The 56,392-nt window shown below is 64.7% G+C and carries 50 protein-coding genes and 4 pseudogenes; 20 read left to right on the top strand and 34 right to left on the bottom strand.

All coding sequences use genetic code 11. From position 1 onward, the window contains the following. Positions 1-36 precede the first annotated feature (36 nt). The gene (locus FHU13_RS14440; RefSeq protein WP_183436566.1) at positions 37-897 is read left to right on the top strand and encodes a universal stress protein; all 861 of its coding nucleotides are present in this window, start codon (positions 37-39) and stop codon (positions 895-897) included. Between the two features lie 245 nt (positions 898-1,142). Beyond that, complete coding sequence (locus tag FHU13_RS14445) at positions 1,143-2,204, top strand: HD-GYP domain-containing protein (RefSeq protein WP_183436567.1); 1,062 nt, start codon at positions 1,143-1,145, stop codon at positions 2,202-2,204. A gap of 136 nt (positions 2,205-2,340) precedes the next feature. Here FHU13_RS14445 and FHU13_RS14450 read toward each other — a convergent pair whose 3' ends face one another. From FHU13_RS14450 to FHU13_RS14505, 12 genes are all read right to left on the bottom strand, one after another. Then, complete coding sequence (locus FHU13_RS14450) at positions 2,341-5,094, bottom strand: hybrid sensor histidine kinase/response regulator (RefSeq protein ID WP_183436568.1); 2,754 nt, start codon at positions 5,092-5,094, stop codon at positions 2,341-2,343. Between the two features lie 66 nt (positions 5,095-5,160). Then, positions 5,161-6,582: a TadE/TadG family type IV pilus assembly protein gene (locus FHU13_RS14455; protein ID WP_183436569.1), complete on the bottom strand. Its 1,422-nt coding sequence runs from the start codon at positions 6,580-6,582 to the stop codon at positions 5,161-5,163. 194 nt (positions 6,583-6,776) lie between these two features. Further along, positions 6,777-7,406 (bottom strand): TadE/TadG family type IV pilus assembly protein, encoded by a 630-nt coding sequence (locus FHU13_RS14460; RefSeq protein WP_183436570.1) that lies wholly within the window; start codon positions 7,404-7,406, stop codon positions 6,777-6,779. Beyond that, entirely contained in the window at positions 7,403-7,996 is a 594-nt protein-coding gene (locus FHU13_RS14465) for a TadE/TadG family type IV pilus assembly protein (protein WP_246714662.1), read from the bottom strand. The genes FHU13_RS14460 and FHU13_RS14465 overlap by 4 nt, the downstream gene beginning before the upstream one ends. A gap of 508 nt (positions 7,997-8,504) precedes the next feature. Further along, positions 8,505-9,767 (bottom strand): monooxygenase, encoded by a 1,263-nt coding sequence (locus FHU13_RS14470; RefSeq protein WP_183436571.1) that lies wholly within the window; start codon positions 9,765-9,767, stop codon positions 8,505-8,507. A gap of 32 nt (positions 9,768-9,799) precedes the next feature. Continuing rightward, positions 9,800-10,567 (bottom strand): ABC transporter ATP-binding protein, encoded by a 768-nt coding sequence (locus tag FHU13_RS14475; protein WP_183436572.1) that lies wholly within the window; start codon positions 10,565-10,567, stop codon positions 9,800-9,802. Continuing rightward, positions 10,564-11,937 (bottom strand): ABC transporter substrate-binding protein, encoded by a 1,374-nt coding sequence (locus FHU13_RS14480; RefSeq protein ID WP_183436573.1) that lies wholly within the window; start codon positions 11,935-11,937, stop codon positions 10,564-10,566. The genes FHU13_RS14475 and FHU13_RS14480 overlap by 4 nt, the downstream gene beginning before the upstream one ends. A gap of 32 nt (positions 11,938-11,969) precedes the next feature. Beyond that, positions 11,970-13,013: a branched-chain amino acid ABC transporter permease gene (locus tag FHU13_RS14485; protein WP_183436574.1), complete on the bottom strand. Its 1,044-nt coding sequence runs from the start codon at positions 13,011-13,013 to the stop codon at positions 11,970-11,972. Between the two features lie 4 nt (positions 13,014-13,017). Next, a complete protein-coding gene (locus FHU13_RS14490; RefSeq protein WP_183436575.1) occupies positions 13,018-13,899 on the bottom strand; it encodes a branched-chain amino acid ABC transporter permease in 882 nt (293 codons plus the stop codon). 10 nt (positions 13,900-13,909) lie between these two features. Then, positions 13,910-14,680 carry an ABC transporter ATP-binding protein gene (locus tag FHU13_RS14495; RefSeq protein WP_183436576.1) on the bottom strand — a complete coding sequence of 257 codons (771 nt, stop codon included), beginning with the start codon at positions 14,678-14,680 and terminating at the stop codon, positions 13,910-13,912. 5 nt (positions 14,681-14,685) lie between these two features. Next, positions 14,686-16,089: an LLM class flavin-dependent oxidoreductase gene (locus FHU13_RS14500; RefSeq protein WP_183436577.1), complete on the bottom strand. Its 1,404-nt coding sequence runs from the start codon at positions 16,087-16,089 to the stop codon at positions 14,686-14,688. A gap of 58 nt (positions 16,090-16,147) precedes the next feature. Next, positions 16,148-17,611 (bottom strand): carbohydrate porin, encoded by a 1,464-nt coding sequence (locus FHU13_RS14505; RefSeq protein WP_183436578.1) that lies wholly within the window; start codon positions 17,609-17,611, stop codon positions 16,148-16,150. Between the two features lie 601 nt (positions 17,612-18,212). On the opposite strand from FHU13_RS14505, the gene FHU13_RS14510 reads away from it, so the two are divergent. From FHU13_RS14510 to FHU13_RS28380, 4 genes are all read left to right on the top strand, one after another. Further along, positions 18,213-19,331 carry an MBL fold metallo-hydrolase gene (locus tag FHU13_RS14510; RefSeq protein ID WP_183436579.1) on the top strand — a complete coding sequence of 373 codons (1,119 nt, stop codon included), beginning with the start codon at positions 18,213-18,215 and terminating at the stop codon, positions 19,329-19,331. Beyond that, on the top strand, positions 19,324-19,929 hold the full coding sequence (locus tag FHU13_RS14515) for an SCO family protein (RefSeq protein ID WP_312889588.1): 606 nt from the start codon (positions 19,324-19,326) through the stop codon (positions 19,927-19,929). Before FHU13_RS14510 ends, FHU13_RS14515 begins: the two co-directional genes overlap by 8 nt. 425 nt (positions 19,930-20,354) lie before the next feature. Further along, a complete protein-coding gene (locus FHU13_RS27770) occupies positions 20,355-20,564 on the top strand; it encodes a hypothetical protein (RefSeq protein ID WP_246714663.1) in 210 nt (69 codons plus the stop codon). Beyond that, entirely contained in the window at positions 20,561-21,325 is a 765-nt protein-coding gene (locus FHU13_RS28380) for a TolC family protein (RefSeq protein WP_312889589.1), read from the top strand. Before FHU13_RS27770 ends, FHU13_RS28380 begins: the two co-directional genes overlap by 4 nt. A 13-nt stretch (positions 21,326-21,338) precedes the next feature. Here FHU13_RS28380 and FHU13_RS27780 read toward each other — a convergent pair whose 3' ends face one another. Next, entirely contained in the window at positions 21,339-21,728 is a 390-nt protein-coding gene (locus tag FHU13_RS27780; RefSeq protein WP_246714664.1) for a hypothetical protein, read from the bottom strand. Between the two features lie 573 nt (positions 21,729-22,301). Here FHU13_RS27780 and FHU13_RS14530 point away from each other — a divergent pair. Beyond that, positions 22,302-22,559, top strand: coding sequence for a hypothetical protein (locus FHU13_RS14530; protein ID WP_183436581.1), 258 nt, complete (start codon positions 22,302-22,304; stop codon positions 22,557-22,559). A gap of 572 nt (positions 22,560-23,131) precedes the next feature. Here the strand turns inward: FHU13_RS14530 and FHU13_RS14535 are convergent. The 11 genes from FHU13_RS14535 to FHU13_RS14570 all read right to left on the bottom strand — a co-directional run bounded on the left by FHU13_RS14535 (position 23,132) and on the right by FHU13_RS14570 (position 32,028). After that, on the bottom strand, positions 23,132-23,320 hold the full coding sequence (locus tag FHU13_RS14535; RefSeq protein ID WP_183436582.1) for a hypothetical protein: 189 nt from the start codon (positions 23,318-23,320) through the stop codon (positions 23,132-23,134). Positions 23,321-23,795: 475 nt separating this feature from the next. Beyond that, positions 23,796-24,104, bottom strand: coding sequence for a hypothetical protein (locus tag FHU13_RS27785; RefSeq protein ID WP_246714665.1), 309 nt, complete (start codon positions 24,102-24,104; stop codon positions 23,796-23,798). 1,097 nt (positions 24,105-25,201) lie between these two features. Next, a complete protein-coding gene (locus tag FHU13_RS14540) occupies positions 25,202-25,450 on the bottom strand; it encodes a hypothetical protein (protein WP_183436583.1) in 249 nt (82 codons plus the stop codon). Continuing rightward, the gene (locus FHU13_RS14545; RefSeq protein ID WP_183436584.1) at positions 25,447-27,081 is read right to left on the bottom strand and encodes a bifunctional diguanylate cyclase/phosphodiesterase; all 1,635 of its coding nucleotides are present in this window, start codon (positions 27,079-27,081) and stop codon (positions 25,447-25,449) included. Before FHU13_RS14545 ends, FHU13_RS14540 begins: the two co-directional genes overlap by 4 nt. 320 nt (positions 27,082-27,401) lie before the next feature. After that, positions 27,402-27,797, bottom strand: a complete 396-nt coding sequence (locus tag FHU13_RS27795) for a hypothetical protein (protein WP_246714667.1) — start codon at positions 27,795-27,797, stop codon at positions 27,402-27,404. Between the two features lie 339 nt (positions 27,798-28,136). Continuing rightward, entirely contained in the window at positions 28,137-28,301 is a 165-nt protein-coding gene (locus tag FHU13_RS27800; protein WP_246714668.1) for a hypothetical protein, read from the bottom strand. Positions 28,302-28,334: 33 nt separating this feature from the next. Continuing rightward, the gene (locus tag FHU13_RS27805) at positions 28,335-28,574 is read right to left on the bottom strand and encodes a hypothetical protein (RefSeq protein ID WP_246714669.1); all 240 of its coding nucleotides are present in this window, start codon (positions 28,572-28,574) and stop codon (positions 28,335-28,337) included. A gap of 87 nt (positions 28,575-28,661) precedes the next feature. Continuing rightward, positions 28,662-28,919 (bottom strand): peptidoglycan-binding domain-containing protein, encoded by a 258-nt coding sequence (locus FHU13_RS28385; protein ID WP_312889590.1) that lies wholly within the window; start codon positions 28,917-28,919, stop codon positions 28,662-28,664. Between the two features lie 464 nt (positions 28,920-29,383). After that, entirely contained in the window at positions 29,384-29,899 is a 516-nt protein-coding gene (locus FHU13_RS14560) for an ureidoglycolate lyase (protein ID WP_183436585.1), read from the bottom strand. Beyond that, positions 29,896-30,735, bottom strand: coding sequence for a bifunctional allantoicase/(S)-ureidoglycine aminohydrolase (locus FHU13_RS14565; RefSeq protein ID WP_183436586.1), 840 nt, complete (start codon positions 30,733-30,735; stop codon positions 29,896-29,898). The genes FHU13_RS14560 and FHU13_RS14565 overlap by 4 nt, the downstream gene beginning before the upstream one ends. A 57-nt stretch (positions 30,736-30,792) precedes the next feature. After that, positions 30,793-32,028, bottom strand: a complete 1,236-nt coding sequence (locus tag FHU13_RS14570; RefSeq protein WP_183436587.1) for a urate hydroxylase PuuD — start codon at positions 32,026-32,028, stop codon at positions 30,793-30,795. 136 nt (positions 32,029-32,164) lie between these two features. Here FHU13_RS14570 and FHU13_RS14575 point away from each other — a divergent pair. Continuing rightward, positions 32,165-33,092 (top strand): annotated as a pseudogene (locus tag FHU13_RS14575) (LysR family transcriptional regulator). A 63-nt stretch (positions 33,093-33,155) separates the two neighbouring features. Here FHU13_RS14575 and puuE read toward each other — a convergent pair. Further along, on the bottom strand, positions 33,156-34,568 hold the full coding sequence (gene puuE, locus FHU13_RS14580) for an allantoinase PuuE (protein ID WP_183436588.1): 1,413 nt from the start codon (positions 34,566-34,568) through the stop codon (positions 33,156-33,158). Between the two features lie 219 nt (positions 34,569-34,787). Here puuE and uraH point away from each other — a divergent pair, with 219 nt between their 5' ends. Together uraH and FHU13_RS14590 are read left to right on the top strand one after the other, a co-directional pair. After that, entirely contained in the window at positions 34,788-35,204 is a 417-nt protein-coding gene (gene uraH / locus FHU13_RS14585; protein ID WP_183436589.1) for a hydroxyisourate hydrolase, read from the top strand. Between the two features lie 155 nt (positions 35,205-35,359). After that, positions 35,360-35,551, top strand: coding sequence for a hypothetical protein (locus FHU13_RS14590; protein WP_183436590.1), 192 nt, complete (start codon positions 35,360-35,362; stop codon positions 35,549-35,551). 411 nt (positions 35,552-35,962) lie between these two features. Here FHU13_RS14590 and FHU13_RS14595 read toward each other — a convergent pair whose 3' ends face one another. Both FHU13_RS14595 and FHU13_RS14600 read right to left on the bottom strand, forming a co-directional pair. After that, the gene (locus tag FHU13_RS14595; RefSeq protein WP_183436591.1) at positions 35,963-36,169 is read right to left on the bottom strand and encodes a hypothetical protein; all 207 of its coding nucleotides are present in this window, start codon (positions 36,167-36,169) and stop codon (positions 35,963-35,965) included. An 884-nt stretch (positions 36,170-37,053) separates the two neighbouring features. Continuing rightward, a complete protein-coding gene (locus FHU13_RS14600) occupies positions 37,054-38,286 on the bottom strand; it encodes an FAD-dependent monooxygenase (protein ID WP_183436592.1) in 1,233 nt (410 codons plus the stop codon). 91 nt (positions 38,287-38,377) lie between these two features. Between FHU13_RS14600 and FHU13_RS14605 the strand changes: the two genes are divergently transcribed. Beyond that, complete coding sequence (locus tag FHU13_RS14605; RefSeq protein ID WP_183436593.1) at positions 38,378-38,959, top strand: TetR/AcrR family transcriptional regulator; 582 nt, start codon at positions 38,378-38,380, stop codon at positions 38,957-38,959. Positions 38,960-40,957: 1,998 nt separating this feature from the next. Here FHU13_RS14605 and FHU13_RS14610 read toward each other — a convergent pair. Beyond that, the gene (locus tag FHU13_RS14610) at positions 40,958-41,578 is read right to left on the bottom strand and encodes a TetR/AcrR family transcriptional regulator (RefSeq protein WP_183436594.1); all 621 of its coding nucleotides are present in this window, start codon (positions 41,576-41,578) and stop codon (positions 40,958-40,960) included. 75 nt (positions 41,579-41,653) lie between these two features. Here FHU13_RS14610 and bdcA point away from each other — a divergent pair, with 75 nt between their 5' ends. Both bdcA and FHU13_RS14620 read left to right on the top strand, forming a co-directional pair. Then, positions 41,654-42,367, top strand: coding sequence for an SDR family oxidoreductase (gene bdcA, locus FHU13_RS14615; protein WP_183436595.1), 714 nt, complete (start codon positions 41,654-41,656; stop codon positions 42,365-42,367). 428 nt (positions 42,368-42,795) lie between these two features. Then, a complete protein-coding gene (locus tag FHU13_RS14620) occupies positions 42,796-43,629 on the top strand; it encodes a GNAT family N-acetyltransferase (RefSeq protein WP_183436596.1) in 834 nt (277 codons plus the stop codon). Between the two features lie 191 nt (positions 43,630-43,820). Here the strand turns inward: FHU13_RS14620 and FHU13_RS14625 are convergent, their stop codons facing one another. After that, positions 43,821-44,435: an FMN-dependent NADH-azoreductase gene (locus FHU13_RS14625; protein WP_183436597.1), complete on the bottom strand. Its 615-nt coding sequence runs from the start codon at positions 44,433-44,435 to the stop codon at positions 43,821-43,823. Positions 44,436-44,603: 168 nt separating this feature from the next. On the opposite strand from FHU13_RS14625, the gene FHU13_RS14630 reads away from it, so the two are divergent. Beyond that, positions 44,604-45,542 (top strand): LysR family transcriptional regulator, encoded by a 939-nt coding sequence (locus tag FHU13_RS14630; RefSeq protein ID WP_183436598.1) that lies wholly within the window; start codon positions 44,604-44,606, stop codon positions 45,540-45,542. A gap of 128 nt (positions 45,543-45,670) precedes the next feature. Then, entirely contained in the window at positions 45,671-45,877 is a 207-nt protein-coding gene (locus FHU13_RS14635; RefSeq protein WP_246714672.1) for a hypothetical protein, read from the top strand. A 35-nt stretch (positions 45,878-45,912) separates the two neighbouring features. Here FHU13_RS14635 and FHU13_RS14640 read toward each other — a convergent pair. Next, a pseudogene (locus FHU13_RS14640) lies at positions 45,913-46,107 on the bottom strand (integrase core domain-containing protein); the annotation flags it as partial. 365 nt (positions 46,108-46,472) lie between these two features. Between FHU13_RS14640 and FHU13_RS27820 the strand changes: the two are divergent. Beyond that, positions 46,473-47,126 (top strand): annotated as a pseudogene (locus FHU13_RS27820) (DUF4268 domain-containing protein). Positions 47,127-48,579: 1,453 nt separating this feature from the next. Continuing rightward, entirely contained in the window at positions 48,580-49,584 is a 1,005-nt protein-coding gene (locus FHU13_RS14650) for a patatin-like phospholipase family protein (protein ID WP_183436599.1), read from the top strand. A 196-nt stretch (positions 49,585-49,780) separates the two neighbouring features. On the opposite strand, the pseudogene FHU13_RS28390 reads toward FHU13_RS14650, so the two are convergent. Further along, positions 49,781-50,140, bottom strand: a pseudogene (locus tag FHU13_RS28390) (histidine phosphatase family protein); the annotation flags it as partial. Between the two features lie 123 nt (positions 50,141-50,263). Between FHU13_RS28390 and FHU13_RS14655 the strand changes: the two are divergent. Next, on the top strand, positions 50,264-50,431 hold the full coding sequence (locus FHU13_RS14655; RefSeq protein ID WP_183436600.1) for a hypothetical protein: 168 nt from the start codon (positions 50,264-50,266) through the stop codon (positions 50,429-50,431). A 33-nt stretch (positions 50,432-50,464) separates the two neighbouring features. Here the strand turns inward: FHU13_RS14655 and FHU13_RS14660 are convergent, their stop codons facing one another. Beyond that, positions 50,465-51,400: an alpha/beta fold hydrolase gene (locus FHU13_RS14660; protein WP_183436601.1), complete on the bottom strand. Its 936-nt coding sequence runs from the start codon at positions 51,398-51,400 to the stop codon at positions 50,465-50,467. A 402-nt stretch (positions 51,401-51,802) separates the two neighbouring features. Continuing rightward, positions 51,803-52,123: a hypothetical protein gene (locus tag FHU13_RS14665; protein WP_183436602.1), complete on the bottom strand. Its 321-nt coding sequence runs from the start codon at positions 52,121-52,123 to the stop codon at positions 51,803-51,805. Positions 52,124-52,567: 444 nt separating this feature from the next. On the opposite strand from FHU13_RS14665, the gene FHU13_RS14670 reads away from it, so the two are divergent. Continuing rightward, positions 52,568-52,981, top strand: a complete 414-nt coding sequence (locus FHU13_RS14670; RefSeq protein WP_183436603.1) for a hypothetical protein — start codon at positions 52,568-52,570, stop codon at positions 52,979-52,981. 436 nt (positions 52,982-53,417) lie between these two features. Further along, a complete protein-coding gene (locus FHU13_RS14675; protein WP_183436604.1) occupies positions 53,418-53,843 on the top strand; it encodes an RNA polymerase sigma factor region1.1 domain-containing protein in 426 nt (141 codons plus the stop codon). A gap of 293 nt (positions 53,844-54,136) precedes the next feature. Here the strand turns inward: FHU13_RS14675 and FHU13_RS14680 are convergent, their stop codons facing one another. After that, positions 54,137-56,335: an ATP-dependent RecD-like DNA helicase gene (locus tag FHU13_RS14680; protein WP_183436605.1), complete on the bottom strand. Its 2,199-nt coding sequence runs from the start codon at positions 56,333-56,335 to the stop codon at positions 54,137-54,139. Positions 56,336-56,392: the final 57 nt, after the last annotated feature.

A 56,392-nucleotide genomic window follows, 5' to 3' on the forward strand; every position in this document is an offset into this window, starting at 1 on the left:
GCATTGTGTGAGAGAGCCTCAGATCGGAGCCCCGCCATGTCCCAGCATGCCTCATCCGCGCTCGCCGGTATCCGCGACGTCCTCGTCGGCATCGCCGTGGAGAACGAGGGCGAGACGGCGTCATCGGCCATCGGTTACGGCCTGACGCTGGCGAAGGAAGCGGGCGCCCACCTGACCCTTCAGTCGGCCTCTTGGCGTCTCTCAGGCGACGACCGCTGGATCAGCGGTTTTGACGACGGAAGCGTCGCGGAGATCGACCGCCGCCTCGACACGCTGGCCCGCGCCATCGCCGAGCGCACCGCGGGCGATGCGCGGCTGGCGGGCGTCGTGTGCACGACGGAGACGCCGAGCCTGCCCTATCCGGCCGTCATCCGCCGGCTGGCGGAACAGGCGCGCCTGCACGACCTGACTATTCTGGATGCCGAGATCTGGACCTGCGACCTCGACCGCGAAGCGCTCGAGTCGACCCTGTTCGAGAGCGGTCGCCCGGTCATCGCGGTGCCACCGGGGCACGCGACCTTCGCCGGCCGCCGGATCATCGTTGCCTGGGACGGTAGCGCCCAGGCGGCGCGGGCCGCCAACGATGCAATGCCGCTCCTGCGCGCGGCCGAGGCGGTCGAGATCGTCTCCGTCGGCAACGCGGCGGAGATCCGCGACTCGGTGCCCGGTGCCGAATTCGCGCCCCATCTTGCCCGGCACGGGGTGAACGTCATCGTCAACGATCTGCCCGTCTCCGGCTCCATCGGGGACACCCTGCGGTCCCAAGCCGGCCTGTTCCGGGCCGACATGATCGTGATGGGCGCCTACCGCCATTCCCGCGCGCGCCAGTTCTTCTTCGGCGGCGTGACGCGCTCGCTGCTGCGAAGCTGCCCCGTCCCGCTGTTCCTGTCCCGCTGAAGGACCGTGCGATCCGCCGGTGGCCCGAGGCGGCTCTGGTTTGGACCGGCCACGCCCGGCGTCTGATCCAAGCGCGCGATCATTTGCTGACTTCCATGCATCGTGCGGTGACCTTGCTGGGGAGAACAGAGGCCGCCTTCACCTTTCGGCAATGGCCGGAGATGTTAGTGGGTCCGTCCATCGCTGGGTTGCCGTCAGAGCACCCGGTTGGGCACGGGGGCCGAAAGGGCCTGGGACACCACTCGATGCTCGCTCTCGTCCTCGACGACGCCGAGATGAACAACCTGGTGATGGCGGCTTCCCTGCGGCCGCTCGCTGGATGCGTGCCGCACGCCTTCACCGTGCCGGCGGAAGCGCTCGCTTTCGCGCAAGTGCACGCCTCCAAGATCGGGATCGTCATCACCGACTACGAGATGCCGGGCATGAACGGCATCGAGTTCATCCGGGCGGTGCGGCGCATCCCCGGCCTCACGGCCGTGCCCACGGTCATGGTGACGAGCCACGATCAGCGAAGCCTGCGCCGCGAGGCGCTTGAGGCGGGAGCCACCGACTTTCTCACCAAGCCCGCCGATGCGGTCGAAATCCGCGCCCGCGTCACGAACCTGCTCGCCCTCTCCGAAGCCCACCGGGCGCAGCGCGAACACGCCGCGCAGCTCGCCTGCGAGATCGCGGCGGCCGTGGCGCTGGTCGAGGAGCGCGAGCGCGAGATCGTCTCGACCCTCATGCGCGCCGCCGAGCACCGGGATTCCGACACCGGCGACCATATTGCTCGCGTCTCCGCTTATGTCGGGCTGATCGCCGAGGCGATGGAACTCTCCGCTGCCGACGTCCGGCAGTTGTGTCTGGCCGCGACTATGCACGATGTCGGCAAGATCGCCGTGCCGGACGCCATCCTGCTCAAGCCGGGCGCTCTCACGCCCGAGGAGCGACGGGAGATGGAGCAGCACGCCGACCGAGGCCGGCGCATCCTGAGCGGCAGTGAATCGCCCGTCATGCGCCTCGCCGCCGAGATCGCAGGAACCCACCACGAGCGCTGGGATGGGACCGGCTATCCGTACGGCCTGAAGGGTGAGGCCATCCCCCTGTCCGGCCGCATCGTCGCGGTGGCCGACGTCTTCGACGCGCTGACGACCGAGCGTCCCTACAAGCAAGCTTGGTCACCGGAGCGGGCCCGAGCCTATCTGCAAGAGAATGCCGGCTCTCATTTCGACCCGCACATCGTCGAGGTCTTCCTGAGCCGCTGGACGGCCGTCCAGACCTTCCTCAATCTCGGCCGCGACACCGCCTCCGCGACCCAGGCCGCCTGATACGGGTTTGCTCGATCGCCACGTCGACCGGATCGGCGCGTCCGCACGGCCTGTCGCGGTTCAACCCGCTCTCACAGCGGCCGCTCCCGGGAACGAGACCGGCTCGACGCCAGCCCGTCCCGGCTCCACGTGACCTTCAGCAGAGTTCGAGCGCGCCGAGCTTGCGCGTCGTCTCTTCCTGCTCGCTCGTCGCGTCCTCGGCGGGCACGCCGAGGCGGAGATGAAGAGCGCTCACGGTGCGGGTAAGCAGGCTGTCCAGGCCGGACGCCCCGTCGCCGAGGCCGGCCAAGTCACCGTCGCGCGCCGTCCGCTCGATCGCGCCCGCGCGATCCTTCACCTGCACCGCACCGATATTGGCGCTCATCGACTTGAGGCTGTGGGCAGCGCGGGACACGGCCGGGGCGTCGTCGCGCGCGAGGGCGTCTTTGAGTTCCAAGAGCGCCTGAGGCGCCTGGGCGACGTAGAGCCGGAGGATGCGCTCGAGGAAATCGCGGTCGCCCAGTTCTTCCAGGTTGGCGATCGTCGGTTCGTCGAGCAGCGCATTCTCTGAAATCCTCACCGCCGCCGATGACACCGGCGATGCTGCGACATCCGCGGGATCATCGTGGGTCGCGGTCTGCAGGTGCCGCGCCAGAAGCGCGCCGAGCTGCGCCAGGGTGAACGGCTTGGCGAGCATGCCATCCATCCCTGCCGCCTGCCAGGATTCTGCGCCATCACCGACGACGTGGGCCGTGAGAGCCACAATCGGCACCCGTTCCGTCCCGTCTCGCGCTTCCCCGGCGCGGATGGCGGCGGCCGCGCTGAAGCCATCCAGTACGGGCATGCTGCCATCCATCAGGACGAGATCGAAGCGGTTCGCGGCGGCGGCCTCCACCGCGGCCTGACCATCCTCGACACAGACGATGTCGCACACGCCGAAACGGCCGAGCGCTTCGGACGCAACCTCGCGGTTGACGGCGCTGTCGTCGGCCAGGAGCACCCGCGCGCCGGCAAAAGAGGGCAGGACGGCCGCTGCACCCTCGTCCGCCTCTGGCGCCTCGACGGCCAGGGGCGCGCCGTCAGACAGAGCGGTGAGGAGTGGGCGCCATTCGGCCTGGGCGATTGGACGGCGCACCACCGCATCGGCGAGGCCGGCTCGCACGAGCCCGGGACCGGAGCTATCGCCGATGGGCACCAGGGCAATCACGCGGCACGCGCCGTCCGGTCGACGACCGCTTGCCAGAAGTTCGGCCGCCTCGACGATCCAGTGCCCCTCGCCGGACTGCGCGGGATGGAAGCCCGCGGTCTGAAGATCGGCCATGAGAGCGGCGCGGGTCGCGCCGCCGATCTCACCGAAGCAAACAGCGCCGGGCACCGCGGGCGCGCGGCGGACCAAAGGCTCTGCGCTCTCCGCGCCTTCCACTGGGATGCGTGCCCAGAACGTCGAGCCCTCGCCGAGGCGGCTCTCGACGCCGACGCGCCCGCCCATTGCGACGATCAGGCGTTCGGCGATCGACAGCCCGAGCCCGGTGCCACCGAAGCGGCGGGCAATCGACTGGTCGGCCTGGGTGAAGGCGGTGAAAATTCCCGCTAGTCGGTCCTGCGGGATGCCGATCCCGGTATCGGTGACGGCGATGCGCAGGACCGGACCGGACGCCTCCTGCTCCATCTCCATTCGCACCAGAACATGGCCGGCGGCGGTGAACTTGAGCGCGTTCGAGACGAAGTTGCCGAGCACCTGCCCGAGCCGCACCGGATCGCCGAGGAAGGAGCGCGGCACGTCTCCAGCGATCTGCGCCGCGAGGTCGAGCCCCGCCGCGCGAGCGCGCTCGGCAAACAGGGTCACGACGGTGTCGGCGACGTCGCGGGGGCTCAGCGGGATCCGCTCCACCTCCAGGCGACCGGCTTCCACTTTCGCGAAATCGAGGATGTCGTTGATGATCGCGAGGAGGGACTGGCCGGAGCGCGCAATGACCTTGGCGTAGCGCTGCTGGCGCGGCGGCAGATCGGCGGAGGCCAGGAGTTCCGCCATCACCAGCATGCCGTTCATCGGCGTGCGAATCTCGTGACTCATGGTGGCGAGGAAGACAGACTTGGCCGCGTTGGCTTCGTCGGCGGATTGCTTGGCCTCGATCAGGTCGTGGGTCCGCAGCCGGATCTCTTCCTCCAGGCCCGCACTGTAGCGCGCGATCGCTCGGTCGCGCTCGTTCACGGCCTGCAAGAGGTCGTTGAAGCTCTCGGCCAGCGCGCCGACCTCGCCGCTGCCGGTCTCCGCGCGCTTGGAATAGTCGTGGCCGAGTCGCACCCCATCCATGGTCCGGGCCAGGGCGGCGAGCGGCCGGGTGACGCTGCGCTGCAAGCCCATCGAGACGGCGAGCCCGAGCGCCAGAGCGAGCAGCCCGGCCAGCACCGCCGTGAGGCCGACCTCGGCGATGCGCTCGGCCAGGTCGCGGTTGTCCGAGACCAGGACGACGCGTCCGATGGGGCGGGCGTTCTCCAGGATCGGAACCGAGACGCGCAGCGTCCGCGTCGTCATGAGATCGAGTGGCGAGACGGAGCCCTGATCGAGGTCGATGTCGTCGGCAAGGCGCAATCCGATGCCCTGCTCGGCGAGGATCTCGCCATCGGCCCGCTCGACCGAAGCGTAGACCAGGGCCTGCCCGTGGGCGATCGCCCGCAGGGTGCTCAGCGCCGCCACCTCGTCGCCCTGGGCTGTCGCCTGCGCGGCGCTCGCGGCCAGGATCTGCGCGGTCATCCGCAGGACTTCCCGCTTGGCCGCGGCGTAGCGCTCGACCTCGCGCCAGGTCGACAGGCCGGTCAGGAGGAGGAGGGCGATGGCGACGGCGCTGGCGACAGCCAGCGCGAGCCGTCCGGACAGCGAGCGGATCGGGTTCGTGAGCGGGCTAAGCACGGTCTGGGTCTCGCGGGAAGGGTCTCGCGGCGGGGCGGATCGATGCTCCGGCACGGATCGCGTGTGTCACTGGCTGATGACGAGCCGCCCCGAGATCGGGCCAACCCCCTTCGGGATCGGGACGCTCGAGCGGTTGTAATCCGCGTTGAGGTAGAGGTTGGGGCCCTCGTAGAGGTTGATCTGCTGGGCCACGACGACGGTGTAGGCGGAGAGGTCGGCGACGGGCCGCTGCGAGTCGATCACGAGACGGCCGGCCGGCAGATAGATGGTCCCGAGCATGGTGCGGGCATTGTCGCTGATGATGCGGTAGGTCCGCATCGGCTTGCTCGCGCCGAGCGGCGGAGGAGTCAGGCTGATCACGTCGCCGAGAAGCGTGTCGACGGCCAAGGCCGGATCGATCGGCAGGGTGACGGTGGGGTCCTCAGCCATCAGGAGGCCCGCCATCACGCCCGTTGTCGGCGCCGACAGATCGACGGTCGTCTTCTTGTCGAAGAGAAGGCCGCTGTTGTTTCCACTGAAGTAGAAGCCGACGTCCTTGCCCGTCATCGTCGCCTTCTTGTCGACGATGAGCGGGCCGTCCTTCATGACGTAGATGCCCGGCCGCAGCGTGACGACGGCGTTCTTGGTGATGTGCAAGCCGCCGCAATACGTGCCGGGATCGAGCGTGACCGATTCCGCGATGACGTTGACGCCCTTGCTCATGCCTGTCAGCGCATCGACGATGCGAAGGATTTCGGGGAGGTTCACACAACTTCCGACCGGCGGGGCCGGCCGGTTGCGGAGCGGATCCTGGATGACGGGGCAGCTCGTCTGCGGGTTGGGCGTGAAGTTCGCCCGGTCGTCCCTGAATCCCCCCGCGGAGCAGATCGTCTGCGCCCGCGCGAGCGCGCCGTCGCGGCCGACCATCCCTGAGCTGCTGGTGGAGTTCGAGTAGAGGGCGCAATCGTAGGCCGTGACCTGGGCGTTGCGCTCCAGGTTGAACGCACCGGCCGCGGCCGGGTCGAGAGCCAGCATGCACAGGCGCATCCGGCCCACGACGCTGGCTCGTGCGCGCGCCGAGACGGGCATCGACGCCATGCCGACGAAAGCCCCGAATGTGAGCTTGATGAGTTGCTCGGCGCGTGCCTCGACACTCGTCTTGTCGGATGCGACAGCGACTTGGATGGAGACCGGTGCGTCGGCGCTGGCTTTCGCCTCGGCCTGAATCGTCTGGGTCGTCAAACCGACGATGGATTCGGTGCTCGAGACGACCAGTTTGAGGGCGTTGCCGCCGGCCAGCACGCCGGCATCGACGGCACTCTGCAGATGCGTGCGGGCGGAGACGACCTTGGCGTAATCGATCGCGCCTCCGACCAAGCCGATCAGGGCGGAGGCCGCCAGCCCGAAGATCACCGCAACCGCGCCGTCGTTCTCCCGATACAGGCTCGATAGGGGTCGTTTCCATTGGATCGCGCGCTTCGGCTCCCCCTTTGCGCCACACGTCACCATCGTGACACTTGCCCCGTCTCCAGCCGCGTCCCATCCCAGGCGTAATTCTCCCGAGTTAATGGGACATACTTGGCATCGGCAGTGGAGGAGCCGTACGGTTTACGCCTGATTGATAATGACAACGCTCGGCCGAGGACTGGCCAAGGCAATCGCCGCCGGCCGACGGAGGACGAGATTGAAGTGCAAAGCCGGAATCACGCCGGACAGGGCATTCCGCCCGGCAGGACGACTTCGACCTGCCCGTTTTTCGCGATGCCCTCGCGCACCGGCCACACGGTCTTTGCGGTGAACGTCAAATCGTTGAGGAACGGGAAGAAGGAAAACAGCGGTCGATAGTGCAGCCGCGTTTCAGCCATGACGAAGCGGTCCCCTTTCGAAGCCGTTCCTGCCGGTGGAGGTCCGATGTCGGAACCGATGGCGCGGGCCTTATCGCCCTGCTGGACACTGGAGCAGACCCTGGCGACGAAGTCGTTTCCGACCTGATAGACCCCTCCGGCCGTCAGTACGATGCCGGCGCCGGCCAAGCTGTAAGGAGACGCCACGACCTGAGCGGCCGAAAACACGTCGTTGATGTCGCTAAAATCACCCTTGGAGGCAAGGTCGGCCATTGTGATCGTGGCCTGGGCGAGCCGATTATTGGTGGCGATGGCGCGCGGGATTTCGATCGTTGCCCCGAACAGGAGCACGAGGACCGGCGCGATGAACGCGAATTCGACGGCGCTCGCTCCGGCTTGCGCCCGGCCGAAGCGGAGAACGGACCGCGCGAGCGGATGCCCAACTGCGGCGGCGCGCCCTCTGACCCTGAACAGCCGGCGCAGCCTCATGTACACGACTTTTCCGAGTAACTCTCCGCGCGGAAGACGGCCGTCGACGTGAGGAGCTGCTTGCCGCCGGGCATCCGCTGGCCGGTATAGTCGAGGAATCGGAAGGGCCGCAGCATCGGCACGGCGGCGCGCAGGACGTGGACGGCACCGCCCGATGGGCAGTCGAACTGGCTGCCGAAGCCGGTGGCCCAATCGCCGCGACCGGCATCGTAGGCCGGTGCGATCTGCTTGATGGCGAAGGTGGTAGAGCGCACGAGATCGAACCGCATCTCGTCGCATTGATAGAATCGAAGGCCGGTGCCGCAGAGGAGGCCACGTAGCTGCTGCGCGACGTCGGCACCGCCCGCGTCTACCTGAAACGCTCCCGTCCGGATGGAGCGCGCCGCTCGCTGAACCGAGACGTCGAGTTGATGCTGGGCGAAGGCGAGGATCGAAGCCTCCATGATCACCAGCACCAAGACAAAGAGCGGCAGGATGACGAGTGAGAGCTCGACCGCGGCAATGCCGTCGACGTTACGAACGAACCGAGACCTCAGAAGACCTGATGCTGAAAAGTGCCGACAATGTTGGTTGGGCTGAGAGGGCTTCAAGGGCTTGGTCTTTGTCGATGCCGCTTCCCCGCGGTCTCAGCACTGATGGAGTTTTCCCGATATGAGACGTACTCGCTTGAGCACGTTACAGCGGCGCGCCTTTATGCTCCGTGAATCCAATCGGAAAGACTTCGCCGTCTGGCATCGAAGCGCCCGTTCTGAAATTTGCAGGCGCAGGCGATCTTATCAAAAGTTTGCGAACGAATTCGCTTGGGCAACGGCCTCAGTTAATGGAGTAAAAATTAAGTGATTTTTTCAAAAATGATTTTTATCGAACAAAATAGACAAATATCGATATCACGCGGACATTCGTGGCGTGCTGCGCGCGTGAGGCCGTCAGCCTGATTCCTCGCCCCTGCACTGAACGGCCCTGAAATATGACGTTCGGCGGATCGCGCCTGTGGCGTGCTCGGACGGCGAAGCGGCAGCTCCGTTGGCTGTCGTCTGCTCTCGCGAGGCCGGCCGACCGGCAGCCTGATAATGCAGAGCGAGGGCGCGAACACGGGCCTCAGGGCCGATCCTCGCGCAGGTGCCCGATCTTCCATTGGAATGGCGGTTCAGTGCCGTTGACAGCGTAGTCGCCGACGACGCGATCCTTGAAGATGCGGGGGTTGTGCGAGGAAATCGTGCGCGCGTTACGCCAGTGGCGGTCCAGTGCGTGGCGGCGGCTCGTGGCCGAGGCGCCGAGCGCATCGAACAGGATCGTCCCGGCATCGAGGACGAGGCCGGTCAGCACGCTCTGGGCCTGTGCCAGCTCGATCTCCGCGGCGACGTTGATCGCGCGCGCTTCTGCCTCGGGGAGGCCGGCGATCCGCGCCTCGTAGGCGCGCTGCACCGCCTGCGCCGCCTGCCCATTGATTGCAACCGCCGCGTAGGCGAGGCCATGCACCCGACCCACCACCTGAAGCACCTGCGGATCGGCGCTGGGGCGCGCTCCGGCGGCGTGGGAATAGGTACGGTTACGCTCACGCACCGCGCGGGCCACTTCGCCCGCCGCTGCCCGGGCGATGCCGGTGAGAGTGGCGAGATGCACCGCCTGGAAGAAGGCCGGGCCGTAGGGAAAGCGGACCGCCGTCGGCAGCGGGTCGCCGACCGCAGGGGCGTCCTCGAACAGCGCGGTGCCGCTTGCGGTGAGCCGCTGGCCGAACCCGTCCCAATCGTCGAGGATCTCGACGCCCGGCGCCTTGGCCGGCACCACCACAGAGGTCTCTTCTCCCGCCTCGCCGGTGCCGACGACGTCGATCCAGTCGGCGAAGAGCGAGCCCGTGGTGTAGTATTTCTTCCCCGTCAGTCCCCAACGACTGCCGCTGCGGTGGATGCGGGTCTCGAAGGTCCCGACCGTGGCGGTCCCCGTCTCGGACCACGCGCCGCCGAACAGGTCGCCGGCCGCGAGGCGTGCGATCCAGTGCGTTCGGCGATCTCCCGCCGGGCCGCCGATGGTGTCCTCGGCGAAGCCGAAATGGTTGCGCAGGGCCTGCGGTAGGTTGGAATCGGCCTCAGCCAGTTCGGCCAGCAGTCCGAACAGATCGGGCAGGCTCGCGCCGAAGCCCCCCTCGTCCTCCGGCACCCGCAGGGCACCGAAACGGGCCTCCCGCAGCCAGCCGATCGCTGCGTAGGGCAGATCGCGCTCCCGTTCGCGCGCGATCGCCCCCTCGCGGATGCGGGCGAAGATCGGCCGGAAGCGCGCGGCGAGGGCCTCGTAGCGCGAGCTCGGGGGCGTGCCCCAGGCGGCCCAAGGGGCGGCCCACCGGGTGGCGTCGGGTTCACTCATCGACTGTCTCGTTCGGTGTGGTGGCGAAGAATTCAGTGCCGGGTTCCGGCCTCGGCGGTGCCGAGGTAGAGCGCGCCGAGCCTTCCGCTCGCGGCGAGTTCCAGGCTGGAGCCGGAGGCCACGACGCGCCCGCTCTCCAGCACGACGGCGCGGTGGGCGTGATCGAGCACGAGGTTGGCGCTCTGCTCGGCGACGAGCACGCTCACCCCCTCCTCGCGATTGAGCCGGGCGACGATCTCGAAGATCTCGGCGACGATGATCGGCGCGAGTCCCATGGAGGGCTCGTCGAGCAGCAGCAGCGTCGGGCGGGTCATCAGGGCGCGCCCGATCGCTACCATCTGCTGCTCGCCGCCCGACGTCAGGCCGGCTTTCGCCCCGCGCCGCTCCTTCAGGCGGGGAAACCACGCGTAGATCCGCTCGAGATCCTGCGCGAGTTGCCGCCGGCTCGGGCGGCGGAGGTAGCCGCCCGTCAGCAGATTTTCCTCCACCGTGAGCTGGCCGAAGACGTGGCGGCCCTCCAGCACTTGTACGATGCCGCGGGCGACGAGGTCGGCCGGGTCGAGGCGTCCGGTTGCCTCGCCCTGCCAGCGGATGGCGCCGCGCCGCAGGCTGCCGCGCTGCGCACCGAGCAGGTTCGAGATCGCCCGCAGGGTCGTGGTCTTGCCGGCTCCGTTGGGGCCGATCAGGGCGACGATCTCGCCCTTGGCCACGCTGAGCGACACATCGCGAAGCGCGAGGATCGAGACGCCGTAGACCGCCTCGATGGCCTCGACATCCAGGAAGGGAACGGGAGCACTCATTTCGCGCTCGCCTCCGCCGTGTCCTCGGAGCGGGGCGTGATGCCCTTCTCCCGTGCGTAGGCCGCGGCGCGCTCGTAGATCACCGGCAGGAGCAGCTCACGGTCGGACTTGACCCAGCCTTTGCTGACGATGTTCCACTTTGCGCCGTCCCATTGCAGCACCTTGCCGGCGCCGCCGCCCTCGTGGTCCTTGATGGAGAGGCGGAGCGGCTGGACGAGGCCGTCCGCGCCGAGTTCCTTCAGGCGGGCCTCGTCGAGGACGAGGTGTTCGAGGCCCCACTGCGTCTCCTCGCCGGTGAGGGGACGCTTGCCGAAGCGGGCTTGCGCGGTGCGGATCGCCTCGACGGCGATGATCGTCTCGATGACACCGGAATTGTAGTAGACCGAGCCGAAGCTCTTGAGGTCCTTCAGGTCGCTTTTGCCCTGATCGACGATCGCCGCCTTGATCTTCTTCAGGATGCCGAACTCGGCCCCGGCGGGGAACGGGGTGATGGCAAGATATCCCTTGCCGACACTGCCGGCCGGGCGCACGTCTTCTTCCGAGCCCGACCAGATGCCGCCGATGATGTGATCGACGGGGAAACCGGTCTTGGCCGCGGTCTTGATCGCCACCGGGGTCATCACGCCCCAGCCGCGCAGAAATACCCAGTCCGGCTTGATCTGGCGGATGCGCGCCCACTGCGCCGACTGGTCGTTGCCGGGATGGGGTACCGCGATCTGGATGTTCTCGAAGCCGTAGGTCTTGGCAAGCAGGTCGAGCGGGACTTGCGTCTCCTTGCCGTAAGGAGAGTCGTGGTAGACGGTCGCGATCTTGAGACCCTTGAGCTTGTCCTTACCCCCGACCTGCTCGGCGATGTAGTTGATCGCCGAGGATGCCTCGCTCCAGAAGCTGAACAGCACGGTGAAGCTGTAGGGGAAGACGCGCCCGTCGATCGCCTCGGTGCGGCCATAGCCGGTGGTGAGCAGCGGGATCTTGTCGGCGGCGGACTTTTCCGTGAGCGCCTTCGTGATCGGGTCGCCGTGCGGCAGGAACAGCGGCACGGGCGAGCCGTCACGGCCACCCTTCAGCCGCTCGTAGCACTCGACGCCCTTCTCGACCGCCCACTCGGTCTCGCACTCCTCCCAGGTCAGCTTGACGCCGTTGATGCCGCCTTCGACCTCGTTGAGGTAGCGCAGGTAGTCGATGGTCCCGCCCCAGACCGGCGTGCCGGACGAGGCGTAGGCGCCGACCCGGTAGGTCGCGAGGGGGATGTACTGCTTGGCCGCTGGAGCGCCTGCTTCTTGCGCGAAGGCGGCAGAGGGGAGGCTGAAGGGAGCAGTCAGACTTGCGGCGAGGGCAGCGGCGCCCAGGACGCGGGACAGGCGTGACATCGGTCGTTTCTCCGGGAGAGCGATGAAGAAGATCAGCGGGCGGGGTGGCGCAGGCGGCCGAGCAGCGCGGCCAGCCCGTTCGGCTCCTTGATCAGGAAGCCGATGATGAGCGCGCCGAAGAGGATGCGCTGGAGGTTCGAGATCTGGCCGCCATCGAGGCTGCCGCCGAGCAGGGCGTTCGACAGGTGCGTCAGCAGGATCGGCGTCAGCACGATGAAGGCCGCACCGATGAAGCTGCCGGACAGGCTGCTCAAGCCGCCGATGATGATGATGAACATCGCCTGGAACGAGCGGTCGAGATCGAAGCTGCGGGCATCGACCGTACCGAGATAGGCAAACGCCCACAGAGCGCCCGCCACACCGCTCACCGCGGCCCCGACGAAGAAGGCCGAGAGCTTGGCCCGCGCCACGGGCACGCCGATGACGGCCGCCGCGGTCTCGCCGTCGCGCACCGCCCGCCAGTTGCGGCCGGTCTGGCTTCCGACGAGGCGCCATGCCAGGACCATGACGACGGAGACGCTGGTCAGCGTCAAGGCGTAGCGTCCGGCCGGGCTCGACAGGTCGTAGCCGAGGAACACGAGCCGCGGGGCCGAGATCGCGCTGGACGAGGCGTAGTTCGAGAACCAGCCGACCTGATTGAAGACCCACTCGATCAGGAACTGCGCCGCCAGCGTCGGCGCGATCAGGTAGAAGCCCTTGATGCGCAGGCTCGGCAGGCCGACGACGAGGCCGACCGCCCCGGCGATGAGCCCCCCGCCCGCGAGGCTGACCGGCAGCGGCAGTTCGGGCAGGCGCAGCAGCAGGTTGTAGGTGGCGTAGGCCCCCACCGCCATGAAGGCGCCGGTGCCGAGCGAGGCTTGGCCCGCATAGCCCATGGTCAGGTTCAGGCCGAGCCCGGCCAGAGCCATGATCAGGAACGGGATCAGGATCGCGTTGTACCAGTAATCGGTGGCGGTGAGCGGGATCGCCACGAACGCGACCGCGAGCAGAAGGGCGAGGCCGGCGGCGCGCACGGGAAGAGCGGGCAGCACGGGGCGCCGGACGGGCGCGAGGGCGGCAGCGAGGGCAGGAGGCATCGGGTCAGACTCTCTCGATGGCGCGTTCGCCGAACAGTCCGGCCGGGCGCACCAGCAGGAAGGCGACGGCGAGCCCGTAGGCGAACCAGGTGGAGACGGAGCCGCCGAGCAGCGGCCCGAGATAGATCTCGGCGAGCGCGTCGGCTGCGCCGACGATGAGGCCGCCGACGACGGCGCCGGTGATCGAGGTGAAGCCGCCGATGATCAGCACCGGGAGCGCCTTCAGCACCACGAAGGTGAGGGAGAACTGCACCCCCTGGCGCGCGCCCCAGAGCAGGCCCGCCACCAGAGCCACGAAGCCCGCCACCGCCCAGACCGTGGCCCAGAGCACGGGGAGCCGGATGCCGATGGAGAGCGCCGCCTGCGGATCGTCGGCCACCGCTCGCAGCGAGACGCCGATTCGGGTGCGCTCGAAGAACAGCCACAGGGCGATCACCAGGGCGCCGGCGCTCGCCGCCGCCACGAGATCGAAGGAGCTGAGCTGGATCGGGCCGATCGCCACCGGCAGGTCGCTGATGCCGAGGTCGAGTTCGTGGACGCTGGCGCCCATCACGAACTGCGAGCCGCCCTCGATGATGTAGGACAGGCCGAGGGTCGCCATGAATAGCGTGATCTGCGAGCGGTTCACGAGCGGCCGCAGCACCACCCGTTCGACGGCGACCGCCAGCGTCACCATGATCGCCAGCGTGATCAGTCCGGCGAGCCAGAACGGCACATCGCGTTCGGTGAGCGTCACGAAGGTGAGCGCGGCGCAGAGCACCATCGCCCCTTGCGCGAAGTTGAACACGCCCGACGCCTTGTAGATCAGCACGAAGCCGATCGCGACGAGGGCATACATCACGCCGGCGAGCAGACCGCCCGCGAGCGTCTCCAGAAAGAAGCTCATGGGTCTGTCCTCAATGCGGCTTGCCGAGATAGGCCGCGATCACGGCCGGGTCTTTGCGCACGGCGTCCGGCGGGCCGTCGCCAACCTTGCGGCCGTAATCGAGCACCACGACGTGGTCGGACAGGCTCATGACGACGCCGATGTCGTGCTCGATCAGCACGATGGTGGTGCCGAACTCATCGCGCGCCGCCGCGATGAAGCGGGCCATAGCGCGCTTCTCCTCGCCGTTCATGCCGGCCATCGGCTCGTCGAGCAGCAGTAGCGTGGGCCGCGCCACCAGGGCGCGGGCGAGATCGACCCGCTTCTGGATGCCGTAGGGGAGCGTCGCGACGATGCGGTCGCGGTAGGCTTTCAGTTCGAGGAAACTCAGCGTCTCGTCCGCCGCCTCGCGGAAGCGGCGCGTCTCGGCGGCATCGCGCGGGAGACCGAGCGCGTGCTCGATCAGGGTGGTGCGGCTGTGTCGCGCGAGCCCGGCCAGCACGTTATCGAGGACGCTGAGGCCCGAGAACAGGGCGGCGTGCTGGAAGGTGCGCCCGATCCCGCGCTGGGCCGCAGCACCCGGCCGGATCGAGCGCAGGCGCTTCCCCTCGAAGGAGACATGGCCGGCATCGGCCCGGTAGACGCCGTTGAGGATGTTGAGAGCCGAGGACTTGCCCGCCCCGTTCGGGCCGATGAGGGCGCAGATCTCGCCGCGCTCGACCGAGAAGCTTAAAGCATTGATCGCCTTGAGGCCCTTGAACGAAAGGGAGACGTCGGAGAGTTCGAGGATCGGGTCGGCCATGCCCCTCACTCCGCCGCTTCGAGACGGTTGGCCTCGCGCGCCTTCACCGCCTCGATGTCGCGGTAGCCGTGAGCCGGGTGCGTCTCCGGCAGGAGGGGGCCTCGTCCGAACAGCTTTTCGCGCAAGGTTCCTGGGCGGTAAGCCTTTGGGTAAACACCACGGCGCTGGAGTTCGGGCACCAGTAGGTTGACCGTGTCCTCGAAGGTCTCCGGCGTCACCGCGTAGGCGAGGTTGAAGCCGTCGACGTCCGTCTCCTCGACCCATTCCTGGAGGATGTCGGCCACTGTCGCGGCCGAGCCGACGAAGACCGGACCGATCCCGCCGATGCCGCCCCAGCGGGCGAGTTCGGCGATCGACCATGGTTTCTCGGGCGAAGAAAAGCTCTCGACCATCGAGACGATGGCGTTGGTCTCGACTTTTCTGACGAGATCGGTCGGCGCGTACTGGCCGAAATCGATCCCGCTCCAGCCCGACATGAACACCAGTGCGCCGTCATAGGAGGTATAGGATTGGTATTCCTCGAACTTCTTCTGCGCGGCCTCGTCGGTCTCGGCGACGATGATGGTTGTGAGGTTGTAGATCAGCACGTCGCGGGCCGAGCGGCCGGCGGCGACGGCCTTCGCTCGGACATCGGCGACATAGGCCTTGAGCATGGATTTGAGCGGCGCGCCGACAAAGACGCACTCGGCATGGCCCGCCGCGAAGGCTTTGCCGGGGCCGGAGGCGCCGGCTTGGTAGAGCACCGGCGTGCGCTGGGGCGAAGGCTCGCAGAGATGGTAGCCCGGCACGGTGAAGTGCCGGCCGCGATGGTCGATCTCGTGCACCTTGGACGGATCGGTGAAGATCCGCCGTTCGCGGTCGCGCAGGACCGCGCCGTCTTCCCAGCTTCCCTCGAACAGCTTGTAGAGCACTTCGACGTATTCGGCGGCGACCTCGTAACGGTTGTCGTGGCGCCCCAGACCCGTCTGGCCGACGTTCTTGGCCCCGCTCTCCAGATACGAGGTGACGATGTTCCAGCCGACGCGGCCTTTGGTGTGGTGGTCAGCGGTCGAGAGGCGGCGGGCGAAGGTGTAGGGGTGCTCGAACGAGGTCGAGGCGGTGATGCCGATGCCGAGATGCTCGGTGGCGAGCGCGATCGGGGCGGCGAGTTGAAGCGGATCGTTGACCGGGATCTGCGCCGCCTGGTGCAGCGCGTGCCAGTTCGAGCCCTTGTAGACGTCATAGTAGCCGACGACGTCGGCGATGAAGATCCCGTCGAAGATCCCCCGCTCCAGGGTGCGGGCGAGGTCCTGCCAGTATTCGAGGTCCTTGTACTGCCACGAGCGGTCGCGCGGATGGGCCCACAGGCCCGGCGACTGGTGGCCGACGCAGTTCATGTCGAAGGCGTTGAAGCGGATGGGGCGCGTCATGAGGCTTCGTCCGTTGAGGGGGAGCGGCGGGCGGCGCGGCGGGAATGCTTGGCGGGGCTCAGCCCGGGGCGAGGCCCAGCAACTGGCCGAGCGGCACGATCAGGGTGGCGCCGACGTAGAAGCCGTCCTTCGTGCGGTTCGGCGTGAACGGGTTCCAGTAGGAATTGCCGTTGACGAGGTATTGGACCACCGGCTCGAAGAAGATGCCCTTGCCGAGCGCCAGATGCGCGTTGGCCTCGAAGACCAGCTTGTCGCGGGAATAGGCTTCGCCGCTGCCGCCGGAGATGAAGTTCGCGTCGCCGAGGAACTGGGCGTAGTCGGCGGAGATGCGTTGCCAGTTGACCTTCACGCCGTAGCGGTCGAGCGGACGGCTCTGGTCGGGCGCCTGGAGGGTGAGGCCGGCGAACGCGTTCCAGCGGATCGGCACCGTCGGATCGGGCGCGTAGGCGAGGCTGGTATAGACTTGGACCGAGGTCGGGTTGAGGTTGCCCGCATCCGCCCCGCCATCGGCGCGCCAGATCACCTGGGAGCCGGTGAGGATCACGCCGGAGGTACCGGAGCGCAGCCGCACCGGATCGCCGGGGTTAAGGCCCTTCGAGGTGCCGAAGACCGTCCTAAGGTTATCCTCGTGGTCGGCGGTGTTATAGAAGCCGGTCAGCGCCACGCGGCTCGGGTAGAGGTCGGTGACGAAGGTGGTGGCGTGGCCGATCTCGGTCAGCGTCACGACGCCGTTGAGCGGCTCGTGGCCGAAATCCCAGCCGGAGGTGAAGTTCGCACGCCCCGTCACGGCGAAGGCACCGGCTTGGATGTAGTCGTCGGGTGAGATCTTGTAGGCGACGTTGGCTCCCCAGACGCCGTAGAGCGGCGAGGATAGACCGGCATTGATCTGCAGGATGTCTTGGAAGCAACTCACGCTCGATTGGCAGGGCGGCAGCGCGTAGTAGCGGTTCGGGTGCGTGCGCCCGACCTCGATGGCGAGGCGGTCGTCGAGCAGGCGCTGCTCGTAGGTGAGGGTCGAGAGCCGGGCGAAGTCGCGGTTGAAGGTCGGCTGGTAGCCGATCGTGGTGTCGCCGATATCGGCGCCCATGTTGCGGTTGTTCCAGCGCAGACCGAAGAAGGTCTGGGTGATGTGGAACCAGCCGCCGGGTACACCCGCCAGTTTGTTCAGATCGGCGTCGAGGCTCAGCAGGTAATAGGCCGAGTTCGAGAGTTGTCCGGGCCGCAGGCCCGCGCTCGGGTTCGAGAAGAAGAAATCGTAGACGTTGACGTCGAAGCTGAGGCCCGCGAGCGCCAGCGAGGCGGCGTAGGGGGCGAGCGGCCCGTGCCACTTCACCTTTCCGTCCGGCACAACGCCGATCGCCTCCGGATCGGTGCGAGGGCCGGCCTCACCGGTGAAACTCTCGACTGCGCTCGGGGACTGCGCTCGGGCAGGCGCCGCGGCGAGCGACAGGGCGCAGCAGGCGAGGCCGACCCCGAACAGGCGACCAGGGAAGGGGAGCGGCAGAGGCGGGACGTTCAGCATCGAGCTCGTCTTCGGGGCGCCGCGCACAGGTCATCGGACCGGCGCTGACGCAGGCACGTGGGGGCGAAGTGATGGGAGGAATCGGCTCGCCTCACGCGCGGCCGATCCGGTCGCTAATCTGACGATCTCAAGAAGAATGGCTGCATGCCCCTTCCAGTCATTCGCCAGTCGCGATTAGATATTCGGAGAAACGTACTTGAGGGTCAACGAAAACGATTGCTATTTTTCAACAGGTGACTGGGACAATATTTTCCCCTCCACGCATTCGAGGGGACATCAATACGATCACGTCACGCGGACGGTCACTTGGCCAGCCGCATGGTCGATGCCTGCCAAGAGAGAATGGCGCAACGTCGTCGTGGGCACGGTGTCAGGTGGCGGCCATCTCACACGCAGCGGTCTTCTCCAGCACTGCGGTACGGCGGGCGGCATGTGAGGGCACATTGCGTTCCGCTCGGCAACAAGCAGGGGAGGGCAAGATCTTACGCGCGACTGCAACGAATTTGGGAATAACTTTCGCGACTTCGTGGAAAACAGGAAAAAACTTTCCGGAAAAGCTCGGCTATATGATGGATACACCAACCGGACTTAGGCGGATGACATGGCGAAAGCGATCGACAGACGCGCATTCCTGAAATTGTCGGCGGCGCTGGCCGCCGGGCCGGCGGCCGGCTTCTCCTGCGTCGAGGTGGCCCGCGCCGCGCCGCTCGCCATCCCCACCGTCGACACGCTCAGCCTGCGCGTCCTGATCGACTCGGCGCACGACCAGTTCCTGAAGCCCACCACCGTCCAGGGCGTGCTCCACCAGCCGCCCGGCAACGGCCGCGGCGCCGATTACCGGAAGGTGCTGCACAATCAGTGGGGTCTTTCACTCTTCGCGGAGTCGAAGGCTGCGGGGGAGGCGCGCACGATCCTGCTCGATTTCGGCTACAGCCCCGAGGCGCTGCTCAACAACATCGAAATCCTGAAGGTCGATCCCACCAAGATCGATGCGCTGATCGTCAGTCACGGCCATCACGACCATTACGGCGGCTTGACCGGCTTCCTCGACAAATACCGCGACACGCTCTCGCCGGACCTGAAGCTCTATGCCGGCGGCGAGGACAATTTCTGTCATCGCCTGAGCCCGAGCGGCGTGACCGGCCAGTTCACCGATTTCGGCCAACTCGACAGGCGCGAACTCACCGCGCGGCGGATCGCGACGGTGCTGTGCGAGGCCCCCACCGTGGTGGCCGGCCACGCCTTCACCACCGGCCAGATCAAGCGCTCCTCGATCGAGCGCATTCTGCCCAACACCTACGTCGAGCGCGGCATCAAGGACGGGCTCGGCTGCGATGCCACCCACTACTCCCCCGCCGAGTTGCAGGGAAAGATCATCCCCGACGAGCATGTCCACGAGCACGCCACCTGCTTCAACGTGAAGGGCAGGGGGCTCGTGGTGATCTCGTCCTGCGGTCATGTCGGCATCGTCAACTCGGTGCGGCAGGCGCAGGAGGTCTCCGGGGTCGAGAAGGTTCACGCCATCGTCGGCGGCTTCCACCTCGGTCCCGCGCCGAAGGAGTACCTGACCCAGGTCGTCGGCGAGATCCGCGCGCTCAAGCCCGACGTCGTGATCCCGATGCATTGCAGCGGCCTGAACTTCGCCCTCGAAGCGCAGGCGCAGATGCCCGACAATGTCATCGTCCCGACCACTGGCAGCCGGCTCACCTTCGGTGCGTAGACGTTTGCGGGCTGCGCTCCTGCTCGGCCTCGTGGGACTCGGCCCGGCTCGGGCCGAGGAACCGCTGCAGCGCTCGGCGGCCGAGCTGATGGACGTGCTGATGTGGAACCGGGAGCCGGTCGGCGGCCCGTTCGCGCTGACCGATCAGAACGGGCGCCTCCGCACCGACGCCGATTTCCGAGGAAAGCTCGTGATCCTCACCTTCGGGTACACCGGGTGTCCCGATGTCTGCCCCACCGACCTGATGGAGATCGCCCGCGCGCTGACCCTGCTCGGCGAGGCGGGCGAGGCGATCCAGCCGGTCTTCGTCACCCTCGACCCGGCTCGCGACACGGCCGCCCTCCTCGCGGAGTTCGTGCCGAGCTTCCATCCCCGACTGATCGGCCTGACAGGCTCCGAGGCGGCGGTGCGGCAGGCGGCGGAGGCCTACAAGGTCTTCTATCGGAAGGTCGCGCGCCCGGATGGCGATGACATGATCGAGCACTCGGCCTTCGTCTACCTGGTGGATCGATCGGGTGCCTATCTCGGCTTCTTCCCGCCCGGCACCACCGCCGAGCGGATGCTGACGATCATTCGGCCGCATCTCGGCCCGCGCTGACCGGGCGCGCGTCCGCCGTGGTGATGACCTCCGTCGATCTCACCCCATGCCCGTGCGCTCGAGGTCGGTTCATCCCCTGGATGGCGGCCCCCAAAAATGACACGCTTGCGGCTCCGACCGCGTATCCACGCGAGGCGCTTGCCGCAGGCCGTCTGGCGGCGACGCGCCGGACGAGAAGCGGAGTTCGACCTTGACGCGATTAGGGCGATGGCGCGTGGCCGCGCTCCCTTCGCATGGGGACACCGTCGCAGATTGCACTCTCCAACCGCAACTGCGACATAACTCATGTTAAAACGTCTCGTACGGTCACGCTTCTGCCGTCGGAACGCGGCTATGGAGCGTGTTCTGAAGGCCGGTGGTGCGCATCGCACGGGAAGCGGCGCCCCCGACCGAGGCTCGAAACACTCTGTCAGGTCGCGTTCGCGATGGACGCCCGTCACCCTGGGAAAACCGATTTGCGCAACGCGTCGGGTCGCCGTGGCGCCACGCTCTCGATCGCCGCTTGGCTGCTCCCTGTCGTCGCACTCGTCATCAGGGCCATCCTCTTCCCGCAACAGGCGCGGCAGGCGCTCGAGGCCGAGAACCAGCGCTTCCAACTCGAGGCGGCGTATCCAGTCTCACCGCAAACGTCGTGACCGCCGCGATCCAGGAGGCGGCCCTGCGCGCCCAGATCGAGGCGACCAAGCGCGTGATCCGGGCGCAGACCGAGATCCTCGAACTCTACAACAAGCAGCTCAAGCTCGGGCAGATCGCCGGGGCCGACGTCGTGCAGCAGCAGGCCGCGCTCTCGCTGCCGCAGCAACAATTGCCGCCGCTGGAGAAGCAGCTCGCACCGCAGCGCAACCTGCTCACCGCCCTGACCGGTCGATTCCCGAACGACGAGGTCGCCGAGACCTTCACCTTGAGCGCGCTGCATCTGCCGACGCGGGTGCCCGTGAGCCTGCCCTCGCACCTCGTGCAGCAGCGGCCCGACGTGAAGGCCGCCGAGGCCCAGGTGAAGGAGGCGAGCGCCAGTGTCGGCGTGGCGGTTGCCAACCGGCTGCCGCAGTTCAACAGCACGGCGACGGCGGGCTCCAGCGCCGTGCGGCTGGTCCAGCTCACCAACCCGGCGGCCGAGTTCTTCACCATTATCGGCCAAGCTACGCAGCCGATCTTCGATGCGGGCACGCTCTACCGGCGGCAGCGCGCCTCCGAGGAAGCCCTGAACCAAGCGCAGGCGCAATACCGCGCCACCGTGGTCGCCGCGTTCCAGAATGTCGCCGACAGCTTGAGGGCTCTGCAATCCGACGCGAAAGCGGTAGCGGCGGCCTCCGCGGCCGAGAAGGCCACGAGCGAGAGCCTCGGCCTCGTTCGCAAGCAGTACGCGGCGGGGCGGTCAACGCGACGCAGGTGCTGATCGCCCAGCAGAGCTATCTCTCGGCTCTCGTGACCTCGGCGAGCGCGCGGGCCACGCAGTATGCGGCGATCCGATCCCAAGCCTGGACGGTCGTCAGGCTACGATAACAGCCATCACCGCCGATGGCGGGGAGCCGGCAGGTACACTCAAGGTCAGCCTGCCGCCAACCTTTGGCACGACGCACGTTCTGCCTCTGCTGCCGGGCCTCTCGGCTCGGGTAGATGTTGGCCCGTTCCTTCTCGATCGCGAAGCCGAACACCGTCGAAAGACAGGCGAGATCCCGGCGCACGGTCGCCGCCGAGGCGCCCACGGTCCGACGCGAGGGCCTGTGCTCCTTCTGGATCTCGTCCATTACCGCGTTGACCGAGAGGCGCGGTTTGCCGCCCCAAGCCAGCGTCCCCAAGCCAGTGTTTCTAGATCATCGAACCAGAGCTTAAGACGGCTGCGCGCGACCCTTTCAAATCGCGTCTGGAGAGACTGGCGGAGATCTTGGCCGTCCTTCGGGATGCGACCCCACCACGGTTTCGGTTTGCCACGGGGATAGCCCCGGCCATTCAGCCACCGTCCTCGTCACCGAATCGCACCATTGACGCACGGCATGCAGGTCGAAAACCCAGGATGACCGGGGACCGAACGGCTGCCGAGCGGCTGCCGAGCGGCTGCCGAGCGGCAAGTACACGGCGGGCCGCTGCCATGCGGATCCAGTGCCGTTCCGTCAAGCTGAACTCCGCGGCGAGATCGGCCACTGATGCGCGCTCGGCCGGCATAGTCCTTCCCTCGTGCAGTGATGCTGGTGAATCTGGCCGGGGCGGGTTCGAACTGGGTGATATGCGCAGAACGGACCCCGTTCATTGCATTCAACTTTTCACACAGGTGTCGCACCGAACCGGCGACCTTTAGGCAGCACACCATATTAACATTTGTCAATAAGAAGTGCGTGTCATAGATTAAGCTCCTTGAGGATTGAGGGATCCAGATGCTCGAAAAACGAGGATGCGAGCCGCGCCGCGGTGGCGAATTCAAAGGGTATTTAACGTTAGATGGAGGTGCAGAACGAAAGGAATGTTTGGTAGCTGAACTCACAGAGTTGAATGCCGTTCTCCAAGTTGAACCTGATTTTTGCTTGTCGGGAGCCTTCCAGCTCGCTGTGCCGGAACTTGATATTCACAGCCTATGCCGAGTGACCTGGATCAAGGGCCACCAACACGGCGTCGAATTCATACCGCTGGATTGATTGCTCAAGTCGCGCTCATGGCTCATATATTTGCCCCTCGGTCACCGGTTTGTTCAAGGCTGTCTGCCAGTTCCGACAGGCTAGCGCGGTTGCGAGCACATTGGTCCCCTTTCCGCGGGCCGGTGCCGCTCCGTCAATCTGCACTTCCGGTAGACCTTGGCGAGCCACTTCCGCACTGAGTGCTCTCAGATGCCGCAGCTCTCGCCCTTCGGCCCCGTGCTGGGCGGTGCAACTCTTCTCCCGTGTGCTGCCGCGCAGCCAAAGGCTGCTCGCTCGGCGTCAGAGCAGGATCAAGATTGAAGAGGTCGCACATCACTGCGCTCCTGTGAGGAGCAGCTGCGCGGACCTATCCGCGAAGATCGCAGCGAGTGGCGTGTCGGCGGTGGCTCGATGCCGTCCCAGCGATCGGCCATGTGCCGGCGGCGATCAGCTCGCGGATACGCGCCTCCTCCGCATCGTGGAGGTTGGAACTTTAGCAGCCGATGCGTTCACCTCCGCCTGAAAACCAAGGACCTGCCCCGGTGTCCAGATGCGGGTCACAAAGGTGAGCGGGCCCATGCGCTGCTGGTTCTTCACTTCACCAGGACGCTCTCACCCTTGCGCTTCTCCTGCTGGCTCTCGCCGCCAGCCTTGCGCAGCCGGATCTCCGGCAGCCGCAAAGCGCGGTAGACCGGCTTCAAGCGCCTCGACGGCACGTAGTGCGAACACGCCGGATCGGTGAGGCTTCGGCCGAGGGCGAGATCCTTGCCGGGTGGGGCCACTGCGCGTCCTAGCCAGTGCCGATTGATGAATAATATGGACGGGGTCAAGCACGAGAACGGACGTGAGGCCACCCTAGGCTCTGCCGCGCTTCAGGAATGGAAAGATGCGCCCCGAGCGGATGGCTCGCTGCGAGGCTTTTCCATCAAATCGATTAGCGTCCCGAGCCGCCACCGCCGCCTGAGCTTGTGTTGCCGCCCCCGGCGTTGCTCGGGTTTCCACCTCGTCCGCCGTTGTCCTGAGCCATTGCGGAACCGGCCATAAGGGCGAGCGCCACCGCCGCCGTGATGAGTTTGATCATCGTGTCCTCCATCCGCCGCCGCCTGGGGAAGCGCGGTTCGGAAGCAACGGCTGCTCGTCGCGAGTGTTCCTGACCGAACTGGAACGCTAGGAGATGGCGATAGCTGGGAGATGACTCGTAACGCGAGAGGGCCGGCGGAATGCCAGCCCTCTCAACCTCATCTATTCGTGCCTCGATCAGCGACCTCCAGCCGCGCCACCTGCGCCACTGGAGCCCGCACCGGTGCCAGCGCCCATGCCGCCGCCGGAACTGCTGCCCGCAGCGCCCGGTGCTGCTGGAGACATGCCGGTCCCAGTCGTGCCGGTCGTAGTGCCCGTGGCCGAGCCCGTTGAGCGCTCCATGCTCTTCTCTGAGTTGCTCTTCACGCTACCCGGATTGTTCATGTTGCCCTCGCTGCTCCCACCGCCGGCAGCAGTCTGAGACAGAGCGGCTCCCGAAAGGGCCAAGGTCAGCGCAGCGGCAAGCGCAATTGTCTTGGTTTGCATGATAGTTTCCATCCCTGTTCGTCGTTGAGCAGGACAAACGCGGACAGACCCGGTTCGTTCAGGCCATCGCCCGAAACTCGCCAGCGAAAATGCCGGAGGGACGCAAACGGATTGGATAACGCTGCGCACCACCGTAAGGACTGAGATCTCTGCCATTTAGCGAAGGGTTGGGGACTCATCTGCTTCAAGCTGACGATCTCCGCCATCGGGGCTCCTGGGCGAAAGATGAGAGTTCAGGCGGTTGAGATGTTCGAACACGTGCTCGAGGGCTTGTGTGACGGCCTGCTCGAAGGAGCCATCGTTTTTACCTTGAGCGCTCCTGAGAGCGTTCAGCAGATCGCGATGCCTTTCAGTGTCGCTCGACATGATGTTTCCCTTCGAGTTTCAGAGTAGGTACCGAGCCAAACCACTGCTACCGGCTCGGTTCCCAGCGAGGATAGAAGCCGCCGCGCCTCAATCCGAGGCGCACTCAAAGTCGATAAAGCCTTTTTCGCAGGTGTTTAGCACGATATCCATTGCTATGTTCAAGTATGCGCCATGCCGGCTCTCGTTCGAGAGAGAGTTGCCAGCATGTATTTCTGCAATAAATAAGCCGGACTTCCATAGAATTATGCGCGGCGCCGATTCACAAAAATTTTCGAACGGCTCTCGGTTTATTGGCGAGCTGAGATGTCAGCCGGGCCCTTTAATGTACACGCACTTATCGAATTAATTGCTTACGCCAAGCATAATCTGGCACCAACACTCGACCAAACACGAGTATTTACTTTCTACAACACAAAATAAAAACATTTCTTCCGGAATTTCTTGTCGAGCGACTCGAGATAGTTCCCGGAAACGCGCGATACCTGGGGAGAGTCAGCAGCGTGTTGCCGAGAGTGAATGAACATGACTTGCCCACGGGCCTAACGACAGAACTAATTTCTTGCTCCGCAGCCTACAAGGCCAACTTAGTTGTCGAGCACGCCACCTTTGGGGCGAATACAAAACTATGAAAACTGGCACGCAATGCCAATAGAAAGTCTAGGTTTTCAATTTTTAGAACATCAGCCCAGGTATCATTTGGAACCGATCAGACCACCTCTTTTAACCGAATTCTACAATTCTATAGACACGATAACTGAATCCGCAACAAAAAACACTGACGCGTATGGGCTGGGCAATGATCGCAATGAGGTCAGCGGATCAGCTAGCGCCAATCCTTCAAACGGAAGCGGCTCCCTCTGCCATCGATCGCCCATGTACGGCCGCGCCTGCTCAATCGCCGGGCGCATATCTGCAAGGAAGTCGAAGTCAACGGTTCGGTGTTCGAGCGCCGAGGCGAATCCCATCGCCTCGGAGCTCATGCCGCTCGGCCAACTCCGCAGTGGATGATAGCCTCCATAGGAACGGCATGGATGCGGCTTTCAGGCATGCTCGATATGCCGATCTGCTCTAGCCTGGGCCCAGCTTGCAGCATTCGCATGACCTCCCCCTTTGGCATCGGCTTGCCGAACAGGTAACCCTGGCCGAAGTTGCAGCCTTGGCCAGAGAGCCAAGCGACGCTCGCATCAGTCTCGATACCCTCCGCCGTGGTCACCAAGCCCAGACTTGAACCTAGCTTGATGATTGCGTCGACAAGTTTGGCGCGCTCCTCGCTCATTGTGATCGTGTCCACGTATGAGCGATCGATCTTGAGCTTGTCGAACTTCAACTCGCGCAGGTGGTAGAGGCTTGAGTAGCCTGTGCCGAAATCGTCGAGAGCGATACGTACCCCGAGATTCTGCAGCGAAGTCAGCGTGGTGCGCGCTGCCTCCAGATCCTGCACGAGCGCGGTTTCGGTGATTTCCACCTCCAAGCGCCGCGGTGAGAGCCCGGTCTCGGCTAGGATCGCCAGGATGCGCTGGGCGAGGTCCCGATCTTGAAACTGCTGAGGTGCGATGTTGATCGCGAGCAGCAGATGGGACGGCCAAGATCTCGCATCCAGGCAGGCCTGCCGCAGCAGATGGTAGCTGAGATCGGCGATCATGCCAGTCTCCTCCGCGATCGGGATGAACTGGTCGGGCCCGAGTAGGCCACGGGTGGGGTGGCGCCAGCGAGCCAACACCTCGAGGCCGACGCAGTCACGCTGCGGCAGGGACACGACCGGCTGATAGAAGGGCTCAATCGCACCGTGCTCGATGGCCTCTCGCAGTTCCGCTTCGAGGGCAGCCCGCTCGCGCAGTTCCGTGTCCATCGAATCTTCGAACACTCGATAGGTGCCGCGTCCTTCACGCTTGCCCTGGTACATGGCGAGATCCGCTGCGTGCAGAACCGTGTCGGCATCGCTCTCGGCGGCAATCAGGGCTATGCCGATGGTCGCACCGACCTTTACCGCGCCGCCGTTCCAGGAGATTGGCGCCACGAGGCTCGTGATGACCTGTTGGGCCAGGCGCTTCAGGTTCTCAATGCCGCCCGTAAATGGAACCAGGAGGGCGAACTCGTCGCCGCCGAGGCGGGCAGCGATGCCGTTGACCGGCAGCAGATCCTCAAGATGATCGGCAACCGCGCAGAGCACCGCGTTGCCGGCAGCGTGGCCGTAGAGGTCGTTGACGGGCTTGAAGCGGTCGAGGTCGATCAGGAGCACAGCCGCCCGCTCGCCTCCCTCCATCCGTCCGCTCAGGCCATTCACCGCCTCGACAAAGAGACGTCGGTTGGCCAGGCCGGTGAGAGCGTCGTGGCGCGCGATCGCCTCGGCCTGCTTCGCGGCCGCATCGCGCTCCAGCATCGTTCGGCGAAGGATCAGCGATTTGCGGACAGCGGCTCCGAACAACGCGACCGCCATGCAGCCAGCCTGCATGACGAAGTCGAGCAGGCCATTGTGCAGGATGAAGGTGGTTGCGACCTCGAAAGCGCCAAGCAGGCTCCCGATCAGGAAGCAGCCAGTGCCGATCATCAGCAGGCAGAGCGTCTCGTACAGCTCACCCTGTCCCCATGAGGTACGCCGCACCCAAGCCATTTCGAGCCCATCCTGGTCAGGTTGCGGCGATAGCAGCAAGATTCTGATCGAAATCTTAAATTTACTGGCGAAATTTCTCTAGCGCGGGCGCCTTATAAGCGGCTTCAAGCAAAAGTAAGCTTGTGCGGAGTCGAATAAGATGCGGCTCGACGCAAACCCCGGATTGTATCGATGACAATAGTCGTGACTTCGCCTCAAAGCACCGTCCGAGTGGAGTAAAATGGATATCGGGCGAATGGGCTGGTCCGCTGGTCGCGGCCAATCGGGCTTGAAGCCCACGGCTTCGATCTGCGACATAACTCCCGACATACGCTTCAAGATCAAATGGGCGACGTTCTCACACAGCTCCGGTCGGTAGCGGTCCCTTCGCCAGTTTCGATCACGGACCGTGCGGCTTGCGCTCGGAGCGCATGATCAGAAGCGGCCGGCGCACTCTCCCGTTCGAGCCGGGAATGCGCCCCTCCTGCCTGTCGCCGGTTCATCTCGTCCATCCGCCGCGACTCGTCGGTATCGACCGTGCGGGCGCCGATCTGCTCCTGCGCCGGAATGAGTACGGTCTGCTCGCTGGTGTGATGGTCGAGATCAAGCTTGCGGAGGATCGGGGCCGCGATCAGGAACAGCCTCGCCCACGGGTACACCCGACGGATGGATCGGATGAAGTAGGCTGCGATGATCGGCAGGAGGTTGGTGAGGATCGGTTCGCGCAGCGACACCAAGAGCGCGACCAGCTGGTCGCCAAGGCATGATCACGGCGCTGTCGCCAACGGTAGCAACGTCGGTAGCAAAGGCAGGGGTACGACGCAGGCGAGCGCCAGCCCTGCGAGCAAGGCGACACGGGTCATGAAGATGGTCCTGATGGTGAGGATGGCGGTGGACCCGGCTGACTCGGGATCACAACTTCGTCAGAAGCACGGTAGAATGTTGAGTACCGTTCAATGACAGGGCATCAGGCTTGAGTGCTGCGCCGATCCTGTCTGGCCAGCGGATAAGACCGCTGCGCTGACCTTGTCTGGCCAGCGGTCAGCATATCACCCCTTATAGCCACCTCGCTCTGGTCACGCCTCGCTCACGCCCAGGCGCGTTCGAGCGATCGTCGTTGGCAGCGTATGCGGCAGCGGCAGGTCGGCCGGCCAGCGGAACGCGGTGAACTCCTTGCGCGGAAAGGCGGCGATACTCCACGCGTCGCCGTGAACGCCGGCCAGCAGGAAGGTCTGGCTCACATTGACGCCGACGGCGAAGCCGACATGGCCCCGTCATGACGTTTTGGCCCGCTTCTTCGTGGCGATGGCGCTGAGCACCGGCTTCTTCACCCCGACGCTCCATAGGACGGCGCTGCGAAGCTGCCTGAGGGCTCGTGGCCGGCACGCTTCAAGATGGCGCCGACAAGCGGCAGCGCAGCATGCCACCAGGTCCTGCTTGATGCCGGAGAAACCCGCATCGGCGAAGGATTGCGCGATGCGCAGATTGTTGGCCGCGCCTGCACCCTTGCGCACGGCGAGTTCGCCCTCGGCCGGAACAAGCCAGCCGGGCTACTCGGGTGCCTCGCGCCGCTCGCCGATGTCGGCCTTCTGCGGCGCGGACTACGTCTTCGACCCGGCGATACCGCCAGGGACGAGGCCAGCCGAGCGCTGGAACGCAGTCACGGCCGAGATGGTGCGCGGCCCGGCATCGCCGTCCGCTCCTGAGGGCCCGAGGCCGTACCCGCGTGCCAAGAGAGCGCGCTGGATCGCAGCAACGGTCATGCTGGTGTTCACCGATGGTGAGGGAAGGTGTCGGGCTCGGGCCGGGTGGGGCAGCGAGGGGGTTTCAGGCGTGACTTCGAGGTTACAGGGCAGCATACCGTTTTAGCCTACAAGGCTCGTCTCTGCACAAAGGACAGGCCTTCATGACGAGACCCACTGCGAAGTCGGCTGCCCAGAAACCCGACCCCGCAAAAACTCCTTCGTGGAGCGACTACGATCCGTATTTTCCGGCCAGGAAGGGCTCGTCAGGCTCACAGAGCGCTACCGTCGCCAGTGCCCTGAACCGCAGCAACAGCCCGCACTTTCCGCGGCTGTCGAGCGCCGCACGAGGCTGATCAGACAGGTTCGAGGTTCGCCGCCTGCATCGGGAGCCGGGTCTTCCTACCGGAGGCGTTCACGCCCATCGGCGTCGTGAGCTGCTGAAACTCCGGATCGCCCCACACCAATCGACTCGTAGCCTCTCGACGGACTGCGCCTCCCATTCGGCCCCCCGCGGCCATCTAATGCCGCGCGCTTGCCTGATGAGCGACCCACACCGGGAGACGGAGAGGGGGCCGAGATCAGGCAGGCTCTGCGATGATGGTCCAGGGCTCGTCAAACCGATGCTCTTCAAGGTTGAGCCCGGCGCCGCCCCGGTCGATCACCCAGAAGTCCTGGGACCGGTCGAGGGGCGTGAGCACGCCGTGCCACGTACCGACGTGGTAGCAGACGCCTTGGCCCGGCGCCGTGAGGAACGCCCGCGGCCGCCCGGGCGTCCCACCCTCGTCCGGGCAGACCACGACGACGAATGGCGCGGCGCTCACGGGCACGAAAGCCTGGGCGCCGAGCGGGTGGCGCTCGACGAGGCTCAAGTGCAGCGGCAAGGCATAGGGCTCGGCCTCGACGTAGCCGATCATCACCTGCCCGTCCCTCGCGCCGTACCCGCCCGCGATCGGTACCGGCGCGAGGTCGTGGAAGCGGCGCGCCCTGCCGCCGTTCATCGGTCGCGGCGCGACCGCAGCCTTGTCGATGACCGTGCCGAAGGGCGCGAAGGCGCCTTGCGTCAGCGGTACGATGGGAATCCGCCGGTCGCTCATCGGGCGGACCGGAAGGGGGCGAGGGCGGCATGCCGGTTCACGTCCTTGTAGAGCAGGTAACGGAACGGGCCGGGACCGCCCGCGTAGCAGGCCTGGGGACAGAAGGCGCGCAGCCACATGAAGTCGCCGGCCTCCACCTCGACCCAGTCGCGGTTGAGCCGGTAGACCGCCTTGCCCTCCAGCACGAACAGGCCATGCTCCATCACATGCGTCTCTTCGAACGGGATCGAGGCGCCGGGTTGCAACGTGACGATGTTGACGTGCATGTCGTGGCGCACGTCCTCTGGCGAGACGAAACGGGTGGTGGCCCAGGCCCCGCCCGCGCCCGGCATCGCCCGCGGGGCGATCTCGGATTCGTGGGTGACGAGGCTCGGCGGTACCTCCATTCCGGCGACCGGCTCGTAGGCCTTGCGGATCCAGTGGAAGCGGGCGGGCTCTGGCCCGTTGCCGCGCAGGCTCCAGGCCACTTCGGGGGGCAGGTAGACGTAGCTGCCGGGACGCAGGGCCTGCGCCCGTCCTTCGAGGACGAGGCGGAGCTGGCCGCCAACCACGAACAGCACGCCCTCGGCCCGCGGATCCGGCTCCGGCCGCTCGCTGCCGCCGCCGGGGGCCACCTCCATCAGGTATTGCGCGAAAGTCTCGGAGAAACCTGAGAGCGGGCGTGACAGCATCCAGGCCCGCGTGCCCTCCCAGAATGGCAGGACGCTCGTGACGATGTCGCTCATCACGCCCTTCGGGATGACGGCGTAGGCCTCCGTGAACACGGCCCGGCCCGTCATCAGCGCAGTCTGGGGGGGCAGGCCGCCACAGGGCGGATTGTAGGGGGAAGCGGTCATTTCGGAGGGTTCCGCTGTTGCGCCGTCGGGCAGCGATCGCGCCGGGGAAAGGGGCTCTCATCGCGCGGTGCCCTTCAGCCAGGCCGCGAGCACACCGCGCTCCTCGTCGGTCATCCCGGTCACGTTGTTGGGCGGCATGTTGTGCGTCAGCACGACCTGCAGGCGGATCGCCTCGGCCTGACGGCCGATGGCCTCGGCGGTATCGAGCCGGACGCCTTTCGGCGCAACGCCGATCCCGTCCCAGATCGGCTCGGCCGCATGGCACATGGCGCAGCGCCCGGCGACGAGTTCGACGATGTGATCCGGCGGCGTCGCGGACGCCAGGGTGACGGCCGGCGGGCCTTCGGCCTGCGGCGGCAGGCCCAGCACCGAACGGCCTCCGGCGCTTCCGACGAGGGCGAGGACGAAGGCGGTGGCCAGCCCCGCGGAGGCGACGGCCCAGGCCCACCAGGGCGAGCGCGCATGGTCGGCATGGCGCACGTTGTAGAAGAAGCGGATCACCGCGCCCGAGGCGGTGACCAGTGCGACGATGAGCGGGATCGCCGCCTTGGAGTCGAACAGCAGCGGATAGTGGTTCGCGATCATCATGAGCACGACCGGCAGGGTCAGGTAGTTGTTCTGCGCCGAGCGCTGCTTGGCCTGCCGGCCGAGGCTCGGGTCCGGTCGCTCCCCCTTGAGCAGCGCGGCGACGACCTTGCGCTGGTTCGGGATGATGATGAAGAAGACGTTGCCGGCCATCCAGGTCGCCATCAGGGCCCCGGTATGGATCAGGGCGCCGCGGCCGCTGAACACCTGCGAGAAGCCGAAGGCGGAAAGCGTGATGGCCAGCAGCCCCACGGCGGCGAGGCCCGTTTCGCTCTCGCCGAGCCGCGAGCGGCAGATGCGGTCATAGACCAGCCAGCCGAGCGCCAGGGCCCCGATGCCGAGCGCCGCCGCGACCGGAGCCGGCAGGTCCATCACCGCCGGGTCGACGAGGTAGAGGCGCGATTGCGCGTAGTAGATCCAGGCGAGCAGGACGAAGCCCGACAGCCACGTCGTGTAGGCCTGCCACTTGTGCCAGGTGAGGTCGGGGGAGAGATGGCCCGGCGCGACGAAATACTTGCGCATCTCGTAAAAGCCGCCGCCATGCACCTGCCAAGCCGCAGCGCCTTCGCCGGCCGGGATCTCCGGCGTCCGCTTCAGCGACGCGTCGAGGTGCATGAAGAAGAACGACGAGCCGATCCAGGCCATCGCCGCAACGATGTGGAGCCAGCGCAGCAGCATGCTCCCCCATTCCCAGACGAAGCTCTCCACGGCTGCTTCCTTCCCTGTCCGGCTGCGATCCTACCGCTGCGAGCGGGCTTGTATGCCCATCAAATTCCTTGCCAGTTTTCGAAATTTTCGTGAAATCCGAAGGCAGTATTGGGCGGCGGCAGGGCGCGGAGGGGAGATGCTGTCTCTGGAGAGTGTCCGCATCTTCATGCGCGCGGCGGAGACCGGCAGCTTCTCGGCGGCCGGCCGCTCGCTTCGCCTGTCGCCCTCGGTGGTCAGCTACCGCATCCAGACGCTGGAGGCGCATCTCGGCTGCCTGCTGCTCACTCGCACGACACGGCGGATGAACCTGACGGAAGCCGGCCGCGTCTTCTACGACCGCTGCCTCGACATCGCGGCGTCCGTGGAGCGGGCGGAGAAGAGCGTCGAGACCGAGGGCGCCGCGCGGGACGCTGAAGGTCACCGCCCCGCTGAGCCTGGGCCGGCGCGTCGTGGCGCCGCTGATTCCCGCCTTCCGCGAGCGCCATCCAGAGGCGGACGTCCACCTTCGACTCTCCGATCATCTGCTCGACCTCGTGCAGGAGGCGGTCGACGTGGCGGTCCGCCTCGCGCAGATGCGCGATTCGACCTTCACCCTGCGCAAGGTCGCCGAGATCGAACGGATCCTGTGCGCGTCGCCGGACTATCTCGCCGAGCATCCGGCGCCCGAGAGCCCGGCCGAGCTCATCGATCATTCCTGCCTGCTGCTGCGCTTTCCCGGATCCGAGCAGTTCCGCTGGACCCTGCGCGACGGCGATGAGGCCGTGACGCTGCCGGTCTCCGGGCGCATCGACGCGGATGACGGCGACGTGCTGACCGAATGGGCGATGAAGGGACAGGGCATCGTCCTCAAGCCCGTCTTCGAGGTCGCGTCCCACCTTGCCGACGGCCGCCTCGTGCCGATCCTGCCGGGCACGCCGCCCGCGCCGGCGACCCTCGGCGTGGTCTATCCCTCGCGAAAGATGCTGCCCGCGCGCGCCAAGAGCTTCGTCGAGATGACGACCGAGGCCCTGCGCGCCCATGTCGGCGCCCAACTTGCCCTGATCGGCCGGCGCCTGATGCGGTAGGATTGCGGAGCGAAAGCACCGTCCCGGATCGGGGAGGAGACTCCGGAAGGCCGCTCGCGCGGATTAACCCGCCGCGGGCAGCCGGTCCTTCAGGCGCAGCCACGCGATCCGCTCGATCTGGCGCAAAGCCTCCTGGAACTCCTGCTCGGGCTCGTTGCGCAGCCGGGCCTCGAACCCTGCCAGGATCGCCTCCCGGCTGCTGCCCTTGATCGCTATGACGAAGGGTAGATCGAAGCGCGCGCGGTAGGCCGCGTTCAGCCGCTCGAACCGCGCCAGCTCCTCGACGGACAGCGCGCCGAGGCCAGCGCTGCCCTGCTCGGCGGTGGAGGCCTGCGTCAACTGCCCGGCCTGGGCGAGGCGTCCGGCGAGTTCGGGATGGGCGCGGATGAGGGCGCGCTGCCGCTCGGCGGCCAGGCCGCGCAGGGCGGCGACGAGGGCGGCATGGAGCCCCTCCGCGCTGTCTTCGCGCGCGGTCAGGCCGGCCTGCCACGCCCGGAGCGCGATCTCCGGCGTATCCTCGAAGATGTCGCCGAACCGGGTCAGGAATTGCGACGCGCTCATGGTGCTCGGGCGCAGGGTCTCGGCCGGGTGCCGCACCGTCCAGTGCCGGGCGATGTCGATGCGGCGCGCCAGCCAGACGTCGTCATGGGCGGCGACGTGGTCGAGGAAGCGCGAGAGCGCGGCGATGCGGCCGGGCCGGCCGACCAGACGGCAGTGGAGGCCCACCGACATCATCTTCGGCACGGTGGCACCCTCCGCGTAGAGCGCGTCGAAGGTGTCGCGCAGGTAGGTGAAGAAGTGGCCGCCGGTGTTGAAGCCCTGCGCGGTGGCGAAGCGCATGTCGTTTGCGTCGAGGGTGTAGGGCACGACGAGGCCGGTGCCGGCCCGCCCGTACAGCCAGTAGGGCAGGTCGTCGGCGTAGGAATCGGCGAGATAGGCGAAGCCCCGTTCCAGGCCGAGTTCCAGCGTGTTGACCGAGGAGCGGCCGGTGTACCAGCCGAGGGGGCGCTCGCCCGTCACCGCCTCGTGCAGGCGGATCGCCGCGTCCATCTGCGCCGCCTCCTCCGCCCGGGGCATGTCGCGGTAATCGATCCACTTCAGGCCGTGGCTGGCGATTTCCCAGGCCGCCTCCCGCATCGCGGCGACGGCCTCCGGGTTTTGCGCCAGCGCCGTGGCGACGCCGAACACGGTCACCGGCACGCCGCGTTCCGTGAACAACCGCCACAGCCGCCAGAAGCCGGCGCGCGCGCCGTACTCGTAGAGCGATTCCATGTTCATGTGGCGCTGGCCCGGCCAGGGCACCGCCCCGACGATCTCGGACAGGAACGCCTCGGAGGCGGTATCCCCGTGCAGGATACAGTTCTCGCCCCCCTCCTCGTAATTGAGCACGATCTGCACGGCGATGCGGGCACCGCCGGGCCACTCCGCCCGAGGCGGCGTACGGCCGTATCCGATCATGTCGCGGGAGGTGTGCATCGGTGATCCCCGGATCTGCCGCGTGGGCTGCACGGATGGGTGGGCGGAGCGCAGGATAGCGCCCCTTGCTCCGAGGATCTGTCGGACTTTTCCGAAGTTGCTCCCGGAAATCCGGGATGGTGCGCGGAAAACGATCTGCCACTGTCGCGGAGCCGGCACGGCGCGATGGTATGGGAAAGAGGGTCACGATCGCGGGGTGGCCTTGGAGGAACTGCTGGCATGGCCGACCCGACACCCTCCACACCCTCGGGCGCGCCGCCGGACACGAGGCGGCTCACGACCCACGTGCTCGACACAGCCACAGGACGTCCGGCGGCGGGCCTGACCCTTCATCTCGTGCGCGTCGAGGGTGCCGCCCGCACGCATCTCAAGACCGTCGCGACCAATGCCGACGGCCGCTGCGATGCGCCCCTCCTATCGGGCGAGGCGATGGAGCCCGGTACCTACGAAATCGCCTTCGAGGTCGGCACCTACTTCGCCCGCTCGGAGAGGGGGAGCGCTGGCGGCCCGCCCTCCTTTCTCGACACCGTGCCCGTGCGCTTCCTGGTGGCGCCGGAGGGCCCGGACACCCCTGCTCATCTCCACGTGCCGCTCCTGATCTCCCCCTACGGCTACAGCACCTACCGCGGCAGCTAGGGACTTAACATCATAGGGCTATGGCGTGGACATAGTGCTCATTCGGCTCTGGCGCGGCCCACCACCGTTTTCACGCTCTGGCCCGCCAAGGCTACACTGAAGCCGCCGATCGCAGCGCGGTGCCCACCTGTATCCCGTGCCCAAGAGCAGGACATATGCTGCCGGCCGCCGCGCCTTTCGTTCAGCGCGTGCTCTTCGCGCAGGAAGCGGCCGAAGAGCGTGAAGATGAACTCGGCCTGCCGACAGGTCTTGTCGTCCCAATCTCGATCCTGACGCTTCTCCGCGATGAGCTTCTCACCGATCGCCTCGATGGTGACAGTGGATGTTGGGGCTGGCGCGAGCGGTGATGCATTCGACGCGATCGGTAGAAAACCGACGGTACCGTGATCGGGTCCGCCACGGCGACAATCGGTTCGGCAACAGGCCGTTCCGATTCGTTTTCGCATGCTTCCGTACCGAAGTCCGCCATGAGGTCCTCGTATGGCAGCGCGTCCGAGACGAAACGGTCGCGCGTGCGCAGCAGAGCGTCCCCCAGGGCACGCAGGTAGATCGGCTCGGCGCGCGCCACGTTGCCCGGTGTCGGCAGTGCCCCGATCTCCTCGACAATCTCGCGGATGCGTGCCTGCGAGGGTGCCAGGGCGCCGCTCTTCCGCATGGCGTCGAGGCAATCGCCGACACAGGCGATCTCAGCTTCCGCAAGCCCCGCCTTCGCCATAGCAGCGCGGTCATCCTCTGTCAGGCGCCCGTTCACGCCCCGGCTAGAGGCGACCCGATAGCTCCAGCCCATTGCCTGTTCCGCGGCCATCTCGGCCGCCGGATCGAAGTCGGGTTCCTGGCGCGAAGGCTGCAATACGATCGAGCTTCGCCTCGTGGCCGAGGAGGGCCTTCCTGAACAGCGTCGCGAGTTGCTCCTTCGTGATGGCATCGGGCAGGCTCGTCATGAACAGTTCGGCGGCGGTCGCCAAGGCGAATGTCGCCGGCACGCGTCGTCGCCAGTGGTAGACGGCGCCCCGGCGGTTAAGGTTCGTTGCGAGCGCCACTCGGCCCGCCTCCTGTGTCCCACGCGTGTGACCCACCTCCGTGACCCAGTTGGACCACAGAAATACCCAGCCACAGGAGACACGAGCGAGATCAGGGACTTAGGAGGCTTGGCTGGGGCGCCAGGATTCTCACCCAGCATGACCTCAGCAGAAGGCTCTGACTAAGTTATTGTATTTGCAGGCGCTTTATCTTCGTGCGCACACGCAGTGGATACGATCCTGCGCTCATTGCCAAGGGCGCTCTCTGGCAATCCACAGGCGGCGGAAAGGCATCGCTTTCTTACCCGCTCAGGTCGATTTGAAGCATGTCGAGGGTCGGCAATGCGTCGATTTTGTTGAAAAACTCGGGACCGACCCGAAGCAGCATCACGAGCCGCTTTGGCTGGAGAGGGCCCTACTATCAGATCGCTTTGATCCCGCTGCTATCTCGGGATCTCATCGTCGATAGGAGGAAAACGTTCTGCAGTGGGCCCTCCTGAGCAACGCTCAGATTGCCGCCTGCGAGTTTTCAACGAAATCCGCCACTTGCAGACATGAGGTGCCTGCCCGAGATCGGACGTTCGCTGGCCGAGCGCGCCGATGGCTGCTTCGCCTCGATTTCGCGACCTTCATCGCTAAGGGGCGTCCTGGCCGGGGCTGGCTGAGCCGGCAGCGTGTCCAGTGTTGACGCCTAAGTTACTCCAATATGACCAGATCGATGTTTGAGCGCGGAACCCGTGCTGAGCATTCTCGCTGCGTATCCGAATGGCGTTCGCCATTTCGATCATCGTTCGTGCGCGGGGATGAAGGACCGGTAGCTTGGTTTTCGCCTAGTCATAGTCGCAGAGTTCAAGTGCGTTGTGCGCGGCTTCTGCCTCTGTGTCCCGATATGTCGTAGTTCCCGACTGATCGGATCGGATCGAGGCAAGCATCTGATTGCGTGCGTCCAGATCCTGCTGTGTGCGTGGGAAGATGATATTCGCGGCGTCCCTCACCGCCAACGCTTGGTTTGCCTCCATATATGGACGAACGATGCGTTCGTAGGCGGCGAAGGCTTCCTCGGGATTGTCGTGCGTGGCCAACTCGCCCGCCAGAACATAGGCTCCGACCAGCGCCATGCTCGTGCCCTGACCGGCCCGGAAGGACGGCGCACAGGCAGCGTCACCGACCAGCGCCACGCGTCCCTTAGACCAACTGGGCATCCGGATTTGGCTCACGGTATCGAAGTAGAGATCGTCGGCATGCCGCATCGCCTCCACCAAGCGGGGCACTTGCCAACCACCGTGTTCGAACAAGGCGGCGGTCCGCTCGATCTGCTCCGCCCGGTCGGCATGTGCGCTGAACGGCGGCCTCTCGGCCGCGAAGATCAGGAAGGCGAACAGATCCGGACAGTCGCGGATGGCAAAGACGCCTGCGATGCGCCCCGGTTCCGCATAGAGGACCGCCTCCTGCGAAAGGCCAAGGTTGTTTGGCACGGAAAAGATATTGAAGGCGAACCCAAGATAATGGCTGTATGTTTCCTCTGATCCGAACACGAGGCGACGCGTGTTTGAATGAAGCCCATCGGCTCCGATCACGACGTCGTATCGATCATGTATGCCGCTTCTGAAGCGCACGTGCACGCCGTTCTCGTCGCCGTTGATCGCCTCAATCGTGTCCTCGAAGCGGTAGCACACCGCACTCTCGCGGGTCAGGCTATAGAGCATGTCTGTGAGCGTACCGCGCGGGAGTTCGACATCCCGGCCAAGATCGTTGGACGTGAGGTCGTAGATCGGCACCGTCCCGATTGTCTCACCCTGAGCGTCGACGAAGGTTAAGCCGCGCGACGCGATATGGGCGGCATCGATCTGCGGTCGCAAGCCCATGCGCTCTACCACCCCGAGCGCCGTGCCCCGGATGTCGATCGCATAGCCGCCGCTCCGGACTGCCGGCGCCCGCTCCACGACGGTGACGTCGAAGCCGTATCGGTTGAGCCAGTAGGCGAGCGTCGGTCCGGCGATGCTGGCGCCGGAGATCAGGACCCGGCGACGGGTGCCCGGCGATGAATGCACTAAGATCGACATGGCCTGGCTCCTGCCATAAGATGCGTGCGTGCATCCAATACGCATCGTGGCACGGTGTCAAGATGCAGCATTGTATCTTATAGGAGGCCATGTGACTGGACGCCGACGCGGTGCAGACTTGGAGCAGGCGATCCTCGAAGCCGCTTGGAGTGAGCTGAGCGAGCGAGGATATGCTTACCTAACGATGGACGCCGTTGCGGCGCGGGCCGGCACGAGCCGGCCGGTCCTCGCCCGCCGCTGGGATGGGCGTGCAGCGCTCGCCACCGCCGCACTACGCCGTCGCATGGCTGATTACCCTGTCGATGTACCCGATCGCGGTGACGTGCGGACCGAACTGGCGGAGATGCTTGGTCTCGCCGCAGAACGCGCCACAGCGCTGGCGGCGACTTTCGCCCTTTTCTCGACTGAGTATGCCCGCGACAAGGGTGGGACACCGAGCGATCTGCGTGCGACACTGCTGGCCGGAGAGACCAGCAGCCTGGCTTCGATCCTCGAACGCGGCGTTGCCCGCGGGGAGATCGATGCCAACAAACTGACGCCGCCGATCGCCAGCCTGCTAGCGGACCTCTTCCGTCATCATGCCTTAATGACTTGGTCGGCGCCCGACGAGGATCTACGAGCAGCATGGATCGATACGATTTTTTTGCCACTTGCTAGCGTTCGTGTTGGGTAGGCGCGAAAGACACATCGAGCACGACGCGGTGAAGCTGCGTCTGCGCTGGCCTTTCCTGCTTTGCAGTCCTCTTTGAGAAGGTGGCAGACGGCCGTTCCCGCCTTCTGCAAAGCCAGAAGCCGCCGGACAGCTTTACATCCAACGTAGCCGATCAAATCGGTGCAGTTTGGTCTACCCACGACGTACCAGGGCATGCGATCTGCTTTGAGTATCCATAGGAAACATCCATAGAGAACCGGCGATGTGGAATGCCCTATAGTGGACATCGCGAGGGTCCGCATGGGGGCGAAAGTGGCCGATCCTCACTGCCAAATAAAGTTGACTGGTACGGACTAGAGCTGCACCCGAGCGTGTTGGGACGGCTGGGGGTTTGAAACGTTGGAGGGTGGAGGAGGATGCCGATGCCTTCACCCTTGTCTGTCGATCTACGCCACCGTGTCGTCTCTGCCGTTTCGGAGGGTGCCTCCTGTCATCAGGCTGTTGCCGAGCAGATGCCAGGGCACGCCGAATGCTTCGTCAGAGATGTTCGACAAATGCTAGGATGAGGGAGCATCAGGCGGTGCCCCAGCCTGCATGCTTACTGAGATTTTAGAACTGAGGAAATCGAGACCGGCGGTACTAACGGAAGGCCTGCCGGAGGCAACGGGCGACCTAGCCGGAGAGGGACGTGCGGTATCACGCAGCCCAGTAGAGCGGTCGGAGCCATGCAGAGGGCGCGCACACGGCCGTTCGTCAGCACCGATTCAACCGACGTTTGTCCGTCACGGATAGCGAATATGAACCGCCTCCTTCAGCGACGGGGAATTTCATGAGCGCTGCACAGGCGGAGACGGTGGCAGACTGGCGTGCGCGAGGCTACCGCGGCCTACGCGTCATGCGCTGCCCCGAATGCGGGTGCGGGACCCACAGCACGTGGGAAGACCTGAGCGCTGCTCCGGACGAGGATGTGGTCATCGTGGCTCAGCGTGTGCGCTGTCACGAGTGCCTACAACCGCCTGCCGGGCTCGCCGTCGTCACCTACAGGGAGGCTGCATAGGGATGAGTTGCTAGCCCGCGTGCGCTTGAGCATCATCGAGTCACGCGGGAGGCACGCAAGTCGCCGACGACGCCGTTTTGGCCTTACCGAGAATTCCCACGAGGGTCAGATCATGGTCCGCGGTCATGCTCACGCCCCTGCCGCTGCGGCTTGTCCGACCGCAGTTGCTCGACGGCACAGTAGGTTCTTAGACGTTCCCCTGCAGGGCGCTCAGAAGCCTGAAACTACTCTCCTGGAAGGCTTTGAAACGCTTCGCTAGGGAAAGCCCAATTGGAACGTCTCGCTCAACAGTTAGGGCAGCCGCTCGGAACTATCGGGAGGATGGACCCGCTTCCCTGCGTGTCGGCCATGTGTTGAGACCAGAAGCTCTCTTGAGCCGTGTGTCCGCCTTGGCGAGGAGCTTGGCCGATTGCTCAGCGTCACCCTTTGCTGCTGCGCGGTCGGCAGCCACCACGTCGCGCCTGGCGAGGCGGCAGCGGGGCCGCGCGCCCTCTCCACCCACGACGATCAGCGCGTCGAGGTCAGCCCAAGCCGAGGACGTCAGCTTCTGTGACGGTCGATTGGACGGTGAGGCCGGCGGTCGTGGCAGGTGAGTTGGGCTCAGAAACGATGAGGCAAGAGACCGAGTAGAGTGGGGCTCGACCATCGACGGCATTAGGGCCCTTCCTGTGCCCCATGAGTTGACCGGCTTGTGTGAGAATCTCGGCCGGGCCGGCGATGTTCAGGAGCTGACAGGGGGCGGCGCCGAGGATGAGGACACGACGAGGCGGGGGCTGGGCATGTGCAGGATCTTGGTATCCAACCGCCACCGCACCTATGACGATGTCCCCTCGATTTCTGCCATTTGCACGTCTCGCTGCCGCCCGCTGTCCGTTGCTGCCGATAGAGCGATCCGTTGGAAGCGCCTTCTCGGCCATTTCACCAAGCGCCGTTCCAGTGATGTCGTGAGGCTTGACCTCCATTCACCCAGATGCGGTCTGCCCGGTGAATCCTGGCATGGTCAGCGCTTCCTCAAGCACCATCCCAGCCATCGAGGCGACGCCTTGTAGGCGATCCAGGCTGTGGCCTTCGCGGGCCATGGCAGAGAGGCCGATCATCACTGTGACAACATAGTCGGCCAGTCGCTCGGCCGCCTCCGGATGGGTAGCGGCGACAAAGCGGCGGATGGTGTCCTCACCCGCGGCTGTCAGGGCGCGAGCGGCCTTGCGGGCATCGGGATCGTTACAGCGCGCTCCCTCGATCGCTAGGCAACCAGCGGCATCAGAATCCGCGGCATAGCGACGGGCAGCATCCGCCAGCACGACGGCAAGCGCTTCTGCCACTGGGCGATCAGGGCGGAGGATATCGCTTAGAGGAACGCCCGCAGTGGTCGTGTAGTGGCGGAGAGTTCGAGCGAAGAGGCCGGCTTTGCTCCCGAAGGCGGCGTAGAAGCTAGGCGGGTTGATCCCGAAGGCTTCTGTCAAATCGGCAACACTGACAGCATCATAGCCACGTTCGTGAAAGAGGCGCTGAGCGGTGCCGATGGCCTGATCCGGATCGAAGCGACGGGGCCGACCACGCGGACGTGGCGCTTGTGTAGTCATGGTTACAAAAAGCCTTGACCTAGCATGTAGGTCATTTATGTAGCGGACACTACGTTTCTTCTCAAGGATGGTGTGATGGCTGGTTTTCAGGACAAGTCCGTTCTCGTGCTCGGCGGCAGCCGAGGTATCGGAGCAGCAATCGTACAGCGCTTCAGGACGGGCGGAGCAAAGGTGACCTTCACCTATGCGGGCTCACACGAAGCTGCGCAGCGGCTGGCAGCTGAGACGGGCAGCACGGCAGTGGTGACGGACAGCGCGGACCGAGACGCGGTGATCGCTTGCGTCAGGAACGCTGGGCCACTGGACGTGCTTGTGGTTAATGCCGGGGTGGGTGCCTTCGGCGATCCGCTGGAGCAGGAGCCGGACGCAGTGGATCGGCTGATCCGCATCAACGTCAACGCGCCCTACCACGCGGCCGTAGAGGCGGCGCGGCAGATGCCGGAAGGTGGCCGGATCATCGTAATCGGCTCGGTCAACGGAGACCGGATCCCATTTCCTGGGCTGTCGGCCTACGCGATGAGCAAGTCGGCCTTGCAGGGCATGGCTCGGGGTTTAGCCCGGGACTTTGGACCGCGCGGAATCACGGTCAATGTCGTACAGCCCGGACCCATCGATACGGATATGAACCCGGCGGATGGTCCGATGAAAGACATCCAGCACGCCGTCATGGCCCTCAAGCGCCACGGCCGTCCGGAGGATGTGGCGGGGATGGTGGCCTGGTTAGCAGGTCCGGAAGCGACGTTCGTCACAGGCGCGATGCACACAATCGACGGCGGCTTCGGCGCCTGAGCCAACGCGGCCGGAGCAACAGCAACTCCGGCCCGGTCTTCCTACCCGGCTGCCTCGCAATACGGTCGAGCTTCAAGCCGTCTGCAGCTGGGTTCCTCCTGCCACAGCGGCCATTGTGGGTTGGCCTGAAAGCAGTCCGACCGCGCTCCATCCGGTGCGGTCATTCTGCTTGCAATCCGACCCAAGCTTTCGCGGAGTTCCAGGCCTGAACTGAAATTATTCGTTCGATCAGTTGTAGCTGACGGCGCCGCCTATCTCGTCATGGCAGCTTGTCGATTGACGCAATCTATTGGTTCGGGAAAAATAAGAACGATTTTTTCTCAGCAGGAATGCCGCGATACTTAGGTCTTAGAATGGTCGTAATGACCGCCTCAACATAGGCTTTCTATCATGTGAGCTTTTTGTCTGCAGTGAAACGATTAGGCAGCATGAGGGCACCAGATTTGGAAAACACGGATCGTCTCGCGGAGCTGATTGAACGTGATGCATGGCTCGACTTGTTTGCCGCAGCCCCTGATCAGGTGCGTGATAGCCTTGGCCTAACCAGCACAATAGTCGGTGATATGGGGCTTCTGGGCTGTCAAAAGGTCCCAATTACCGAGTTGAACCGGGCGATGGCCGTGGGCGTGGTGAGTGCACCTTCAATCGACGACCTTGATGCTGTGGCCTCATGGCTGGACAAACATGCGGTTTCTTGGGCGCTGCAAATCGCACCTGGCGCCGAAACGCCTATGCTAGATGACTATCTGGCTGGGGCCGCTTTGTCGAAGGCGGGGTCCGGCTGGGCAAAATTCGTCACGACGGATGCTCCGCGGCCTCGCAGCCCAATTAAGGAGTTGGCAAAAATAGAGTCCGTAGGTGAGATAGGCGCGGACAAGTTCGGTCAGGCGGTTGTAGAAGGATTTGGCCTGCCAGCGGTGTGCGAGGCTTGGTTTGCTGCACTTGCCAACCGCCCGTCATGGCAATGCTTCAGCGCCATCGTGGACGGTGAGGTTGCCGGCGTTGGAAGCATGTTCGTGCGCAACGGGGTCGCCTGGTTCGGGATCGAGGCGACCCGACCGGCCTTTCGGGGCCAGGGGATCCAACGCAGCATCGTCGCAGCACAAACGAGCGCCGCCGCAGCAGCAGGGGCTACCATCCTCACCTGCGAAACGTCGCAACCGGCCGATCACGCCGACAAGGGGTTCTCGTCATATCGCAATCAGGAACGGGCCGGTTTACTTCATCGGTACGTCCGCGTGAACTTCAAGCGAGCAGCCTGACCAATCCGTCATCGTTCCGTTTCGAGAACTTGATCGTTTTCACGGCTGATCCGTGCAGCGGTAAGCGGCAGCTTTTAGCGACTACGTTCCCAAGAGCAGCCTGGCGGGTTGCCACCCTTCTCGGACGTTCGCTGCAGGTACCAAGTGTCAGAATCCTCTCGCTAGGCGACGCGCTAGTAAGGCCACCGGGCTCAGGCGGCCTGGACCTCGATCTCGGCCTGCAGCTCGTCGAGGAACGCCTCGCGTCCGACCTCGCCTAAGTCGACGGCCTTCGCGCCGCCCGCGGCTATGACGCTCACGTCCGTGATGCCGAGGACGCTGAGGATTAGGCGGAGGTACTGGGTCGCGATATCCCGGTCACGGATCGGCGAGCCTGCTGTGTAGACGCCGCCGGAGGCGAGCAGCACTGTCGCCTTCTTGCCGAGTACGAGGCCCTTGCCGTCGTTGCCCAGGGTTAGTCCCTTGCGCACGACGTGGTCGACCCAGGACTTCAGCGCGGCCGGGACGTTGTAGTTGTAGACCGGGGTGGCGATTACGATGTGGTCAGCCGCCAACAGCTCGGCGGCGAGTTCGTCCGACAGGCGCAGCACTTCCCGCATTTCGTCGGAATGTCGCTCGGGCGGCGTGAAGTAAGCCTGGAGCCAGGGCGCGTTCACAAACGGCAACTCGGTCTGCATGAGGTCCCGCTCGACCACGTAACCGTCCGGGTGCGCGGCTTGCCACCGGTCGACGAAGCGGCGGGTGAGAGCTCGCGAGATCGAGTAGTCGCCGCGCGGGCTGGTCTCGACGACGAGGAGGCTAGGCATGAGGGGGCTTTCTGTTGCGGGAGCAAGGCGGGGTTCGAAGAAGATCTGCGCCGAGGTGGTCGCGGTAGACGGCGCCGGACTTGCGAACGGGTCAGCCGGAAACTGAAGGCTGGACCTTCTTCTCGGAAGCGATAAAAAACCGATCAACTCTATCGGCTGAGGTGATGGATGATCGGTAGCCTCACGCTCGACCAGCTTCGGGTGCTGGTCACCATCGCGGACACGGGCAGCTTTTCGGCCGCCGGCAGACGACTGCAGCGCGCGCAATCGGCCATCAGCCAGACCGTGGCGACGCTAGAGGGCATCCAGGGCGTCACGCTGTTCGACCGCTCCGGCCATCGCCCCCATTTGACCGAGGTCGGCCGCGCGCTCGTTGGGCAGGCGCGCATAGTTCTCTCGGGGGCAAGCCGGTTCGAGGCCATGGCGGCGGGCACGCGCGAGGGAGTCGAACCGGAGCTTACGGTCGCCATCGACCCACTGGTCCCAACGGCCCCGCTCATCGAGAGCCTGCGCGCGCTGCGCGACGCCTTTCCGCACTTGGCGGTCAGCTTTTCGACCGAAGGGCTGGGCGGCGCCGAGCGCCGTCTGCGTCGGGGTGATGCTGCGCTCGCCTTCTGCATCCTGCTGCCGTCCGTGCCCGAGGACCTGACCGCCCTGCCGCTGCTCGGGGCACGGCTCATACCGGTCGTGGCACCGGGGCACGCGCTCGCGAAGCTCGGACGCCCCGCAACGCGCGCAGACCTGGAGGAGCACGTCCAACTGGTGCTTTCCGATCCTTCCGCGCCGGATGGTCCCTGCCACGGCGTGATCGGCACGCGGTTCTGGCGCTTCGTCGAGCTCGCCCGCCGGTTGGACTTCCTCCTGGCCGGACTGGGCTGGTGCCGCATGCCCGAGCACCTCGTCGCGCCGTACCTCGCCGACGGGCAGCTCACGGCGTTGGCCATCGACGACGACCCGGCCGGCCGGGCCGGGCCCCTGACCGTCTATGCCGCGCACCTGCGTGGTAGGCTGCTCGGCCACGCGGGCCGCTGGCTCCTCGATGACCTGCGAGCCCGCTTTGACGATGGCCCCGCTGAGAGCAGGTTAGCGGTCCTGCAGCCTCGTTGATTGGCGATCTCAGTGGTTCCCTTTCGGTCCCTCCTCTGAGGGTAGACTGAAGCCGCTTGGTCGCAACGACCGCCATGCATCTTGTGTGACGCATAACAGGTTATGTAACTGTCCTCCTGGAGGACGACATGGCCGCAGATATCCTCGATGACCTAGGACCTCTGTTCCTGGGGAGCCGCCTCAAGCGCCTCGCCGACCGTTTCCAGGCAGACGCCGCCAGGATCCTGCGCGACGAGGGACTGGGCATCCAGCCGGCGCAGTTCCCACTCCTCGCTGCCATCGACCGCTACGGCCCTTTGACCATCAACGATGCGGCCGCCCTAGGCGTCAGCTGACCTGACCGGTATTTTGGACCGGGCCAGATGGGAGGCTACTGCATGGTAATGGCCATGGGTAGCCGGTAGGCCAGATCCGGGAAGCTGACAGGCGCGGGCGGCCGGTAGCCCAGCGACGAATGCGGCCGGACACGATTGTATGTGTTCTGCCATAGGCCAATCACGACCTGTGTGTGATCAGCCTCCAAAAGGGACCCACCTGCTTCGTTTTGGATCAGACACTTAGTGCGCCGATCGGCGTCCAAAACGCACTCTGAGTCACACGCTCACCGGATCAGGGCGCAACCGCGTTGATCCAGCCAACTCGAACGGTGCTCAAAAGGGAATTTTGATGGTAGGTCGGCTAGAACGTGTAAGTCTGAGGCAGGTTTGGGCTCATGAAGCTCTGGACCTAACGCGATGGCTCGTCGACAATCCCGATGTCCTAACTGAGGCTATTGGGATCGAGCTCTCAAATGTGCAGCGTGAGCAAGCTGCTGGGAGCTTCAATGTCGACATACTTGCCGAGGACGCCGATGGAAGAGTGGTCGTAGTCGAAAATCAACTTGAGCGGTCCGATCATGACCATCTTGGAAAGCTCATTACTTATTTGTCGATGTTCGGAGCGAAGGTTGCAGTCTGGATTGTCTCGGAGCCACGCCCTGAGCATGTCACCGCCGTCAGCTGGCTGAACGAAAGCGGACTCTGTGAGTTTTACCTCATCAAGCTTGAAGCTGTAAGGATCGGCAGCTCAGAGCCTGCCCCGTTGCTTACTGTTATTACTAGACTCAGCGAAAGCCAGCTGGAAGTTGGCGAGGTTAAGAAGGAACAGGCAGCTCGTTACGACGAGCGACGAGAGTTCTGGAAAGAGTTGCTAGAGCGTTCAAAGAGCAAAACAAAACTTTTTTCGACGATTTCACCCAGCAGCTATCATTGGATTGGAACGGGAAGTGGACGGGCCGGAGTAGGCTTCAATTACGTTGTTAACTGACACTCTGCATCGGCCGAGCTATACATCGATGTGCGTGATGCTGCGGAAAATGAAAGAATCTTTGCTAATCTATATGGCCAACGTGACGAGATAGAGGCGAAAATCGGCAAGCCCTTATCTTGGGAGCCACTCGAAGGTAAGCGCGCATGCAGAGTCCGATATCCGATGGGGACCGGAGGCTACCGCACGCCCGAGACGCGGCAAGCCGTTCAAGACGAAATGATTGATGCAATGATCAAACTCGAGGCTGCGCTTCGAACCCGGTTGGCACGCATATAGGACAGCACTTTGGTCCTGTTGGATCTTCGTTCAGTAGAACGTGACGCATAGCGGAGCGAAAGCTGACACATGGCTGGAGCGCTCCGACTGCGGGATCTCCATCTGGACTGGGGCAGGAGGGATCTTGAAGCGGTGTCCGCTGCCACGAGCAAGCACGGTCTGCGCCTCGCCAAGTAGATCGCCATGCCGGCCAACAACCTCAGCGTCGCATTGAGGAGGGCTAGGACTTAAATCATCGTTGTGAGCCTCCGACCCAGGGCACTTTGCAATCGGCTGGTCGACTAATCGCATAACGTCCTGTGGCTTCCTCGGGCCTAACGGGACGCCTGATGGAGGCATCGCCGTGGCATGAGGGGAGAAGGCAAACCGTATGCGCAGAAGTGAAATTTCGGGATTCCGCTTCCGGGCAGTGCCGGACCATTAGAGAAGGCTTTACCCAAGCCTCAATCGTATCTTTGTTGCAGGTCGATCCGAGCATAACCCAATGAGGAGCATACTATGAAGCGCACTTGCGCGGCACTTGCCGCAGTCATCTTCGCGATCAGCACGCAAGCTTTCAGCAAGCCCAAGCTTAAAGCCGAGCCTGGTCCCGACCAGAAGACCTCAAGCCACGATATTATGGTTTTTATGTTTCCATACGACGCCGCAAACTAAAGCGCTCTGCTCAAGCAGGGCGACCTGAAAGCTGCTCGGATGCTCTGGCTTAATAAGGGATCAAGCTACGCCTCTTCCTTCAAGGCGGGTGAACCATTTATCGTTATGAAAATCGGCTTGAAGGATGACCAACTTGTCAGCTGTCTGCGCATGCCAGGAAAGCCTGACTGTTTCTGGGCCGCCTCGGTTGATATATATTAATTGAATTGCTGCATGTCCAATTATGGCCGTCTTTGCCTGCAGCCTCAATCCATTGCACGAGCGGTTGCAGTTTGCTTCGTAACTATCGCTCTGCGCCTAGGCTTTTGGGGAAGCGCCGAGCCACCTCCCGCACGGCTTCTCCGGCACAGTCACCGCCGTCAATGCATTCGAAGAAACTCGCCCGGGGTCCTGTTCAGCGGCCCCACCTCGACATCTCGCCACCTTGTCAGGTGCGGATCAGGTCGCGTTTGTTGAGAATCGCCCGGGCCGAGGACGGTGCTCCAAGGATCCGGTGAGGATCGTCTTGAGCCCAGGAGGCACTCCCAAGGCACAGGTCCGGATCGTCTAGGACTTCGCACTCACGTTGACCGAACGCTGCCTCCAGAGTCCCGCCCCGCGGGATTCAAGCGGCAAGCCATGCTTCGCAGGAGGGTGCCGCACTGCGACTGGCTTGTCCGGCAGAGCTCCCGCTCAACGCATGTGGTGTGTTCGACAATCCGCCTTGATCAGGCTGCTTAAGCTTGTTCAGGGATGTGGAGCGGACCAGCTTGGCAGTGCGTTACACTCAGTCCTCGTGGCTGGCATTCCAGATTGGAACATGGACGAAGAACGCCTTGGCGACGATGTTGCGCCTCCGGTCCTGCCACCGGACTTCGTCACTGACCTTGCGCAGGGTCATGACTCCCTGAAGCTCGGTCTGGCTCTTGGTTCGGGTGCTGCGCGGGGCTGGGCGCATATCGGCGTTCTGCAGGCGCTCCTAGAGGCGGGCGTCGTCCCCGATATCATCGCCGGCTGCTCTGTTGGGGCCGTTGTCGGAGGCTGCCACGCAGCAGGAAAGCTCGACGCGGTCGAGGGTTTCGCCCGCTCTCTTACGAAGCGGCGCATCCTCGGCCTGCTCGATTTCCAGCTGGCCGGCGCAGGTCTCATCGGAGGCGAGCGACTGCGTCTGTTGCTGGAGCGCGATCTCGGGCCTCTCACAATCGATGAGCTAAGGCTGCGCTTCGCTGCCGTCTCGACGGAGATCGCGACCGAGCACGAGGTCTGGCTGACGCAGGGCTCACTGGTCGACGCGATCCGCGCCTCCTACGCGCTTCCCGGCATCTTTGAGCCGATTGTCTCAGGTGGGCGCGTGTTGATGGACGGTGCGCTGGTGAACCCGATCCCGGTCACGCTTGCGCGGGCCTTGGGAGCGGACGTCGTAGTCTGCGTCAATCTGAATGGCGATCCACGGTCACGGGGATCAGTCATACCAGCTCATGGATGCGATCGCACTTCGCAGTCGCCCGTCCCGATGGCGACAAGCTGGTGGTCAAGGCTGCAGACAAGGCGCCGGATGTCCGAGGCGCTCCAGGCGCGGCCAGCGATCCGCGTCAGGCGTCCTGCTTCGATCCTGACCGACGCCTTCAATATCGCTCAGGACCGGATTGCCCGATCCAGGCTGGCTGGCGATCCACCGGACATGATGATCTCGCCCCGGCTTGCTGAGGTCGGCCTCTTCGAGTTTCACCGAGCTGCGGACACGATCAGCCTGGGGCGTGCAGCGACGGAAAAGCTCCTTCCTGAAATCCAGGAAGTCCTCGCTGTTCACGCCGCAAGCCGTTGAGCCCCATCCCCAGGGGACAAGCTGGAATGTTCGTATTGGCCTGCGGCGGACAATTCAGAGGCAATTTGTCTGGCGATCGACTAAATATCTGATCTACTAAGCTATGGCGTCAAGCTCCGCCAAGGGTTCGAAATGGGAGATGGTGAGCACAGATGGCAGCCCTACGCGCGCCGACCAGATTTTTAAGACTTCCTTTCTAACTAGAACAAGCGATCGCAGCTGCCCGGACGAGCGTTCGATCATCTGTGTTGCTGCGGTAGATGAGCATCTCCGCTGTGCCAATGTTGACATCTTCGATGTCTGCGGGAACGACTTGATCGAGTCGCATGAGCAAGGATAGTAGCGAGTTTCCGTGAGCAACGACGAGCACGCATTCGCCACTTCGAACGCGACGTGCGATGGCACGCTCGAAGAACGGTCACAGGCGCGCTGCCGTCATTGCCAAGCTCTCACCGCTGGGCGGCACCGCGTCGTAAGATTTCCGCCAGGAGCGGACCTGCTCGACGCCAAACCGGGCACGAGCCTCCGTCTTGTTCAAGCCGGCAAGCGCGCCGTGCACACCAACCCGGCACCCCATCATCATCGTCTTCACCGGCTCGAGCGGCGAGCAGCATGGCTACGCCAATTGTTGGTCGCCCGAGGCGTGTTCCGCTATCTCGGTGAGGGCTAAGTCGGCGACATGGTGTTCGAGCGAGGCAATCGCGCGATCCAGGATCATCTCGCCGACGGCAAAGACCTCGTGGTCTTTCAGACACGCGACCGGGAGGGAGTGCGGTTCATCGGCTGGTTCGAGTGTGCCGGCTACAGCATTGAGGCCTGCATCCTGCGTTTCAAGCCGGGCCGCTGAATGACCTGACCGGCTGGCTTTGGGCCGAGTTGCCTACGTCGCTTGGGGCGACGGCTCTCGGCGGGCACTCGCCTCGCAAGCAGCCCGACGAACTTCTTCGAGACCGGCCAACACTCTCTGCGGTGCAGTGTGATGAACCATGTGGCCACACTCCTCCACAAGGTGCAGGCTGCTCTGCAGCACCTCGCCGTGGAGGCGACGTGATTGACCGTCGACATCGACCATTCTGTCACCGATCCCGGCGATGATGGCGATAGGCATCCTCAGCTTACGATAGTGCCTTTGGAGCACCGCCGCGTTCGGAACCATCAAGGCGGACTCTGCCGCACTCGTGTGAAGCTGCGACGGACGCATCGCCATCGATGAGGGAAATCGTGCAAACGACGGAGCGACGGCGGCTGGGCTGAACAGGTTGCGCCGCATGATCGGCCACAGCAGCCGCGCTGTCAGCGGATATGCCGTGTAGCGCAGCACGTCACCGATCAACGGGAGGGCCGCTATCGAGAACAGGGCAAGGTCGGCACGGGGCGACGGATAGTAGTAGCCACTCTCCAGAACCAGCCCGCGAACGGCTTCTGGGTGGCGTAGGGCTGCTGCGATCGCAACCGAAGCTCCCCAGGAATGGCCGAGGGCAATCACTCGGTCGACACCAATCTGAGCGAGAGCACCGATCAAGAGGTCGGCTTGCGCCGCTGGCGTCCAGACTTTGCTGTGCGGGCGCTCGCTGTAGCCGTAGCCCGGACGATCGAACACGATGACGCGGAAATGCTGCGCGGCCAAGGTGACGAAGCCGCTGATGATGAATTCCTCCGCCATGCTCCCGTTGCCGTGGAAGATGACCAGCGGCTCGCCGGCACCGCACTCAATATAGTGAAGGCGCACGCCGTCGGCCTTGACGAAACGGCCCAAGGGCGGATGCGCGTCCTCGGCCTGTTTTGCCCGGGCACGGACGATGAGACCGGTGACCATGGCTGCAGCCGCCACAGTTCCGAGAGCGACACGGGAGTGCACAGACGGTCTTCGTCGCGGAGACACGGTTGCGATTACCGAATGGAGCAGCCGGAAGGCAGGGAGATCGCTGGTGATCCCGTCTATGTTGCTCCGCAGCCAAAGGGCGCAATAAGCAGATCGTTCGCCGCTGAAAACCTAGCACGCGCAAAGCTCACGCCTTCGCATCGGGTCGGGTGCAGCAGGGCGTGGCCGCTCAAGCATCATGACGTTGTGCATACGCCGGACAGCCGATAGACCAGCGGCTCGGCGCCGTTGATTGAGATATCCACCTGACCTGCGGCGGGTAAGTCCGCGCCCCGCGACACAGGACCTATTGCTCTACCGCCATGAGCGTCGGCCGCGCTAATACTGGCAACCGTATCAGCTGCTCTGCTGCTTCGTAAGAGCACTCTCATCGCCCGACATGTCAGTCATTGGACCTGAAAGCCCGCTCGTATTCTCATCGCCCGCAGAGCGTGCTTGTTCGTTGAAGTTCCGGCGGTTGCCTGCGTGATCGTGATACTGCTCAGTTTGAACGTTCTTGCTATCAAGCCCACGCTCATCGCTATGCTGTGACTTGTCGCGGTTACTCAACACCATGTTCTCTGGGAGAATGCCCTCCGGGAGTTCGGTCATTGCGCCAGTCCCTGAGTGTTTGCCCTGTGCGCCTGCGCCCATGCTGCGCTTGCTGGCGTTTGCCATGTCGTGCATCCCTTTCCAAATTCTCTTCAACAGACCTCAGCAATGACAATGGAGGCAACCACGACCTCTACAAGCTTCGCTGAAGAAAATATAATTCCGATCCTTCTGGGAACTATTTCGAATAAGGCGGCGCCGGGTCCATAACGGTCTTAGTCGGCGGCGCTGACGATCCGAGGAGCTGCGGAAGCGATTTGACCCGCATCTTCACGCACGTGCCTGATGTTGCCCATCACGCGCTCTGTGTCGCGTGCTGCCTCCTGCACGTTGCGTGCGATCCCACGTGTGGCCACACCATCTCCGCCAATGACAACCGCAACCGGGACCGAGATGCCCGAGACGGACACATACATAGAACAAAACTCGAATTGCATGGTTGGCAAAGTGTCTGAACTGAAACGCTGGCGGGGACGTGAGGCGACGAGACACATTTGTTCGAGGCAAGAGATGAAGCGCACGATCAACGGCATCACCTGTGACACCGTCACAGCTACGGAGATTATCGCTGAAGGTCACGGTTGCTCGCTCGCATGGTGGGGCTTGTATCAAACGCCCGGCGGCTCCTTCTTCAAGGTCGTTGTGGGCACGGACGGCGAGGTGGCCGATTGGGCACTCATGGCGGCTGAGCAGACGAAGAAGATGGTTGAGAAGTATGCTCCTCACATGATCGAGAAGGTCTTTGGCTCTGCTGCGGCGGCTTCGGATGCCGCTTCATCCGAACTACGTATTACAGTTCAGGTGCCTGTTTGTTTGGCCCAGCGCATCGAGACTGTCGCGGCGGACCAGGGTATTAGCGTCCATAATTACGTGGTGCACTCTATCGAGAAGACGCTGGCTCAGGAGCTGGCCAATTTTTGTTAGGGGCAGCAGACTCGAGAGATTGCGGCAGATCTGCGGAGTGTGATGATCGTGGTCCATGATTTTCATGCCCGAGTTGATGCCCAAGAATGTTGAGGAGTTGAGGATAGGCCCGGCGGCTGCATACATAGCTGCGATGTTAGCTTGTAGGCCTGGTGTTCGCGGAGTGGGCGGGCGCCTGCGCGGATCGGACGGAGCAAGATCACCGGGCGTTTCGAGCAGCCATTCAGGCCAGCCGGTTGAAAGTGGCGGATGGCCCTACTCTATAACCGTCCTCTCGTTCTCTACTGACGTAGGTAGTCGTTGGCGTCTGCAATCGAGTGCGCCAGGGAGCAGCAATAGCGCCACTCGAACGCCGGTAATGTATCCGCGGATGCGGGAGGGTCCGCGGGGGGCGCCGCCGTTACGACCGTCAGCACGAGTGCGATGAAGGGTTAGGATGAGCACAATCGATCGCGCAACACTCGACCGACTGATTGTTCTCGGTCGCGAGCGCGGGGAACTGACGGCCGAGGAGTTACAGGCGGCCTTACCCGTCGACAGCCTGGATGTGGACGCTCTCGTCCTGGTGATACTGGAGTTGGAGGCGGCGGGCGTCAGCGTCGAGCCGGACGTGCTTGGCCCGCGAGTGGATCGGCCCCTGCCTGCCACGCCGGAACTGCCGCCCGGTGCCGCCGGTCTTTCGTCGCCGATCGTGACAGCCGCAGAGGGCGAGCTGACGGCGTCTCGGCCTGCAGCCAAGGTAACGCAAGCGCCTGTCGGGGACGGCGCTTCCGGCGAGAGGACCGGGATCGATCAGATCGTGCTCCTCTCCGGCCTCGTGGCTTTCCTGATCCTGACCGTCGTGCTTGTTCTGATCTTCTGAAGCCACGCTTGCGAGGTTGTTCGAGTCGACCTTCTTGGTCTCCGACGAGACTTGTAGAACCAGCGGGAGCCGAACTGGCTGCCCTTCCCCAGCGCGATGAAATGCCTTCGGTGCGCCAAGGACAACTCGCCCAAGTTCACGGGCGCAGAAAGCACTCCCTTGCCGGGCAGGCGGATACTCTAGGACTTCGCTCTCTCGATCCGAGTATGGCTAGCGGTCCGCGAGGAGGTCCCGCCACGCTCCCCCGCGATGGCATCCGACCGCGACGCCTATGAAGTGGGCGGTGTGGCGCTTCAAGCCTTCATCCACTCGCTGAGCTTCGTCCAACGCCGCTTCATGTTGCCGCCGCGCACCGCGATGCCAATCGCCTTGCGCTGCCCGATCAGCACTACCAACCGCTTACCGCGCGTCACCGCTGTGTAGAGAAGGTTGCGAGCCAGCATGGTCCAGTGTCCTGTCGTCAGGGGGATGACGACGGCTGGGTATTCCGAGCCCTGAGACTTATGGATCGTTGTGGCATAGGCTGGCACAAGCGTGTCGAGTTCCCCGAATGGGTAGATCACTTCACGCCCCTCGAAGGAGACGATCACGGCTCCCTCCTCCTCATCGAGGCGGTCCACCGTGCCGAGGTCGCCGTTGAAGACTTCTCGGTCGTAGTCGTTCTGGCTCTCCATCACCCGGTCGCCGGGCGAGAAGCGCCAACCGAACCGCTCGACCGAGGTGCGCGGGTTTGGATTCAGCACCGCCTGAAGTTCGTGGTTGAGGTTGCGTGCGCCCAGCACTCCTCGCTGCATAGGCGTCAGCACCTGCACGTCGCGCACTGGATCGAAGCCGAAGCGAGCAGGGATGCGTTTGGTCACCACCTCGATCAGCTTCGCGACGCCAGCCTCCGGCTCATCGATCTCGATGAGATGGAAGTCGCTCTCTTCACCGCGCGGCGCAGGCTTGGGCATTCTGCCCGCGTTGATGCTGTGCGCGTTGATGACAATTCGACTCTCTGCTGCCTGCCGGAATACTTCTGTGAGCCGCGCGACCGGCACGCGTCCGGAGGCGATGATGTCGGCCAGGACCTGCCCCGGGCCTACCGAAGGGAGCTGATCAACATCGCCCACGAGCAGCACGGCCGCACGCTCCGGCACTGCCTTTGTCAGCGCATTCATCAACGGCACGTCGACCATAGAGGTCTCGTCTATCACGAGCAGGTCGCAGCTGAGCGGGTTCTCCTCGTTTCGTGAGAAGCCGCCGTGCTTGGGGTCAATCTCGAGGAGGCGGTGGATCGTCTTGGCCTCAAGACCCGTTTGCTCGCTCATGCGCTTAGCTGCCCGGCCAGTTGGCGCCGCCAGCAGCACCTGCACGCCCTTCGCTCGCAGGATGCGCAGGATCGTGTCGAGCGTGCTTGTCTTGCCGACGCCTGGTCCACCGGTAATCACTGCGAGCTTCGCGCCGAGCACGAGCTGCACGGCCTCAGCTTGTGAGGGTGACAGCGACTTACCAGTCTTGCCCTCGACCCATGGCAGCGCCTTAGCAAGCTCGATCTCTTGCCACGGTGGCTTGCCCTGATTGCGCCGGAGTAGCCGCTCAGCAATGACGCGCTCGGCCGCGTGCAGGCCGGAGAGGAAGATGCAGGCTTTGTCGCTGATGATGTCCTGCACGACCTCGCCGGTCTCGAGCACATCGAGGAGCGCGGAGCGTATCAGCCGCGCCTCAACGTCGAGGAGCCCGGTCGCCAGCTTGACGAGATCGGCCACCGGCAGAGCGCAGTGACCCTCATCGGTCGCGGTCTGCAGCGCGAAGGAGATGCCGGCCCGCAGCCTCTGCGGCGCGTCTTTGGTAAGCCCAAGCTTCATCGCGATAGCGTCGGCCGTCTTAAAGCCGATGCCGCGGATGTCGCGGGCGAGCCGGTAAGGATCCTCGGTCATGACGCTGATCGCCTCATGGCCGTAAGTCTTGAAGATGCGCACCGCGCGCGCCGTGCCGACCCCGTGTGCGTGGAGGAACAGCATGATCTCCCGCACTGCCTTCTGCTCGGCCCAGCCGGCGACAATGCGGGCGGCGCGCATCGGACCGATGCCTGCGACTTCTTTCAGGCGGTCGGGCTCGGCCTCGATGATTTCGAAGGTGTTTTCGCCAAAGGCCGCGACGATGCGCTTGGCCATGGCCGGACCGATGCCTCGCATGTGGCCGGAGGCGAGATACTTTTCGATACCCTCAACTCCGGTCGGCGGTGTGACCTTTAGGGTATCGGCCTTGAACTGCAGGCCGTGCTGCCGGTCGGTGAACCAAATGCCGACGGCGGTGATCCACTCTCCCGCGCTGATAGTCGGTGCATGGCCGATGACGGGCACGAGGTCACGCTTGCCGCGCGTCTGGACTTTTAGGACGCAGAAGCCCGTCTCGGCATTGTGGAAGGTCACCCGCTCGATCGTGCCGGCGAGCGTCTCCTTCTGTGGGCCCGATGAGGGGGCTGTCTTCAGCGCGGCCGCGATGGGCATGAGCATTCGAAAACGTAGGAAGGCAGACAGTGCAAGCTACTGGCCGCCGAGCCAAGA

Source organism: Methylobacterium sp. R2-1 (genome assembly GCF_014191355.1).
GTDB lineage: Bacteria > Pseudomonadota > Alphaproteobacteria > Rhizobiales > Beijerinckiaceae > Methylobacterium.

Bases quoted from the DNA above. Each gene is read 5' to 3' on its own strand.
- FHU13_RS14440 (WP_183436566.1), top strand. From the start codon at position 37: ATGTCCCAGCATGCCTCATCCGCGCTCGCCGGTATCCGCGACGTCCTC.
- FHU13_RS14445 (WP_183436567.1), top strand. From the start codon at position 1,143: ATGCTCGCTCTCGTCCTCGACGACGCCGAGATGAACAACCTGGTGATG.
- FHU13_RS14455 (WP_183436569.1), bottom strand. From the start codon at position 6,582: ATGGTGACGTGTGGCGCAAAGGGGGAGCCGAAGCGCGCGATCCAATGG.
- FHU13_RS14460 (WP_183436570.1), bottom strand. From the start codon at position 7,406: ATGAGGCTGCGCCGGCTGTTCAGGGTCAGAGGGCGCGCCGCCGCAGTT.
- FHU13_RS14470 (WP_183436571.1), bottom strand. From the start codon at position 9,767: ATGAGTGAACCCGACGCCACCCGGTGGGCCGCCCCTTGGGCCGCCTGG.
- FHU13_RS14475 (WP_183436572.1), bottom strand. From the start codon at position 10,567: ATGAGTGCTCCCGTTCCCTTCCTGGATGTCGAGGCCATCGAGGCGGTC.
- FHU13_RS14480 (WP_183436573.1), bottom strand. From the start codon at position 11,937: ATGTCACGCCTGTCCCGCGTCCTGGGCGCCGCTGCCCTCGCCGCAAGT.
- FHU13_RS14485 (WP_183436574.1), bottom strand. From the start codon at position 13,013: ATGCCTCCTGCCCTCGCTGCCGCCCTCGCGCCCGTCCGGCGCCCCGTG.
- FHU13_RS14490 (WP_183436575.1), bottom strand. From the start codon at position 13,899: ATGAGCTTCTTTCTGGAGACGCTCGCGGGCGGTCTGCTCGCCGGCGTG.
- FHU13_RS14495 (WP_183436576.1), bottom strand. From the start codon at position 14,680: ATGGCCGACCCGATCCTCGAACTCTCCGACGTCTCCCTTTCGTTCAAG.
- FHU13_RS14500 (WP_183436577.1), bottom strand. From the start codon at position 16,089: ATGACGCGCCCCATCCGCTTCAACGCCTTCGACATGAACTGCGTCGGC.
- FHU13_RS14505 (WP_183436578.1), bottom strand. From the start codon at position 17,611: ATGCTGAACGTCCCGCCTCTGCCGCTCCCCTTCCCTGGTCGCCTGTTC.
- FHU13_RS14510 (WP_183436579.1), top strand. From the start codon at position 18,213: ATGGCGAAAGCGATCGACAGACGCGCATTCCTGAAATTGTCGGCGGCG.
- FHU13_RS27770 (WP_246714663.1), top strand. From the start codon at position 20,355: ATGGACGCCCGTCACCCTGGGAAAACCGATTTGCGCAACGCGTCGGGT.
- FHU13_RS14530 (WP_183436581.1), top strand. From the start codon at position 22,302: ATGCTCGAAAAACGAGGATGCGAGCCGCGCCGCGGTGGCGAATTCAAA.
- FHU13_RS27785 (WP_246714665.1), bottom strand. From the start codon at position 24,104: ATGCAAACCAAGACAATTGCGCTTGCCGCTGCGCTGACCTTGGCCCTT.
- FHU13_RS14540 (WP_183436583.1), bottom strand. From the start codon at position 25,450: ATGAGCTCCGAGGCGATGGGATTCGCCTCGGCGCTCGAACACCGAACC.
- FHU13_RS14545 (WP_183436584.1), bottom strand. From the start codon at position 27,081: ATGGCTTGGGTGCGGCGTACCTCATGGGGACAGGGTGAGCTGTACGAG.
- FHU13_RS28385 (WP_312889590.1), bottom strand. From the start codon at position 28,919: ATGCTGCCCTGTAACCTCGAAGTCACGCCTGAAACCCCCTCGCTGCCC.
- FHU13_RS14560 (WP_183436585.1), bottom strand. From the start codon at position 29,899: ATGAGCGACCGGCGGATTCCCATCGTACCGCTGACGCAAGGCGCCTTC.
- FHU13_RS14565 (WP_183436586.1), bottom strand. From the start codon at position 30,735: ATGACCGCTTCCCCCTACAATCCGCCCTGTGGCGGCCTGCCCCCCCAG.
- puuE (WP_183436588.1), bottom strand. From the start codon at position 34,568: ATGCACACCTCCCGCGACATGATCGGATACGGCCGTACGCCGCCTCGG.
- uraH (WP_183436589.1), top strand. From the start codon at position 34,788: ATGGCCGACCCGACACCCTCCACACCCTCGGGCGCGCCGCCGGACACG.
- FHU13_RS14590 (WP_183436590.1), top strand. From the start codon at position 35,360: ATGCTGCCGGCCGCCGCGCCTTTCGTTCAGCGCGTGCTCTTCGCGCAG.
- FHU13_RS14600 (WP_183436592.1), bottom strand. From the start codon at position 38,286: ATGTCGATCTTAGTGCATTCATCGCCGGGCACCCGTCGCCGGGTCCTG.
- FHU13_RS14610 (WP_183436594.1), bottom strand. From the start codon at position 41,578: ATGACTACACAAGCGCCACGTCCGCGTGGTCGGCCCCGTCGCTTCGAT.
- bdcA (WP_183436595.1), top strand. From the start codon at position 41,654: ATGGCTGGTTTTCAGGACAAGTCCGTTCTCGTGCTCGGCGGCAGCCGA.
- FHU13_RS14620 (WP_183436596.1), top strand. From the start codon at position 42,796: ATGAGGGCACCAGATTTGGAAAACACGGATCGTCTCGCGGAGCTGATT.
- FHU13_RS14625 (WP_183436597.1), bottom strand. From the start codon at position 44,435: ATGCCTAGCCTCCTCGTCGTCGAGACCAGCCCGCGCGGCGACTACTCG.
- FHU13_RS14630 (WP_183436598.1), top strand. From the start codon at position 44,604: ATGATCGGTAGCCTCACGCTCGACCAGCTTCGGGTGCTGGTCACCATC.
- FHU13_RS14635 (WP_246714672.1), top strand. From the start codon at position 45,671: ATGGCCGCAGATATCCTCGATGACCTAGGACCTCTGTTCCTGGGGAGC.
- FHU13_RS14650 (WP_183436599.1), top strand. From the start codon at position 48,580: ATGGACGAAGAACGCCTTGGCGACGATGTTGCGCCTCCGGTCCTGCCA.
- FHU13_RS14655 (WP_183436600.1), top strand. From the start codon at position 50,264: ATGGTGTTCGAGCGAGGCAATCGCGCGATCCAGGATCATCTCGCCGAC.
- FHU13_RS14660 (WP_183436601.1), bottom strand. From the start codon at position 51,400: ATGGTCACCGGTCTCATCGTCCGTGCCCGGGCAAAACAGGCCGAGGAC.
- FHU13_RS14665 (WP_183436602.1), bottom strand. From the start codon at position 52,123: ATGGCAAACGCCAGCAAGCGCAGCATGGGCGCAGGCGCACAGGGCAAA.
- FHU13_RS14670 (WP_183436603.1), top strand. From the start codon at position 52,568: ATGAAGCGCACGATCAACGGCATCACCTGTGACACCGTCACAGCTACG.
- FHU13_RS14675 (WP_183436604.1), top strand. From the start codon at position 53,418: ATGAGCACAATCGATCGCGCAACACTCGACCGACTGATTGTTCTCGGT.
- FHU13_RS14680 (WP_183436605.1), bottom strand. From the start codon at position 56,335: ATGCCCATCGCGGCCGCGCTGAAGACAGCCCCCTCATCGGGCCCACAG.